Below are 53,871 nucleotides of genomic sequence, written 5' to 3' on the forward strand. Positions count from 1 at the left end.
CTTTTAGCTAGATCGTATTCTTTTAAAAATTCGGGTTTAGCCTTTTTCCATTCAATGACGGCCTTCATTGTGACTCCTGCCGCATCTGCTGCGTGCTGATCATATCCCATTATCCGTAATTTCTCTAAAAAATCGCGGGAGGCAACCTTGAAAGGTTTTCTTCTGACGGTAGGCATGTTTTTCCTCTTAAAATAAATGAACCGGAATCTCCTTTAAGAAAATCCTTTGTAAACTTTGATCCATACCTAGTAAAATCTGATCTCCCCACTTCTTCCAAGTCTCAGAAGTGACAACATCCCTTAATTTACTGGTTATTCCATCTTGACCGACAGCGTCCCTGATGCAAGAAATAGTGTCTGTCACGATCTGAGGCACTGGTTTCCTGTCTTCGTATTGTAATACTTCTACAGAAGCTTTTTCCGCATCGCGAGCAGCTCTCTCTAACCTCTTGCTCTGTCTCTCTTCAGATCGTTGTTCCCAAAACTTGAAAATCTTCTCAGTTAATGGCATTGACTGAATAGTGTAAAATCTATGCCTCGCTCCTCCCCCCTGTCTTTTCCCCGTCGCTACCAACTTCAGACCAAGAAGCCTGAGTATTTTCTTGAATATCATGATAGGAGTATCAGATTCCTTGAGCCCAGTAAAACCAAGCTGCTTCAGGTCTTGTAAGCAGTTTTCCGTTAAAACTCTATCAAAAAAACATTTTTTGATAGAAACAAGCTCTGGCGTTTCGTTAGTAAATATCAATCCTTCCTTAAGAAGAGGGGATATATTGAGGAAATCCAAGAACTGAACAACCTTACCCTTTTGAGACTTGATGAAATCAGATGGCCATAACTGTCCTCCTCCTTCTTCTATCTGAGCTTTGGCTCTATCAATATCCTCTCCTTCTATATACTTCTTGCCTTTGGTGACATAATACAATAATCTTAGCTTCTGGTATAAGCCACTGTCATCTATTTCGACAACCTCGGGAGTTAGGTCACCTCCATAGCTCTGCTTTAAAACCCAGTTTCTCGCTTGTAGTCGCTGCGTTTCAGTTTTCTGATTTGACGTGTCAATGGCTTTGAATTCCTCTTCAGACTCCAACGGAGTAACGTCTACTACCTTTTTTTTGTATTCTTCGTAGTTCTCTGTCTTAATCTTCTTTAATGTGGCCTTATCCCCATCCAGGTCATCCTCTGACTCATGGATCCTGTGACCTTCAGCCTTTAGTCCTTCTAGTACATTTGTCCTATAATTCAACATTGAAAAATTGTGATTTGTGACAATTTTAGCCCAAGCTTTTAGAGCTGCGGCACTAGGGCATATAGCTTCGATAGTTACTGCTCCTCCCATTAATTCAGGGATTCCGGCCTTCTGTAATGCTAGTATTTGAGATCTAATAACCCTCTGTTGAGAATTTAACAGTTTATCTATAGACAGCAATCCCCCCGCCATATAGCTATGACCAGTTTTTGCCATGTATATATGGCGTTCAGCCTTGGAATCCCGTAATCGAGCCAAAAATTGCCTCATAGTATTAGGGTCAACAACCCCTGTCCCAAAGCCAAAGACTTTACTGAAGTGATCGAATACCTCTATCGACGACCCTGTACAGAGTGAAGGGGACGAAATCACCAGATCATAGCGTGGAGCCACCTCATTTATCCTGCTAATAACGCCATGAGCTGGATGGCCAATTTGTCCCGTAGTCTCCGAATCTATTCTTAAGATGGAAAGGTTCGGGAATCTTTCTTTCAAATATTTCTCTACGGTTTGAGTCCCCCATAAAGAGTTGGGTTTTTGTCCGCTAACGCAGACAAACGCTTTCTCCCTTGCCTCTACTGATTCAACTAGTTTTGCTAAAACAGTTTCTGGCTTGTTGTAAGAGAAGATGTCCCACTCCTGACCTTCATACTTGTAATCATTAACCAAGATTCGAGGCTTGGCATTGACCAATTCCTCAAGGAAATCAACTGAAAGATCGCTTAGGTCGGCATCTGCCGCAATAACTCGGCGAGCTAACGCCAGCAATGTCGATAGTGATTTTATTATGGCTACCCGGTGCTTCCTACAAGTGGAACAAGTTAATAAGTGCTTTATTACTTGCTCGCTCTCATCTATTATCACAACAGCTCCTTGCCATTCCTCTGGCAAAAAGAAAGCTTTGGATTTAGCGTGAAGCGAGTTGACACAGAGCACCATCCCAGCACAATTGGCTAGTTGTGCCTGTGAGAGATTGTCTACATACGACAGTCCCCAAGTTCTTCCTAGGGATCTTCCCAGCAATTCTCTGTGACAGGGAACTATAACCTTTATCCCCCTTTTGATGCATTCCTTTACATATTCCGCAATTCGAGTCGATTTACCCGTTTTTTTGGGAGATTGAATCATTACCAGTCGTGACTCCTCAAAGCCAATATCTTCAAACTTGAGATACTGCTCGTTGACTCTTACAACCTTTTTGCCGGTAAATAGCTCTAATTGTTTGACTGGATCTAGATTTTCACACTTCTCTGGTCTTATCTTTACAGCTTGCTCTAGGATCTCCTTAAACTGTTCTTTCCCATGAGCAGCCACTACATCATCAATGCCTTTGCCTAATTCCTTGTTCCAGCTTGCTTTGTAGGTTTCACATCCTTCGTTGTACAATAGCTCGGCCAATCTGTTCGTGACCTTTCTTACGTTTTTGACTGTGGCAGGCTTATCATCTTGGTCGTACATAATGATAAACTTGCGCCCAGGAGTAGCTAAAGCTTTTATATGTGGCTTTAGAGCTCGTTGATTGGTTCGTTTGTTGTATGAATAAGCTGTGGAGACCCCTGACACTCCAATAGCCATGTGACCGCAAGAAACGACGCAAAGCGTTTTCTTTGCTCCTTCTGTAATAACGACAGGCACCTCAGGATTCTGTAAGACGAAACCCCAAGGAGTTAGTCCCTCCTCGGGATTGTAGCCATATTGAGAAAGGATTAAATCTTGTAACCTCTCTGGGAGTAAGGGAGTGATCACCTTAACCGGAACCCCACGGGGATTCTCGTACTTCATCAAATGCTCTTTCCCATTCTCCTTGGTTATTGTCCGAGGTTCTTCTGGTTTAAAAGTCCCCCATTCCAAGAGTTCTCCAGGATTCAGTAGATCTTCTCCCCCCCAGCACCACCAACCTCCTGATTTGATAAAGGCATCGTACCTTTTCAATATTCCGCATGGCAATGCCCCGGTGTTAGTCCTCTTGCTTTCTGCCGGTAGAAGTAAGGAGTATACGGGATAGTTCCCCGTGTCATCCATGAATGAGATTACGTTTAAGTCTCTTAGATCTGAGTCTACGGCTGACTCGTTCCATTCTTGTTGGTGTTTTGGGTGTATCATAGTTATATATAAGTTTTTTTTTTGTTGTAAGGATATTATTCCACAAAGGGCGGCTCCAATCAAGGCCGCCCGATTTTTTTTACTTAAAAGTCAGAAATTTAACCTTACCTCTGTCAGGCTCTTGAGATCTCTCAAGAGCCTCCTCTTGATCCCCCTGTGAATCACTATCGGGAATTGCGGTCAAATATTGACTCAATCGTTTGACTATTATTTTGTCAATGATGCGACCAAGGCTTCGCTCTAGTTTGGATACTATTGCATCTTCTATACCCTCCAGTGCTGCCATGACCATGGAAGAGGTAGAGGCAGAAGCGTTTTTCTTTACTCCCCATGCCGCAATATTAATAATTGGAGATCTTTTGATTTGATTCTTGGCGCAGTACCTTGGGTAAGCCGAGGCAAGGTAACTCTCGACTATTAAGCAAATCATTCGACTTCGGCTGACTCCATGATAGTTTGATACGTATTGCAAAAGAACCCTTGCAGGTCTGGAAGTGAAAAACTGAATAGGCGGCTTCTTTTTGCCTTCAGCTTCTTCCAAGGCTTCTACTTCTCCTATTTCTAACATCAACTGTTCTAATATGGGTTCTTCTAGCATGATAAGAAAGTGTTTACATACACTTAAGTGTATTGTGGTTTGACTCATTTGTCAATCAAGTCGCAGTGAAGTACAGTGGTATTAGGAGGTAAATTATGCAAAATTATTGGAATCTTTCCCAATCACTAACAGCCGTTACGGTAGACGGAGAGGGCGTAGAAATACTCTACAGCCCTGTCTTTACCAAGAGTCAAGAAACTATTGGTGGAGTCTTGAAGCTAAAGGATCCGGTTTTAGGAGAACGGTTAGGCTTTCTGTCTTCCTTTCAGATATTAGGCTCCGATCTAGAAGACCTAAAAGATTGGTTGATTTTTTCTGAAAACCATCTAACGCTCAAAACTTTCGGCTATAGCTCTCAATATTCACACCATGAAATCTATGCTTGCTGTTATATGGGGACGTGGCCAGTCTGGTTAATGGACTTAGACGTCAAGCAACCAGTATTTTTAACTACCAACCAAGATTTTTTGACAGCAAGAGACGAAGCTATTGATATCCTTCGTCAAGTTAGCAGTAAAGAGGTATTAGGAGGCCAATGGGATTCTCAGAAATTTAAGTCTGAAGAAATTAGGGTATTAGCCGCAGGGTATAGTAATGCTTTAACCTCGTTTCAGTTTAATACAAACCAAAGTCTAGATATAAGGCTTCAAGATGAAGCGGACACCGATAAATGGTTGCCGACACAAGACTTTGAAGTTGTAAGATCGTACTTCAAGGGGTGGGAAGTTGTCACGTCTAACACCCCAGAAACAGAGTCAAGGGGAGCTTTGTGGTACAAGCCATTTAGTAGAAAAGTGAACGCCCGAATGTATTCGGCTTTTGTCTCCAGAGGAGAGAGACAAAAGAGAAAGCCAGAGGAAAATGTTTTTGTAGTAGAAAAAGAATTACTCTTTGATTCAGAAACGGAGGAGATGCTAAGCAAGATTAAGACATATGTTGAGTCAATATACGTCACTATAGTTTCCTTTCCTGTTAGGTCATGTAGTGCATCTGAAGAAGTAAAAGAACACGGTATAATTCTCTTTTCTTTAATTCCTTTAAATATTCAAGGAACTCTTACTCTTGAGGTAAAATAATGCAACAAGCGGAAGTCAAAATTCTTTTAAGTATGCTCAGGGAAATTATCAAGCAGGTAATAAAGAACTACCCGGAACATAAAGGGAAACTCAAAATAACCAGAGTCAATGCAAAAGGTCAAGTATCAAAAACAGCTAAAACATTAGGCTTATTTTATGAGTCAGCTCCCATAAAACAGTGGGAGACAGAAGGATTGACCTTGGAACAATTGAAAAACAATATAGTCGAAGAGATAAATAAGATAACAGGAGAGAATGTTAAAGTTACAGTTGAACCTATTAAAGAAGAGGGTATCTATACTTGTTATGATGCCAAGATGATGTTTGGACTTGAAAGAGAGGATAGCCTTGTTGAGCTGTTTACTGCTGCACTAAACAATGGCTTCTCTTGTTTTTATACTAAAGAAGATGGAAAAGTAAAACTTGTTTCGTTGCGATGAGTACTTTACCTATATCAGCTTTATCTGTATGTAGTGGGATTCTTACGTCCTGTCATCTGGCTGCCGAACTAGCTGGATTAGAAGAAGTAATTTCTTTCAATGGTTTTGTAGAAAATGACAAATTCAAACATCAATTCATCAAGTCCAAAATCGAATCAGGAGAAGTCGAAGGTTATCTTTTTTCCGACCTTAAAAAATACGCACCTAGACCACAATATGACCGTATCATTGTCGGAGGAACCCCTTGCACAGACACCTCTATCGCAAACCCCTATAGAAAAGGGTTCAAAGGAGAGCACTCCAGCCTCTGGCTCAACTTCTACAAACTTGTCAGTCAAACGATGCCTCGAATCATTGTTTGGGAGAATCCGGCTGGTTGCCGGTTCCCGTGCGAATCCGAAATCAGTCCATTGGGAGAAGTTGTTGGGAGTCTTGCCTCGCTCGGGTATAATGTGCAATGGACAACTCTCACTGGAAGAGAACCTGGAATCAAGCAACCTCACCGACGAGAACGGGTATTTGTGTTTGCCTACCCCAATGGGATCCGGGGACTTGATTACGAAAAAGTTCCACTCTGGGACAGATCGCTTAGAGGATGCCTTGCGACTTTACAAGAACGAATCAAAGGAAGTAACGACTCCGGAATTCAGAGCTTGGTTGATGGGCATCAAGGAGAACTGGATTTAAGGGAACGACTAGACTCTGTTATTGGAAGCTGGTGGAAGAAAAATCCATTTAAAGGTCGTGTGTTTACTTCAGCCAACAGTGTAAAAGACCGGATAAATCGTAACCGTTCCATTGGAGATGCCTGTTCAGTACCGGAAGCAGCCTTAGCTTTGTTGTTCGTATCAAAACTCATCCAATGGCAATCAACTTGCGATACATTGGATGAGCAGCTGATGTTACGCTTGTTTGTACAGCAAAGACTGGAACCAGAAGACACGCTTGGCGAACGCCAACAAATTGAGAAGGTAAATTAAGTGAAACTGAGGTGATAGGAGAGCCTATCACCTCAGTTTGTTGTTGGTCTGTTTATTTCAGGTAGGGGTTGCCTCCCATATAGTGGACTGGGGGATTCGTAAACAGAATAAGAGGATAATGCATCTATAGATACAGACGTAGGGGCTTCTGTAAAATTGACTGCAACTCTAACTCTGTCGCCACTTTCAAGGAAGACTGGAAAGTCATTTTCTCCATTCAAAATCAATGAGCCATTAGCAGATTGAGCTTGGGCTATGGTTATCTCAAAGCCTCCAGTAAGAGCTTCGTTTTTTCTGACTACAAACATAGACAATTTACCCGACATGATTGGAATTTTACTACTGGCGGTCATGGCTATTCTCATCTCAAATTTGTGGTATGCATTTATTTGAGATGTATAAATGCCATCAGCATCAATGCCCTTCCCTGCCCTTCTATCAGCAGTAAAAGCTACATTATAATACTGACCTGTAGTAAATCCAGCGATGGGGGTTGCTTCATACATATAGGCATAGGCTAGTGGGGTGTAAGTCTCCACTTTTGTTGCTACATCATAATTCTGAATTTCAGCAAGAGGATATTGGCGAATAGTAACATCACCATTTTTTGCTTCAACTATGGCAATATCTAATCTATTAGTTTCCAGTTCTTTTTCTTCGGAATTACCAATAATTATTGCTCCTTCTCTATTAATGTAAACATAAGATGTGGCGTTATCTACAACAGTAGGATTGCTTGGGGTCACAGTTTTAATTACTCCATCTAGTAGCTTAACTCTGCCACCTGACACTGATATGCCCAGACCTGCAACCTGAGTAACTCGGAACGGGGTGACAATTTCTCTTAGTTGAGTTGTTAACGAGTCTATCTTGTCTTCTAACTCCTTGAACTTTAAAGAAACATCGTTTACCCATGCAGGGAATACTACATCACCATCTGCGGCATTTTTCTCCTGTACTCCTTTAATGCTTTTTATTTCAGCCATTGTTAACTCCTCTTGCGATCAAAAGCCAATATTCATTACTTATAGCTTCATCAGGATTGGGAGGGGGCTCAGGGAACCCTGCGGGCTGATTTACATCCTTCAGAGCTAGCCACGTTGAACCATTGTAATAGACAGCGTCTCTAGTATTGTACTGAGTACTTTCGTCGTAAGGATCAGTTTTCCAATTAATAATATTAGAAACGATATTGTTAATATTTGTTTTATCATCTAAAATTATTTTAGCCAATCTTTCTAACCCTATCCCCAACCAAGGGGTTTGTTGAGGGATGGTTATCAAATCAGTAAAGTCACTATCTTCTTGTGGACAAACAGCATGGAATTTAAACAACAATGTACGAGACTCTTCTGTTACTCTATTTACTTGACGAGATCCAGTTGTCCCTTTTCCTTGACCCGTCCACCAAGTTCTATCACGACTTTCTTCCGTCACCTCTCCTTTCCACTCGGTTCCATCACTGAAAAAAAACTGAACAATTTCATCTATAGTATACCCCTCCCAGGTATACGAAATTGATTCAGATCCATTGACACTTTGTGATGCAGGAACTTCCATACTTGCCTTTCCATTAGTAATAATAAAAGGTTTAAGTAATGTAACAAGAATCTTGTCGTCAGTGGGAAAAATGTGATCTGGAGTTACTATTACAACTCCTTGTTTTGGTAGATCTCCTAAGTTTAAAGTTATAGTCGTCATATGGCCGATTCTAAATTATCAATCAATATATCAGCTAGAGATACGTCTCGCTCTGCTTTTCAGTCTGTTACCTCGTCAGTAGTTGGGCTGCAAAAACAGATTACTGGTCTTACAGCTCAAACACAGGGAGCAGGGAGGGGCATAAGGGATGCTGTTATAGGAGCTGATTCCGCTGCTCTACAAGGAATTAATAGCATATTTCGGATGAAGACAGCTCTTGATGTACTGAACATAGCAGTAGGGGTGTTGACTTCATCTTTTAGTGTGTTGGGGAGTACGATAGGGAAAGCCCTTGACCAAGAGGTGGAAAGAGTTCAAAGCTTGAACACGCTGATAGACTCATTTGGAGTAACAGAGGAAAGAGCAGCCCAGTTATTCGATCAGTTCAGAATAGATCTAGCAAATCAAGCCAAGAATTCTCCAGCGGCAATAAAGGACTCGGAAAGGTTTGCAAGAAGTATCTTTGACGAATTCACTCCTTTGATAGCGGCTGGATATCGTCCAGAAGACTTGCTTCAAAGATCTAGAGTATTCGGGCAGGCAGCTGCTTTGTTGTCACAAGGAGCAGGGACTACGCCTCAAGAAGCGAGTATAGCTTTTAATTCTCTTTTTTCAGGAACCTCAGTAAAAGGCTTTAGACAGTACAAGTTAGCTAGTGAATCTCCACGGCTTGTTAGGCTATTGGGAGAGTTCTTGGATGAGCAAGGTGTTACCTCCACAGCTGACTTAGATCCTACGACTAGAATACTAGGAATTTTAGAGGTTATTTCCAAGGCAGTGACAGAAGAAGACATAGAAAGGGCAAGCAAGACGGCCAAGGCAGTTATATCATCTTTCACTGATACCTTGTTTGATCCTACTATTGGTCTGTTTTCTTTGACGAGAGACTTGGATGATTCAATAGCAGGAAACCAATCAGCTTTTGCAAGCTTCAAGGAGACTCTCAATTCAGTCATTGGGAGTGACGGAATACTTGCTCAGATAGGGGATATTTCCGGGGTCTCCCCAGATGCCTTCGGATTAGGGATAAAAGGTCTCGTAGATGGACTAAATGCTCTATTAGAGGATTTTCGTAGTGCTATAGGGTCGCAAGAAGGGGCTTATGCTATAGGTCAAGCACTGGGAGATCTCACCGCTCAAATATTCAATGGCATAATATTGGGGACTGTAGCCGGTCTGGCTGGAATAGATTGGGGGGCTTTTGGACAGGGGATACTTGGAGGACTTATCGGGTTTGTCACAAGCATTGACTGGAGAATATACCTAGGAGGGATCGTGGCCACTGGGTTAGCGGCAGCTGCCCCAAGTATTATAGGAGGGATCGTAGCTATAGTAAGTGGTGGCATTTTTGCCGCTATAGCAGGACTTCCGAGTGCGCTAGTGATAGCAGTAGGACTAGGTATAGCGGGATTAGTGGCGGCTATCAGACAGAACTGGGACTCTATTACCGAAACTGTTTCCAACATCCTGAACAATCTGAAAGAGTATTTTACTTCCCGCTGGGAGGCCATACTTAGAATATTTGATGGATTGCTGCCGTCCGACAATGGGAATGATGCTTTGAGCTTCAAGTTAGAGCCTCAAAGCTATGTAACAGGAGGGTTGCCTCCAAGAGAGTCAACAGTCAATCTAGGTGGAATAAACTTGAACCTTGCCCCTGGCACCTCTGCAACAACAGCAGAAGAAGTATTGCAAATATTGGAAAATGAAGTAACCCAAAGGCTCGAAGCCAGTTTAGCTTAGGTCTCACATTTTGGAGTAGAACAATCATGCCTTTTTCTGCAAGTATATCCACAGTTGTCAATGTTGAATTTAACGTTCATGGGTACGGCGGTTCCGTTGATGAAAGAGGGAATAGAGCTGGCAAGAACTATAAGATCTCAGTACCTTTCTCCTTAAGTCGCCCATCAGGTAGATTAGAGCAGTCCCAGTTTGGTAGTATTGGGACTCAGGTGATTAGGAGTCGATGCTTAACTGAAGATGGCTACTTACCTGAAATACTAAACGTAGGTCACGCGGGAACAACCACTCTCAATAGCAGAGAGGCCGAAGTGACTATTGTTGAAATATCTAATACTAGTTTTGACGGGGTCTTAGTGCATGCGCTAGGACAACCTATAATCTTAGAGTTCAAGTGGAGGTCTTACAGTGGAAGTTCGAGCTGATATTGACATTGCCCCATGGATTCGCACTCGCGATAAGTACCGAATAACTGACATGACTCGCCCTCTACGAGAATCAATGGGTTACTTAGACGCAGTTACAAAACAAAGATTTTTGAAGGAGCAAGACCCTGATGGTAAAGAGTGGGCACCTCTCTCTGCATCTACCTTAAAATCAAAAAGGTCTGGTCAAAAACTAGTGGAAACAGGAAGATTGATCAGGTCTTTACAATGGACTGTAAGCCCTGTAGAAGGCGTTTATTTTACGCCTGTAGAGTACGCCATTTATTTGCAGGAAGGGACTAGAGCTATGCCAAAAAGACCTTTTTTAGGACTCAATAAACAAGATGTAAGAAATATTGAACAGATATTTTTAAGACACTTGAATCATAGGTAATACAAGTCATAATAACTTCTCAGTTGCTTCACCATTTTATTTATTTGCTTTGGTTGCATAAACCAGCCTGTCTTGCCTAGGTAAACAGGTACTATTTTCCGTTGCGAAAACTGACTTTCAAACCCTCCAAAATAGCTTAAATCGGCTCCATTTAAATGAGGTGCATGTTCTAGTCCACTTAGCGTCAGGTTGTAAGCCTCAAAGTCATGAATAGCCTTAGCTACATTGTGACCCGCTAAAAGCCTTAAATCCCTGTCCCTCCGTTGTTTAAAATCTACTTTAGACAACGGTTCCCAAATAATTATAGGAGGGGGTGGAACCCTAAAATATGCCATCTCAATTATTTTTGATTTCTTGTCGTTACTCCATTCTTTTCCTTTGTCAATTCTTATCTCATAAAAAAATTGGCTAGTGTTAACAAAGCTAAATTTGTGGCATTCAAAATCGACAGAGCCTTTAATCGCTTTCTCTAAATCTATCATTCTGCTATTCGTGTAATCATTATTTGACAGTAGACGTTTGAAGTGCCTGGAATACCAGCTTCGGCTCCTAATGATCTATTTATTCCACTTCGGATAAATCCTAGTTTGTAATAATGTTGAAACCGAAATGTTGAAAGCTCTTTTACTACAACAGCCGCAAAAACCCAACTCTCTTGAGTCACTGCGGCGTTTTGGTTTTCGTTAAGTGACTGAATCGCACTACCAACCCAAGTCTGCCCATCACCGTCCCTGCGAAGTCTAGTTGCACTTGCATCAGTATGAACAGTAGGAGATCTAGCTAGAATATTATAGGTGCCAGGATCTAATTCAAACTTGTTATAAGGACTTACCACCCTGCAAAAAGGTACAACTGGAACAGTAGATAAATCAAATTCTCGATCATTCCATTGGTTGGCGGATCCATAATTTGGTGGCCTAAAACTGGATTCAAGTATTACTGTCGATTGAGCCACGAAAGATTCTGGCTCCTCGGGTTCACTCAAGTCAAGGACTGATTCAGTGTCTCCTAGTGGAGTTAACCTCTCTTCAAACTCGTCTATGTCTTCGTCAGTCCCCACGTTTACATCAGACAATAGAAAGCGAGTGACATCGTCTGACTGTAGCAACTCCTGGATTCCTAATTTTCTTTCTTGGAAAACTAAGGCTATATTGTCTGGGGTAATTTCAAGGTAAGAGTTTTGGTACCCAATTACTATTTTTCCATTGGCGTCAATCTGAATAACGTCAGAAAGTGCAGAGAGAGAGCTAATTGCGTCCTCTGCTTGTAGTTTGCTACCTACGATAGCTTCGACTAGATTCTTCAAGAGCCTTTCTCTCCTGCTTTTTGACCCATTCCAAAGCGGCTAGCATCTGATCTAATTCATAAAGGGTCACATCTTTCCATTGCTCAATATCAGAAAAATTCCCATTAAGTAGATAGATTATTTTTAACCATTCAGCTTTGCTTACGTTCTCTAAACGTGATCTCCACTTGTTGAGGAAGAAAGTTCTCAACAGCTTTGTTTATAACCTCCATCGCCATGTCGCACCGGTCTTGGTATCCGGTACTAGAAACACTAGACAGTTCTTCGACTGTGACCCCGTTTTTATCTCCCCACTTCCGAACCATCATACTGGCGGTTTTATAAATAAATGCTTCATCTCCTTCTTCATTTTTGATAGTTACAAGCCGTTGTTTTTGCCGGAAGCTCAACCGTTGAAGAATAACATTTATGTATTCTATGTTTCCATTTTCTTGATTTACAAGAGGAACGTCATACAAAGTCAAAGAGCCATCTTCTTCATTTTTTGAGTACTCAATGTCTAGCATTTCAAATAATAGTAGTACTACTAAAACTAAATCGGCAAGTAATATAGGCAGGGTCACTTGATAACTTGTCCATGTTGGAAGTGGCAAAATATATCATCCTGACGTCTCCTAGACTCCAAGTGGTGTTACCCATTTGAAATATTGCGGTAACTTCATCCCGTATCCTTCCTGGAATGGGAGTGTTCTCAAAAAAGGCTTTTATTTGACGGACTTGAGGATCGCTATAAGGAGTGGTACAGGTTATCGGAGTATAGCTTATCGGACCATTAAGTTGAGTCCTGCGGTCGGTATCAGGATCATAAACCTCCCCTCCAGGAGGGGTCTGGGCTTCTATTGTAGACATTGTTGCCCATTGAACATCAGGCAACCCTTCTACCGTAAAAGTGCCTGCTGACTCGGGGAATAACTGAGTTCTTGTCATGCTGCTATAACCAATTCATTGATGACACTGATAGTAATTGACTCTACGGTGTAAACTGGGCGTATCCTAACCTCTATTTCTATTTCGTAAGGTTTGGAGTTTGGATTAATTTTAACAGAATAAGCTTCCTGAATACTGTTCCCAGACAGTAATCCAGATGAATAGGCATTTTGCAGTATAGAGGTCGTAGCTGCTAACGCTGCAACACTTGTTTGTCCCCTAGGGTCATATGGTTCAGCTATAAACCGAGTCATCACTTGACGTAGATTCTCTGTGATCAAAGACACCACCATCCTAGTGTTTATGAACCAGAACTTAGGATCCCTAGCAAGGGTTCGGCTACTCCAGAAGCAGTATCCGGTATTCTTGATGCTGGTAACAAAGTTTACATGATTCGTTTTCAGTAAGTTGTAATCGGTCTCTTTGACTATCTTCCCTTCTAGTTTGTCCTCAAATTCTTTTGGGAGGGGATAAGCGACTCCAGCCGGAGGTTGACCAACGCCTTCATTCGCAGAACTTTTAAGTACAGTAGCGGCTGCTATAGCAGCCATTGGAACAGACTGAGAAAGCCCCTTGGGTTTTCCTTCCAATTCTGAGACGTAGGTTTTTCCATAAAAGACAGAAACATGTCCATATTTTGACAAATCACGATATTCATTTACTTCTTCAATCGTCTTGTCTATTGACTGAAGAGTGAAACTATCCTTGTCTTCGTCAGAAATAGAACCGTCAGCTTTGATTTGCTGAGTAGTCTTATCAGTTGTATTACAAAAGAATAGCCATGAGTTTGCCTTGGCTAGTTTGTCAGCTGCTGTGATTATCCGTTTTCGATAGTTTGTTATAGCCTTGGCGCTTGATTCAGCTCCTGTTTCGGGAGTATAGTCTTTAAACCTAGCCATCTGTGGAAACAGAAAAATCCCTAATTCAAGGTTCTTCTGTTCATTTAAAACGTCAAGTGAATACTCGAAATCTTCGTATAACTGTCCAAGTTCTGGAATTCCGGTGGAGTAATCCCCGACCTTTACCGCAGAAACAAATGATACTCTTGCCAAGGGGTAAACAAAGAAGATTCCCGTTATTGTCTCTTTCGTTATAGCGTCTATGGTTGATGCTTCGATATCATTTGCATTTGTTATTAGTATCGGAGTATTATTTTTGTGTTCCGCTTTATACTTCCCACTACCAATAACATAAATATCTTTTATTGAATTGGGATCTGTCAGGGTCGCCGAGGTTAACCCTGACTCTATCTTGATTGTTATGCCTAGTACCATAGTTGCATCTTTTCTCAACGATCTAATGGTACCCTGTTATCAGAAAAAACCCCAGATCAACTCCGGGGCTTCACAGGTCTAATTGAACTCAGCCTAGTCTAGCCTAAAAAACTCCTTCCTGAATTTCCTTTGGCGGCAGTTCCTTGAGAATGCCTAATAGGCGGATTATCTGGTCATTGTTCATCAATTGGCGACTTGTAACACCTTCAAACACGTCATAATACTTAAGAAGGAGCTCCTTACACTCTTTCCCTGTATAGCCAATTCGCTTTATTTCCTCATTTATGGCCAATAGCTCATCCTTTAGTTCGTGACTTGCTATCCACTCATCAACATTTCGACTTACTTTTGCATGCTGTCCTTGTCGTTGAGTATACTCTTTAGCTGCTGCTTGCTGCTTTAGACCCTGTTTTTCCCAAATATATTGTAAATCGCTCTCGGGAGCGTCGGGGAGCTTGATGGCGTGACCTGTAAGCTTTCTGTTGCAATCATTAGCTAACTTGAATATGTCCAAGCCAGGATTCCAATCAGCCTCGATACGTTCTTCGTACTGGTCGTATAAAGAACAAAGGCCAATTAGACTCTCGGCATCTGGGTCGTTTTCCCGAATACCTAAGATTACCGGATCTTTTATCCGATCTTGGGGAATAGTAGACAAGGCAAGTAAAAAGCCTCGGGCAAAAGTACTAGAAATAGTGGTAACTCCCATGCCTCGGAAGTGTTCATTTTTAAGAGCTACCCATAACTTAAGGTAGGGTTCTTTTTTAAAATACCCTACATGATAAAAAAGTTCTTCTATTTGGCAAAAGATACATCGCAAGGGATTCCCTTCTTTGTCAGTGATTGGGTGTTCTTTGCCTTCTTTTCGGTCATACCAAACCATTAGCCCAGTTTTTCCCTGAAAATTAAACCAGTCGCGGCCAGGTAGTTTACGAAAACCAAGAAAGGAGAAGTCGGTGCTAGAATCAAAGACCATATGTAGCAATTGGTGTATGTATTAATTCTAGTATAGTTGCGATTAGTTGCGGTGTCAACTAATCGCAGTGAATTTAATTAAAAGCTAAAACAGAGAAGCCTCCGTTAGTTTTGTTGTTTTCTCTATACCAGTTCTTAGCCACTTTGTTTATATCTTTAGATATGGCCTGATGGACATAAGAAAGTTCTCCTGTCTTTTCTTCTGCGTCCTTAGTAGTGAACCTAACCATCTCATAAGGGTTAATTCCTTTTACTTCATTAGTAAAGCCTATTATACAGAACAAAGCTGGCTTGCCCTCCTTGTTTGGTTCGCAATAAACAATACAAGGAGTGTCTGCTTTTACTGATTCTAGATGCTCAGTTATTTTTTCAACTGAAAACTCCTCTACCCCTAATTCTAAAAGTTCGTTTGGTGCCACCACTCTGAGATGGTAAGTCACTCCCTTGAAATGAGGTCTAACATCTGAAAAATATTTAGGCATAATTAACTGTAAGCATAGGCGAATGAATTACAATCGTAACACAAAGAAAGTAAGATAAATTGAATCAATTGAAATAAAGCGGTATCGTAGAAGACACTCCCGCTTTAGTTAACGATATGCGACTAGTCACGGTACAGTCTAAGCTACTGAAACCCAACGGCGATCCGATCGCGAAAAAAAAGATAACGTTTGAGGCTATTCCTTATACTTACAGCCCTAAAGCCCAGTGGTCAGTAATCCCCGTGGTAGTGGAAACGGATGACACTGGTTTTTTCTCTGTGGAGCTAGAAGCTGTACTGCCTCCGTTCCCCGCTAGCAACTATCTTGTAGAATTTCCAGACGGATCCCCTCGGTTTGTGATTACTATGCCAAGCGAATCTCTAGACTTGAATCCTATTGATAATCAAAATCTAATAGGCGGCAAAGAACCCGACGTTTACCAATTGACAACATTGCGAGCGGCTGGGCAGGTGCCAAGGAAAGAGTCAAGCATAGACCTGATTCAACAAGCTGGGGATTCTCGATACGTCCTTCTGACCACATTTGAGACGGCCAATAAATTTGCGAACACGCCTGGGTTTCCAATGAAAGTCCCTCTGACAACGGACGAAACCATTCCCTACATAGAGGCACGAATCGACGAGCGACTGCAACGGTTTACTGGGGGAGTCCCTTTTGGGGAGCATGTGCTAACTCAAGAGGAATCTTACCATCCTGAGAAATACGGGTTACAGCCAGGAGATCCAGATTATGAAGAAGGTTATGATGAAGCCCACCCATTAGCTAACTGTTGGGTTTCTGCGGCACTAGCAGAGGATAGATACCAACCAATGGGTCGGTACTACTCGCAATCAGATGGGGACGCAAACAAAACCAACCACGACCGCCTCAAGCAACAGGTAGAGGGGATTCAGTACAGTCTCAATAATAACTACGCTTCCACTAGTGCTCTAAATCAGTTAAGGACTGATTTAGAGAAAAGACTAAACCTTATAGTGTTCTACAACCCCAGCGCCTCAAACGACGAAAAGCATCCAGAAGGAGCCTTGAGGTATTCAGATGCAACCAATCTTTTTTTGTCGCGATCGCAATTGTATGAGACGGTCCAGGGGGATGAAGGAGTCTTAAGGTATGTTGATATCAAGGCTGAGTTAGTGAACGTGAGCTTAAATACGGCAAATAGAATCCCCCTAGGACCCGTAAAAATAGGAGATGAAGAGCCAGAAGACAACAAGATTCCTTTGACTTTTTTGCATTCAAAAATTATCACAGCAGAGAACATAGGCTCTTATTTGAAAAAGATAGAAGACGGTGACCTAACAGCTGATCAAATCAGGTTGAATACCGTAGACGAAAGATCTCAGAAAAATGAATCAGTTCAGTTACTAGCTTTTGAGAACAGAGATGCCAGCCCTCTCAAACTCAAGGAATCGGTATTACCTACTGGCATTCTGAAGGATTCCGATATTGCCGCAATTGGAGCAGGTTCAGGGCTGGTTAACGTTGCCTTCCTACGAGATGGGGTTAAAGACTTTATCAAGACGTCCGATCTAGAGACCGACGGGGCAAACGACAAAAGTAGTCCCATAACCCTGGATTACTTCAATGCCAATAAAGGGGACAAGAACGAGTTTACCCAAGCCATAGCCGAGGGTTTGTTTGTCCCAAAGTCTGAAGATGGGACGAAAATGGACATATCTTACCTCCCCGTGGAAGTGGTACAGAAGCCCGAAATTTACTCAGAAGATCCAGATGGCAACCTTACAGTGGTCAAATTCACTACGCTAGAACAAGTAACTACAGAGGCTCATCGGTTGATTTCCGCAGAACACACCACAATAACTGGGGAGCGAGACAAAGTCACCGATGCCTTGAGCGCCGCAATTAAGACAACTCAAGGAGAGGTGGATGTACTGACTGGATACCTGTTTGTAGATGGCGAAGTTAAGCCTGAAAGTAGACAATTTGCACTCAAGAAGTTTGAAGAGACGTTTTATGTTAAAGAGAGCGGAGAAATTGAATTAAGTCGAAGACACTTCCCTTATACCGTAATACACGGATTAAGGGAAGAGCCAGCTGAAGACTATAGTTTTAAACTAACTGACGTTACTTACATCCCGAATGCAGTAAGGGAGACTGTAGGCTTGCTAAGCGAGACTAAGCCATTTTCAGAAGGTAAACTAATAAATTCATTTATTCCGTCCTCTGTGGCAGCAAAAGATGGTTTGTACTTCGTAGATGACTCAGACAACTACACAGACCCTAAGGTACTTACGTCCGATCATATAGAAGGGTTTGACGACGACAATCCGGGAATCCTCAAAACCATTAAAGTACTGGCGGATATCAACGTAGTTACAGGAGTTGTAGATACCGACAGTTTCAAAATTGTCAATGTAGGGTACATGGCACGGTTCTTCCCTGGAGCCACACCCAAATTGAAGACATCGCTGTTTCCTTACGAAATTGCTGGGGCGAACACAGACCCTGATACGGTATCTGATGAAGCCTTAGTTAACGTAGGGTACGCAAAAAAGCTAAAGCCAAAAAATAGTGGTGGGTTAAAACTCCAAGTCAGAGATTGGGATCCTAATAGGGGACTTAGAGCAGAAGATGACTTCGTTATTTTTAGAGTCAAGGCAAACAGTGAGATATCCATTCCAGATCCTCCCCGAGAAGGCTTTTATTTTGAGCTGATAAATTGGCAATCAGAGCAGGTTCCTATTACAGGAGATTTTATAGGAGATCGTACCTCTGCAATTTTAATAGGAGGAAAAGGCGAAAGTGTTGGATTAACGGCAATTACAACCACTGAGTGGCGAATAGAAGGAAGATACAACTAATGTTCGACATAAAAGATGGGGAATCACATACGGGCAGGTTTTTTGATTTTTCTACAAAACCGAAAAACACTTGGCACAATCAATCTGGAAAATTCAAAATAGAAGACGGAGGCTTGACGTTACGCTTAGAAGATATTTTCAAGATCCAATACAGCTACGGTGAAACTATAACAGATAATTGGGTTGTTGAATTTGACTTCAAAGCAGTAGAAATAAAGGACAATGCTGAAGTATTTATACTCTTTAGTCATTTTTCTAAACCTAGTTATTCTAGCATAGAAAATGCCGATGATAAGGTCATAACTTTAGTCGGAAAGAAAGTAAGAGGCAGATACTTGTCAGCAAATAGTAAGGGTGGAACCGGGATGGAAGTAAGTCCTAGTTTAGTTGACTCTTACAAAAATGAAGATGGATGGATCCATTACAGATGTCCCATGGTTTTGGTTAAAAACGTAGCAGGGACGGTTAAATCATTGGTCTTTGCAATACGACAAGGGACTTTTAAGATACGGAATTTCGTCATCTATAACATAAATTCTAAGCCCGTTATTTTTAAGGCTATAGACGATTTAGTTCAGCATGACAGAGATAGCAATAATTTCAGGGGGCAATTATTTGATTCAGACTATGCGATATCCGTCCAAGACAATACTTACAAGGCTGGAATGTTAGCAAACCATGTTAACTTGTCAACCAAAAAATACCTTTATCTATTTTTTCAAGCACCAATACAAGGGCAAGAGCAAGGGATACTTGTAACTTATACAGACACTCAAAGGAATAGACATGAAGGCTCAGATCCCAATAGATTGAAAGAGTTTGATATGCAAGGCTTTTTTACAGATATAACGTCCTATGCTGTAAAAAAATTCACAATACTCACCTATGGTAAAAACCTAGAATTATTAACGACAAAAGGACATTTTTCTGAATTAGGCAATTATTGGGTTCCCTATAGATTGGACTTGTCAGATATTGTATATAGGCTAAAAAGGCAGAACACAAACAAAACTGTAAATGCCATTGGTTTCTTTTCAACAGATAAAGCTGATATAGATAGAGTTCCAGTAATGAAAGCTGGATGCTTCCAATTTTTTGACATAAACACAACTCGACTACCACCGTTCAGACCAAAGCTAATGTTCATTTCGAGCGAAGGATTAGTAGCTAATAACGAATCAGTGACCACGCTTTATAGATGGGTGTCAAACATAGGGGATGTATCGGTCAAAACTCAAAACTCTAGCAGCGTACTTATTGGATCTAGAAAAATAGCTGGACTTCGGCTTATCAGTGGAGGGGCTGGTCTTGTCTCCGAATTTACATCGATGGAAATAGAGCGAGTAGGTTACTGTGGCTGGATAGTAGTCCAGTTTTCCAAGTTACCATCAAGTAGACAAACCTGGACACTATTTGAATTGCAAGGTTTAAACTCCCAAGACAGGATAGCCGTAACTCTGACTGGAGACGTCCTTAAATTCACGGACGAATTAGCTTCTGATTCCCTAAAACTAAAACTAGTAGGAGACACTGATCTCTGCCTGATCACGTTCTACAGGGACGATAGAGGGTGTCACATAGAGGTTGATGACGGAGTCATATTCAGCCCGGATAATGTAGGGACTCCCGCTGAACACACCTCGATCAACTACAGAGTAACCTTGTTACAAGATTCCATAGATGACTCAGACAAGTACGAAAAAGGGCTGATCATGGTAGTCTTCTCAGACAGCCCTCCAGATATTACCAGTATCAAAGTCTTGAATCGCTGGGTGATGGGCTTCTTTGGGATTCCAGAACGGGATCACGTACCTTTTTAAGAAAACTGTCCGTCTTCGTAAGATGACTCTGTCCAGAAAGCCCCCTGCTATCGAGTAACAGGGGGCAGCAGCTTAAACACCGTTAAAACTGGATGTCTTCTAATTTTGAAGCAAATGGGTCGCTTGTAGAAAATAAAGACTGTATCCAATTAAGACTATGTCGGGCTACATCAGGGTGTACATAGGTCCCCAAGTTATTTTTGTCGCGATCGCCTTTGGCGCGCCCTTTAGGGCGATCGAACACAGTCACAATCAGAGACTTTGGTGCTGGCTCTGCAACTGGCAGACAAACTGGACAATAAAGAGCCACATTTGCTGCTTCGGCCATAGCCTTCAATACGGCCACATTGTCAGGGTCGTTGGTGTACATCCAGAAGAGAGAATGATGGTAGTCTTCTGGGCATCCTTGGTACACAAACTCAAGGACTTCGTAAGCATTGACATAACCTTTAGGGATGTAATAACCCTTGATCCACCCTCCTTTACTGCATTGAGTAAAAGTAACGCCGGTTCCATGAGAAATAAAAGTTGGATTTTGAGATATCATAACAAAAGTATCGCCTAGTACCTTAGGTGGTCGGATTCAGGGTGTCTAACCACCCTGAGTCTTAATCTATTATACCGCAACTAATCGCAACTATCAGGGAAATGGATAAAATAACTCAAGAATACATTGACAAAATACTGGACGACTCAGACGTAGAATATTTTGAAGCTTTCGGAAAAACAGTAGTAGCCGTTTACCGCTTAAGAAAAAACGGTCACGTACTGGTGGGAGTAGGAGCTTGTGTTACTCCTGCTAATTTCGATGTCGAGATTGGGAAAAAGGTAGCCAGGGAAGACGTATCAAATCAACTATGGGCACGAGAAGGCTACCTATTACAAGAAAGGCTAAAAGGAGAGTGAGATGGAGAAAAGAGAATGGTTAACTCCCAAAGAAGCTTCAATTATGCTTGGTATAAATAAGAGCACGCTAAAACGATGGAGGGAAAAGAATAAAGTAGAAGCAATTAAAGGAAATTATTGTTGGCTTTATGATTATAACTCGCTAGATAAGCTAAGGATAGAGAAGCAGAGTAATGAAGGATGGGTGAGTGAAACTTTAGCAAAAGGGATTTGTGACGTAACCAGCCAAATACTTACTCAATTCAGAAAGTTTGGGTTAATCAAGGCTCGCAGAAATACAGGAGGACGCTGGATTTATGACTTAGAATCGCTAAAAGATTTGGTAAATTCTTGCGACTACATAAAGGTACATTATACGCCTGATCAAGGATGGATTTCAACAAATCAAGCCTCCTTACTTTCTGGGTATACAAAGGCTGGGATCGATTACTGGGCGAAAAAGAATAAAATAAAACGGATAAAAAGGGGTAAGTTTGTTTTTTACGAAAGAGAAACATTCCTGAATCATTTAAGAAAAATTCAAGAAGAAGAAGGTAGCTGGCTTCTTATAAGTCAAGCGACGGCGCTCACACAATTTTCTGAAGGGAAGATAAAAAGAGCACGTAAAAATGGATTGATAGAAACCAAAAAAAATAACCAAGGACATTGGCTATATAACAAAGAGTCTTTGAATGAATACAAAAAAAATGAAGATAAAAATAGTAGCTTTACAAAAACTGAAGAAATAGATTTAGTAACCCTTAATAATACCTTGTGGATCCCAAGAAAAGAGGCTATAGTCCTGTCTAACTTTCCAAGAGCTACTTTTGAAGAGTGGGCAAAAAAAGGTCTGTTCACAAAAAGAACAGACTCTAAGAATAGAGTCTGGTATAAAACTGAATCAATTTTACAGCATCAAAGGAAAAAAACACAGGATAACCCCAATCTTATATCAAATAAAGAAGCCATTGAATTAACAGGACTATCTCATTACAAGCTATTAAAATTGATTACTCAAGGACAGATAAATGGATGTAAAGATGATTGGACTGGACATTGGAAGTTTGACAAGGAGTCAATATTAGCTTACCTTAGCGAAAAAAAGAAGTTTTTTCTAGCCGAATCAGACGCTGGAACAATAGAGTCCCAGGCTGAACAACTCCATACTGGCTAAAGATGCGGGTAAACTTTCTCCAATCCTTTCCTAGGTAATAAAGGGTGGAAGGAAACGGAGCCGGACGGTCTTTGTTTCCTTTTTTAATGAATTTAACCCGTCCGGTCCAGTGGCAGTGAGGATAATCCAGTAGCAACTGCCCCCAGCGGGTATCGACAGCAGCCTTAGCAAGAAACAGGATTTCGATACCCGTAGTTTCGTGCTCAAGGATGGCCTTACACACCCATTTGGAAGTGTCAGAAAACGGGGGATTGATAAAGGCATTGGTGGCCTCCCATCGCTGGCTCAACCCGTCCTTTTCTATCGTGTACGCCTGCTGACAGTGAACATTAGGATGCGTCAGAGAATTGGAACAGGGGTCTAAGTCTACTTTGCCAAAGAACTCGTAAACCGGCTCTAGTACGCTAGCCGGAGTGTAATGCTCATTGGACTTTCGAGAAGTCATTACAGAGAAAGATTGGTCAGTCATTGCGCTCCCAAGGTAAGCGTGCCAGGACAGGACTTCTTACTTAGATTACCCCGAACCACCCATCCGTTTGGGTTTGTCTCAAGTTTCACGTGGGTAACGGAAGAATGAGCGTGCTTGCGAGCTACCGCAATTTGCCCGTATAGCCCTCCTTTATTGACGTAGCCGATAATCTTACCGTCAGGGGTTGCAGTAATCTTACTGCGTCTTGTGACCGTGTAACACGGGGTATTGGCAGCGGAAATGGGAAGCGGAAAACCAAGGATTCCCAAAGTTAGCGCAATGGGGGCGAAATGTCGTATCATTGTAGGTATCAATTGCTTCGATAGTTGATCAATGCCCGGGGTGTTAGCGCACCGCCGGGCAACTTGGTTTGATTACCTCAAACCGTCAAGTCTTCTTAATTCCTCAGTCATCCAATCGATATCAAACCACTCTGGATGATTTTGATAAACAGAAAAAGCTATTTGTTGAATTTGCTTTACAGGGAGACGGTTAGCCGCCCAACGGGAAAAAATCTGATAATTTTTTCTTGCATATTTAGAAGTCGTACAACATTCAAAATGCAAATTCCATTCAACAGGTAGATTTTTACTAATATTTTTAATCTCAGTTATTGCTTGATTTTCAAGCTCTTCTCCTACTATCAAAAACAAATTTAGTCGGTCTCCAAAAATAAATCTTGCGTTTTCTATATAGCCTCGTTCGTAAACTACTTTTGTTACGTCATCCTTTGTAACCGATCCTCTTTTGTATTCAATAACATTAATTACATTCGTAAGAGGATTTTGTATTACCTCATCAAACCTACGAGTATTAGTACTTCTTATAGGGCGGCAATCCTTAAAAGTGTATTCAACTAAAATATTAGAAGCACTAAGATATTTTTCTGGCAATATTTTTCTAAAGTCTGAAATACGATTGACAATATCCGCCTCGGTAAAAGATGTGACTCCGCCGTTAGGATTAACTCTGTTGTTTTTTGTTGCCATGTTTTTAGTTTTAGAATGAAATATCCGATAAATCGTCTTTTGGATCTATCCAATCAGTTGAAGATTCTACTATCCTGCTCATTCCCCGATCGGCATCTTTTTTTGCCCCCAAAAGAGCTTGGTATCCATTTAACATTCTATCGGTAGACAAAAGATTAGACGTGTCAGGATGTAAGTATTTTACTACTCTGGGATAGAATCCGTTTCTGATTACACATTTAGCTAATTCGTGGGTAAACGTAGAAGGCAGATTGCAAAGCGCTGAAGCTATAGTTTCACATTCAGCTTGCTCGCTATTTTGAATTTCTTTTGTATTCAGGTTATCTTCTTCTACGGACTCATTAACCGGGGGTTCCTCCTGTACTGCTATCATTTTTCGTTCGATATTTGTGTTAGCAAACTCCCAGTCATCCTTACTTCTCATGCTGCGACCATCTGTAGTCCCGGACTTACAGAACAGCATAGCGTTAGCTTTATTGGCTGGAGCGCCGGTGACCTCGGTAAATTGTTGTTTGAGTTCAGATAACTTAGCCATAGTGCTAACAGGAAGATAGTGGCAGTTGCTAACAGCTTTTGTTAGGATGCTACTAGTATAGACGCACGAACAGAAAAATGTCAACTGATTTCAGAAAGAAAAAACAAAAAAGAATAAAGGGAGTACCAGCACACTACGACGAAATGAAACTTCCTCACAACCTCAGACTGACTGACAGTACCTGGAACTTATTGAGGAAAAAAGCCGCTAGCAAAGGTCTAAGCGTCAGTGAGATGATTGAGCAATGGGTAAGGAATTGGGAATAAACATCATGGCAATATTTTTAGAGCCACGGACGGACGCAGACAAAAACCTCCCAGTACTGGACGCAATGGACCTGCTTCAGCTATTACCGCCTGAGGAGCACGCGGGAATGCTGCTGTTGTCAATTCCCATAGAGCGGAAGAAAAACGTGGACGGCCAGCCCACTGCGCAAACAAAAAACGTGGACCTCGCAGAATCGGTGGGTAAAGTGGCGGCGGTGGTGAACGTGAATGGCAAAAAATACCAGACCCGGGAGTACCTTTACATGAATTCTCTAGAACAGCAGCTACTGCAACGGTTACAGGCTTTTTTGATTTGCTTTGGACGTCCACGTTTTTCAATAATATATAGAGTAATGAAAAACGTGGACGTTTTAATGGACGTATTAAAAAACGTGGACGCCTAGAACTATGCCGCAAAAATCCTTTCTCGACCACCTCCGGGAGTTAAGACAAAGTAGTCAACCCGAAACAAGCTCCTTGCCCCCTCTGCCGGTTCCTGGACCTCGCTCAAGCAATCTTTCTTCTAGTACTGCTTCTTTAATTCAAGTTAGCTTACTTCGGGTTGACTCCAAGTCCCCATGTCTGGGCTTTGTTATGGCGTGGACGGTCAAGCAGCCATCGGGGAGTTAGGGAAGGGGTCGCCCAGTTCCTCGGACTTTGTTTGACAGTTGCGATTAGTTGCGGTACGATAGAAATATAAAAGAAACGAACCGCGAAAATCGAATGATGACTGAAGTAAAAGAACTCCAAACTGAGGTTGTCTTTAACTTTCCAGTAATGGGTAAAAATCCTGCTTTTACCTCTGAGGTTATTTATTTTGACAAATGCCCATACAAGAGGGATCAGGTTATTTATTTTGCTCAACCCGTAACTGAAGGAAGCGAGGGAGTAAAGCATTGGTATGTACGAGGTCAGTATTTTTTAATTACAGACTTGAAAGTTATTCACTGCTTGGATGGGGAGCGAGCACTAATGCAAATCAAGTGCCGCCTGTACCATATCCCAAATTTTAATCTTGACCATTAATTAAAAAACTCATCTACCCCGTATTATCATGAACCCAATTCTAGTAAACCCCATTAAAGAAGAGCTTCATGCTCGTAGCATTAGTTTCCACGGTCTTCTTAGTAGCGTGGGGCTTTTTGGTGAAGTATTGCGCCCCAAGCAACGCTTTTATGTTAAAACCCTTAAAGCTCAAGTCTATATAGCTGCCCTCGGTCGAAAATCTGAGGAAATAGCCAAAGACTGGGGTGTAGATCCTGACACCTTGGAATTTTACTTGGATCAGGCATCACTGGATAGACTTACCGCCATTTTCTTTGCCGCTTACCGACAAGTCAAAATCTACAAAACACCAGTTCAGCTGGCTGTTGAAGCAGCACTTGATTTTTCCAAACTCGTGGGACAAAAGAGTTGCACCAGTCCAGTAAAATGTCAACGACTCAGAGGAGATGATTAATGGGAACAACGGTAATGTACAGTACCTTGCGAAATCTTGAAGTGGGAATTATTTTCAGGTTTCCAGAGTTTGATTCAATCCTTCAAGAGATTGAGGGTGAGTGCCCTTACGAAATTGGGGATGTGATTGAATTCTATGACTCAATTGCAGGACAAGACCATCAAATGCACCGTTTCCTGACTACAGACCAATTTCGGGTTACTAACGTGTCTGCAAGGAACCTTTACTTTGGGCACACTAACCGGAAACGGTACACCGTCAGTCTAAGCAAGATTGATCCATCAGACTCCCTTCTTCATACTTTCATTGACGAGCATGGTAAGTGGAGGCACCCCGAACAAATTGAAGGATTTGGCCTAGATCAAGAAAACCTGTGGTGGATAAAGCTCGGACCATTGGGCGAACTAAAACCCGATGAAGTCTTAACGGCAAAGGTCTCTGTACTCGCTAAAAATTTGTCCGAACACGTTCCCGGAAGGAAACTCACTTACGACTCAGCCATAGCTTACATCTGCAAGCTACGCGAAGTGCTCCGAAACTGGAGTTAACCTAATCATAATCAGTAAATAAAGCCCCTGGCACTGCGCCGGGGGTTTTTTGTTAACAATTTTGCTATTGTTTTAACAAAGGGGAGAGACCAATAATAAAGAAAAAAAATGATTGAGAGACAACAAATACAAATTACGAGTGCAGTAGTTTTAAGTGATGATAAGACCATAGTTATTAAAGGCTACAAGAAAAACTGGGGATTTCTTTTGCTCTGTCTTCCCTTGTCTCCTGGATATAACCAAAGACTCTTCCGCTTTGAATTAAGTGGCCGTGAATTTTCAGCGGAAGACAAGAAACGGGAAATTGCGAGTCCAAATCTACTCCCACTGGCTGACGGTATAGTTTCAATCTTTGTTGCCGGTAAACAGTACATCAGTAGCCCTATTATCGTCCCACTTTACGAGCCTATGCCAATAGATATCCCATTAGAAGGATTGCTGATGTCGGTAGTTTCAGTGTTCTTGGAAATAGGAATAGATGGAGCTCTGTGGTTTAATGTTGGGGAGAAGAAGTTACAGCATTACGTTGACTGCAATGGCTTGTACCTTCCTCCACACACTTGCGAATAACAGAGACGGGGACAGCCCAGCCAAAGGAATCCCCGCCTCAAAAAAATTATTACACATCGGAAACCGAATAGAGTTATTATGACACAATCATTTGATTACGACCAGTACCGCCGCGATTATGAGTCTTACCGGAATCCGCTACAACGGGCTTATTTGCCTGAGTTTGAAGCTGTGGGAACGCTAGTTGAAGTATTTGCTTTACCTGGATTAGAGAAGGATCCAGGTCGGTATATTTTCAGCCAAACAAACGCAGCTGAATGCGTGGGGAAGAAAGGATGGCGGATTCCCGAATTTTTAGAATCAAGAAAGGTTAAACCTTTGTGGGCTAAGGGGTTTGAATTTCCGACCTTTCGCATTCAAGGTAATAACAGACCTATAACATCAATACAAAAAAGAAAAGCCCCCGGCGCAGTGCCAGGGGCTTTTCGTTAGCAAAATCCTTACAGTTGCGAATAGCTGTGGTAGAATAATATTAGAGACGGGAACAACCCGACCAAAGGAATCCCCGTCTCTAAAACATTACTGAACCGTACCAACTAAATAATTAGCACTAGAGTTATTATGCCACAATCATTTGATTATGACCAGTACCGCCGCGATTCTGAAGAGTCTTACCGGAATCCCCTTAAGGTAGCTTACTTGCCTGAGTTTAAGGCAGTTGGGATAGACGTCAAGGTTTATGCTCTTCCAGGGTTAGACAAGAATCCAAAGCGGTACGTCTTCAGTCAGACTAACGGGGCAAAAGCTGTCAAAAAAGGCAATGATTACATTATTAACTTTTTACGCAGCACAAACGTCAAACCCTCATGGGCGCTGGGATTTCAGCTTATTAAGTTCCGAGTTCAAGGAAAGTCGAAGACGGAGACAATAAAAGGAGTCCCTTCTGATATAATCACAGAATTTTGGATAAAAGAAGCGGGGAAAGGAAACTTAGCAGCTCTGGATTTGGTGCGAGTCCTAGTAAAGACTTCTATTGACGAAAGTGTCGCGATCGCATTCGGGATTAACCGTACCTTTGAGGAGCGGAAGGCCAACCGGATTCTCACCGCAGAGGAAGCTATCTTGGAAGACCCCCGCACCTGGGGACTCCACTTCAATAAAGAATGGCAGCAGCAGGCTCAGCGGATTACTGGGCACCCTTGGAAGCGTTCTATAGTGATGGCTAACTTCATTAGCCAAACCGTCTACAAGCGACTGCCAGATGACGTCTACCACCGACTGGTGACAGTCAATCAAAAACGGAATTACTGCCACCATCAGTTTTTCTCTGCTGAAGCGGACGAGTACATCCTCCGGCGGCACATTCAAGACGTCCTAAGCCTGATGCGCATCTCTGAGGACAAGACTGACTTTAAACGGAACTTTGATTCCTTCTTCCAAGGACGCGGCAAGCTTTCTATGGATATTAACTTCTAAATGTCAACAACTACCCTCTGCGCAAGCCGTCTGTTGCGCAGGAAGTTCTTTTTTTTAGTCAAAAAGTTTTCAGTTTTTTCCGGGTTGATAGTAATACCTGGGGTACAATATAATATAAGCAACAAACAAGGTACGAAACACATGACTGACTTAACTTCTGAGACTCACATCACCTTTTGCTTCCCTTCTATTGACGAGCACAAATCCTTCTATTCTGAGACTTTTATTGTTGACTCTTGCTTCTACAGTGAAGGTCAAGAGGTGACAATTGACTTTCAAGTCAAAGGACAAAGCGACACCGAAAAACACGAAACGCCCAAACCTCACGTGACAGGCCAAACCTTCAAGGTAAATCAGACAAGCACTCGCTACCACAAAACAGAAAAAGTGATTTACAACCTTGTCACTGTCTTTTTACAAGCTATCTAGCAACTCAAAATAATCAGGGGTGTTCTCCCACCCCTGAACCTCTGAAAACAATAGTTATATACTCAAATCATTATGAACCATATTCGATTCCAAACCTACCTTGTATTCTCTTTTCCCTCGATGGAAGGTCACAGTTGCTTCTATACCGAACCCATGAAAGCCGTGGGACAGTGCTATTACGAGATTGGAGATGAGATTTTCGTAGAAGCTGAAGTGACTGGGCGTCTCTGCCCCGGAGAACCTTATATTCCTCAGCCCCACTCACGACTCAAGGACTATCGTGTCTGTCGCAAGTTTGTCAAAAACACTTGGGATCGGGAGGGCAAGAGTGTCCGAGTCCTCACCTTTAGCTTGAAGTTGGTTGAACAGGATCATGATCCTTCGATGATGGGCGACCAGTACTCGTACCACTAGCTCATTTTTACTAATTGGGCTGGTGAAGAGGAAACCCCGTTCTGGTTGACATTATAAAGGTTTTTGAGAAAAAGATTATTGGATTTACTTCTAATCATCTAATGAACTTGGTTGAGACTCAAAAGGTTGGCCAATTTATAAAACCAGTGATGTATCAAAAGGAGTGGATTTTTGATTATGAAAGCTAGAAAGAGATGCTTTAGTTGTGATTAGTTGTGCTATAGTAGAAACAGTAAAGAAGCGAACGATAATTGTGGATATTTTAGAGGCAAAGATTCGATTCAGATTTCCGAATTACACAACTCCAGTGATGGCAATAAAATACACCCCTGGCCAAATCCATTGGCATATGTACAAAAAAGGGGATGTCATCTCATTTGACGACACAATGACCGAGCTTCTTACTTGGCGTGAACGAGTGGCTGAGTTCCCCATTCCGGTAGATAAGCCCTATTTAGTGACAAAAGTGTCTCATCGCCACGAAATATCGGCTCAAATAGGACAAAAGTCTGCTCTCTTGCTCAATGCCTTGACTGTTACAACCATCCACCTTCAGGAGGCAAAATAATGGAGTGGCACAACAGCAAAAGTATACTGACTGACTGGTGCGTTGACTGGTGGGACGGTTCCCTGGCCAAAGAGACGCCAGAAGAGGACGTACAGAGCTTCCGTGCAATGCTCACCCAGAACCTCTACCGTAGCATCGAGAAGAAAGAAGAAAAGATAATTCTAGACTGCGACTACGAACCATCAGGATTGTTGGAACAGTCAGCGGATGAAGCTTTGCTAGATTACCGGTACCTACCAAAGAAAACCATGATGAAGCTGACTGCTGACTCAAGCTGTTTTGGAGGGTATGAGGTTAATGCCAAGTATGGCTATCGCGGGAAGTGGCAAGTACTCAACAAAGGCCGCTGGCAAGATCTTAGACCAAAACTAAAAAAGCAAACTCAGGTTACCTTTATTAAGGTACTGGAAAACAATAGTCTGTTCATCAAAGGGAATAAAGATGATTGTGGGTTCGTTATTGTTTGCGATTCTTCAGTTTTTGATAAAAACCGGGGATTCTTTTCTTTTGAATTACAGGGGTACCAATTAGATGAACTAGAAACTGTTACCGAAAATATACATCCCTGCGTCACCCCTATAGCCACTGGTCATGTTGATATAGAGGTTACGGGAAATCAGTATGAGATTGACGTTACCATAAGGCATGATTACGATGCCCTTTTGACACCTTTGGATTTGTCGCGATCTCAGATTCCCTTAGAAGGGCTGCTGATGTCCGTTGTCTCCGTCTTCTTGGCGGCGGGAGTAGATGGCTCTCTGTGGTTTGAATATTCAGACCAAAACCTCCAAAAGTACTTGGATTATAACGGGCTTTATTTGCCTCCTCCGTTGCCCCACTAAAGCAAAAGAAAACCCCCGGCACCGAACCGGGGGTTTTCTTTTTGGGCGCGATGGAGGATTAGTTTCGGAAGTCTATGGGTTCGGCCATGATGAACTCTAAAGTTTCCGTAATGGCTTCCTTCGGGTGTACTTCCTTACGGAGGATTCGTTTGGCAGCAGTTGCCTGGACTAGCTTGATCTGAGCCAATGCATCCACACCCATGTACTCACAAGTCTCAGCGTCGGGGCTGACTCCGGCCAACTCCTTGATCTTTTTGGCCTTGTGTCCAAACAGCCCTTCATTGATTTGGTCAAACCGCTGGCTGTACTGGTAGTGCTCGGCTTTCCGCCCTTGCTTCTGATAATACTGCTCAATAGCCTCCGACAGCTCCCAGAACGTATTTTTGGACAGCTGACGAATCTTCAGCCACTCCTGCCGTTCCTCTGTCTCAAACTTGACATCAAAGGCATCACAGCACAACTGGTACAAAGACAGTCCGACTAGCTCCTGAGTCCATTGGATTGCCTCAGGATCTCCCTTAAGAGCCATCTTTAGTAAAAGCAATTCAAAGTCAATAAGCTTGATTACAACTTGGTGATTCTTATTCCCAGCGATAGAGGATTTGGATGTTTTGAAATCTTTGCCTAGTATGCGCTTAAGGTCTCGTGTAGTGGTATTATTGGATGTTTTGGAAATCCCATTCTTTCGTTCCGCCTTTGTTGAGAATGAGGATGAAAAATAGCGAGCTAACTGAGGGGCAGTAATCCCAAAAGCCAAAGGATCATTAGAAATAATAACGCCCTGGAAAGACTTGGTTCCAAAATAGACTTGAGCAATGGGGAGTTTTTTTGCTATCATGATTGCATGCCTAGTAGTTTTAGGTATCATTCCCTGGGGTGTTGTCGCACCGCCGGGGACTCTTTTATTATACAAAAAAAACCGGCAGTAAAACTACCGGTTCCTAAGTTTTTGTTGTCCCTTTTTTCAGGGTGATAATTTTATTGTACTTCTTGGATATCGACTAGTGCTGTCCAAGATGTTACAAAATTAAATTGATATTCAAGATATACGTAGATCTCATCAAAAACTCCGTAGTTTTTGCAAACAAAGGCGTTATGACCAGCCCCTTTTGAATTAAATTTCCATCCTGGCTCATCTCCGGTTACTAACTTGGCTACTTGCCCGTTCCAGTCAATGTACTGACAGTGCTGCTTCATTAATTTTCCCACCATTTTATTGTTAATGAAAAATTTAGACTGGCCTTTGACTTTTTCCCAGACTTTAGGGATTAAGTCTATATCAATCTGAGTCTCGTGGGTAAATTGAGTTTTATCACCTAGGGGCATAATGACATCAAAATACAGAATTACTTTTCCTTTGTTCCCGAGTTTCATGTGCCCTATTTTTTGAGATGAATACGACTTTTACAAAAATCTTCCACTTCTCCAATAGTCAGAAAGTAGGTCTCCCCAATACAAACCCGCTGCTTCAAATCGCGGACATAAACAATCACCTTCTTAGAATCCTTAAGCGGGAATTTTGGGACTTTTGAGTAGCAGACAACGTGGAATGAGAAAGTCGAAAGTTCAAAACTCTTAAACCACCGATTCCCTTCGTCCTCGAAAACGAAGGTATACCCATCCCAAACTGGGTTAGTTAGCTTCAGTAACTCATACCCCTCTTCAATAGAATCTTTGGCGTTTGGGATATAGGTTCGGGCAATGGCTACCGCTTCATTTATAGCCAAATCTTTAATATTTCCAGCTTCAATCTGTTCAGAAATATATTGGCGCTGTTGTTCTCTAGTTCTGTTGTTTCGCATCGTTTTTAGTTGATTATCTGTATCTGTCTATATGAATTTGCACAAGGTCTTCAACCTTGTCGCAAGATACGTGATGAATTTTGCTGGTTACTAAGCTGTTGACAACCCCTTCCTCGACTTCTAAGGGCATAGACTTTTCGGCATGAGCTTTCATAGTTTCAGACATTTTTAGAGGCTCAGAAAACACTATCAGATCCCCTGGTGCGTACTTGGCTTTTATCTCGTCTACGGTCAAACTAGACAAAGTCTTTACTATGTCGTACCCGGCGCATAGGTAATGGACGTGAGTCTGACTCTCGTTTGTTGAGCTTTTCATTGTTAAGTTTTGTCCTACTCTTCCAACCTACCACAACTATTCGCAACTGTCAGGAGAGTTTTTTCGATTCTGGGGACGTCTCTTGAGGATGGGCTACAAGGTGGGTTGACTAACTCGACTCTCCCAGACCACGTGGACGGAAAAACGAGGCCGTAGAGACCCAGTAACCGCAGGGAAAACGTGGACGAGTTTGATGCGCCCATATTCTCTTGGACGTCCACGTTCTTACGTCCATACTTTTCATTACTCTATATATTATTGAAAAACGTGGACGTCTCAAAACGTGGACGGATGGCTGAAACAGTTACTGCGCCTTAGATACAGAAAACGTGGACGGATGGCGTCCACGTTCGGGGTGTCGGTATTAATCAGTAGGGGGGTAGGTGTTAGCTGTAGAAACTGATGGCTTCCTTAATTGCCGCGATCGGGCACAGGTCTTGCTTTTTTACCAGGGTGGCTGCGTGGCGCTCCCGTTGCCGTATTTCACCCAAAGTTTTCGCATCATAGGAATCCCGGACCTGGTCATCAGTGGCGAGTCCCTGCTCCTCCCGTAAAGCCTTGGCCGTCTTTCCTAGAACGTCTCGATTGACCAGATCACTGACGGTAGAGTACATGAATTACCGTTTCTTCCCCTGTACCTCTGGGTGAGCGTCCAAGTAAGCCTTTATGACGTCTGTGTACGAGTTACGGGCTAGAATGCCTTGCTGGCGTTCGCTAAGCTTTGCGTTGTACTCTTCCTCCTCACGTTTTACTCCAAAAGCTTTGTCTGCTCGACGCTCTAGTGCCTCTGCAAAACAAGCCATTAATAATGCTTGAGCTTCGGGTTTCTGCATTGTAAACCCGATGTAGCCCACTAGTATCATTACCTGGTCGGTAGGAAGAATTTTTGGCTTGCGGCCTTTTCTCACCTTAATCTCCTGGAGCTGTGAACTTTTAAAACCTAGTTTCTGTAAGGTTTTTAGCGTCTCAGGTCGCTTTCCTGTGAACCATTGCCACGTTCGGGGTGTCGGTATTAATCAGTAGGGGGTAGGCTCTAGAACTCGATCATTGCATAGTGCTGATCCCAGATTTTTGGCGCATAGTTTTTGATCTCTTCAAAAAGACTAGCATCACGGAACCACAGGGTTATGTTGTAAGGACGATCGGACTCTAGTATCTTGTCGTAGTTATCATTCAACTCCTTTAGTTCATGCCTCAGTAGCCTTTGTACAATTTTTTCAAAGTTAAATACGTGGATGCAACAACTGGCCTCTCCAAACTGCAAATAAGAAGACAACTCCTCGTCACTTACAACGTAATCAAAAATTGAAATAGAGCCTATTTTGCTATTATTTAATGCTTGGTCTCGAATTTTCTTAGGAATGGGATGCAGGTAGGTTGGCATAGACAATACTACGTTTTGTGGATCTTTTGGAAGCAGAGCTAAGATGACAATTGAGTCATTTGAAATCTCCATGTAGGAAATAAGCTCATCTACACTTTCTAGTTCAGACTTGTTTAGTGATATATGCATTTTCGGTATTAATCAGTAGGGGGTAGGTGTTAGCTGTAGAACCTGATGGCTTCTTTAATTGCCGAGATGGGACACATGTCTTGCTTCTCTACCAGCATGGCTGCGTGGCGCTCCCGTTGTCGTATTTCGCCCAGGGTTTTCGCATCATAGGAATCCCGGACCTGGTCATCAGTGGCGAGTCCCCGCTCCTCCCGCAAAGCCTTGGCTGTCTTTCCTAGGACGTCTCGATTGACCAGATCACTGACGGTGGAGTACATAAACTGCTGTTTCTTCCCCTGCACTTCTGGGTGGGCGTCCAGATAGGCTTTGATGACGTCCGTATATTCCCGCCGAGCTAGAATGCCTTGCTGGCGCTGAGTCAGAAACTCCTGCCGGTCCTCTGCTTCAAACTTAATCTTGAAGGCGTCGCAGAATAGCTGGTGTAGGGAAAGGCCAATTAATTCCTCTGTCCATTGGATGGCTTCAGGATCTCCTTTGACAGCCATCTTTAACAGAAGTCGCTCCATGTCAATAAGCTTAATTACGTTGACTGGAGCATTATCTATTTCTGTCGAGTATTTGGATGCGCGAAAATCCTCTCCTAGTAAGCGCTTGAGGTTTCTCGATGCTACTCGTTTGGATGCGCGAAAATCCCCATTCTTCCGTTGAATCTTTGTTGAGAATGTCCAAGGAAAAATGTCAACCAACTGAGGAACACCAATTCCAAAAGTCAGCGGGTTGTTGGAAATCAGAACACCTTGGAAAGACTTGGTTCCGAATTGGACTTGGGTAACGGGAAGCTTTCTTGCTATCATAAGGTATGACCTACTTGGATTAGGTTGTCATTCCCTGGGGTGCTTGCTACACCGCCGGGGACTCTTTTATTATAGCTTATTATCTTGCGCTATACTTAAGAAGGTTTAAAAAAAACGCGGACGGATGGCGTCCACGTTTGGAGTGTTTCTATTCCAGATCTTGAAAGTGTCAAGGTATGTCGTTTTTAAATTGTTCAACTGCCTTCGCTACTATTGATGTAATCGCACTATTGAATAGTTCGCCAATCTCTTCCTCTGTCAGTTTTTCCATTTTTTCCAATTTAGGGTTGGAAATCCTGAAGCGGATATTTCCTCCTTCGTCAATATATCGCTTTCCTGACGATTCCAAAGGAACGTTTTTTGATTCAGTCATTTCTTTAGCTTAGAGACAATAAAAAGAAATGCCAGTGACTATGACCACTGGTAACATAAGATTTATTATTCGCTTACATCTTGGGTAAACGTAGGGGGAGTTTTTATTTCATATTGTACTACTTCAAAGGAACTGTTAACCCCCATACGTAATTCCTCTGTTTTTTTAAATTTCAACATCCCAACCTCCCAGCGCACAACTTCCGTCCTCAGTGGAGGCATTCCTATCTTTTGAGCTTTAAGAAGGAAAGGAAGTGCTTGGGTTTGATCAATAGGTTCGTCCACGTTTTCTCCTTGTTCGTTTCTCTGTCCCCATTTTGACATATTAAAAACGCGGACGGATGGCGTCCGCGTTTGGGGTGTCGGTATTAATCAGTAGGGGGTAGGTGTTAGCTGTAGAACCTGATGGCTTCCTTAATTGCCGCGATCGGGCACAGGTCTTGCTTTTTTACCAGGGTGGCTGCGTGGCGCTCCCGTTGCCGTATTTCGCCCAGGGTTTTCGCATCATAGGAATCCCGGACCTGGTCATCAGTGGCGAGTCCCCGCTCCTCCCGCAAAGCCTTGGCTGTCTTTCCTAGAACATCTCGATTGACCAGATCACTGACGGTAGAGTACATAAAATGCCGCTTTTTCCCCTGCACCTCTGGGTGAGCGTCCAAGTAAGCCTTTATGACGTCTGTGTACGAGTTACGGGCTAGAATGCCTTGCTGGCGCTGAGTCAGAAACTCCTGCCGGTCCTCTGCTTCAAACTTAATCTTGAAGGCGTCGCAGAATAGCTGATGCAGAGATAGATCAAGGAGTTCTTCAGAAAAAGCTAAAGCGTCTAAGTCTCCAGTAGCAGTAAGTCGAAGGAGTAATCTCCGAAAATCGCCAAGCAGTATGACATTTACTTGTTGATTGCTTAACTCGGTGGAATACTTGGTCGCACGGAACTCCTTACCTAGTATACGTTTGAGTGTCTTAGAAGCTTGATTTTTGGCAGTACGGAAATCCTTGTAATTTCCTTCCATTACTACCGGAAAAATTGCAAACAACTGAGGAACTGCAATCCCAAAAGTCAGTGGGTCATCAGAAATTAGAACACCTTGGAAAGACTTGGTTCCAAATTGGACTTGGGTGACGGGAAGTTTCTTTGCTATCATGGAATTACTCCTAGTAGTCTTAGGGGTCATACCCTGGGGTGTTCTAGCACCGCCGGGGACTCTTTTATTGTAGACTATAATTATCTTGCGCTACACTTAAGAGATAGTAAAGGAGGTGCGACATGAAAAGACCTAAGCCACGGGGTTTTGGAACTGTACCAGAAAAGAATCCAAAAATATTGTTTATCGACACATGGGAATCTTTTTTTGAAGAAAGAATATTAGCTCTTTTTACCCAGGTAATGTACAGACCAAATGGTTTTGACTTTTCGGTTCTTGACAGTCAACTTAAAGTAGATCCCAGATATTGCTGGGTATCAAATTTGTTTGTCTATAAATTGGTTGGCCAAGACTCAAAGGAAGGGATTGTTTATTCTGACTTAATAAACAATGAAGCCATGACTGGGTATATCCTTTTTAAAACTTACAGTTCTAGGATTCAAGTAAGAGTACCTTTTCAGATTAAAGATGAATCTTTAAAGGCTCTAGAATCATCTATAGCTCAAAGAATTCAAGATAGAATAAGTGATGTCGTTCGCTACGATGGCAAGAAGGTTTCCCTTGATAGAGAAGGAAGTTTGGTTACCTCTTTTTTGCTAATAAAAGACGGGGTAGGTAGATTTAAAATTTCAACTGAAACCTCAAAAGAAGATTATAAGGTAATCATAAAATTATTTAGTTGATTTGCTGACGCGACAAAAAAAAAGCTCCCAGGTTTCCCTGAGAGCGCTGCTCAAGCAATCAAGACTTGGGACTACTCCCCAATAGTGATTGAAGTGTCACTAGATTGGCCAGAGGAGCTTTTAACAGTAATAGAGCCAGTTTCAATTGTCACGTTATTCAGTTTTTTTGCTTTTCCTATTGTGATTGAAGTGTCATTTACTACTGTCGTCTCTGTAACCTGTGTCTCTGTGGTCTGGGTTGTGGTAACTTCTTGTTTAGCCATGCTGTTTCTCTATCATTTGTTACTCCCTTTATTTTGCCACAACTAATCGCAATTGTCAAAAAAATCCCCAGGTTTTCCTAAGGGATTAATTCTGTTCTTTCTTGCAAGCATCAAGGAACCTATTGATATTCCTATTGCTTTAGATCTCTGATTCTACTTCATTCCTTTTACTTACGTACGTTTTTCCAATAAGCCCCGCTGGCGTAATAACTTTTTCGTTTTTCGCGCTCCTCCCACCATTGCTTGTAAGCTGGGCCAGGTTTTGCTTTTCCCAAGTTGTCGGGGTCAAGCCATTCCTCTTTAGTAACAGCTATCCATTGGTTTAGCTCCTTTTGCTTTGGCTGGCTGCTGAAGTAAGCATCCATTCGTTTCTTTTTGTTGCTTCCTGTTTGCATCCGCTTAGCGAGGATACCGATCTCCCCTTCAAGGGTTTCGATTTGTCCCCGAACGTAGATTTGAAAACCTCGGACGTCATTGGGAGTAAGCTTACACACAGGCGTCTCCTATTACAGTTAATATTTCATCTGCCGTAAGCCCCGATTCAGCCCACAGCTTAATTCGTAGATAACGGACGCTGGTGTAGGGGGCATTGCGGTGTTTACTAGTGAGATAATCTAAAATGAAAGTCTCATCAAATAATGCCACTCGAACTAGTTCCTGGTCTATCCCTTGGCGAAAGTGAGTATATTCAGGAGTGATTTTTGTTGCTCGGGCATATCGTGTTACGTCGGTTACAGTAGTGCGAGCCAGTTTCGCTATTGCCGCAATGGAAGCCATCATGCTGCCATCGGTTCTTTCATGGTATATTAGGATTGAATTCGATGATTTTATCATGCTACAAAGCCGTAATTGATTGTGGGTAGATAAGGTAATAGAAGGGCTGCAACTGGTATTTGCAGCCCCTTTTTTTATCCTTTTACTTCAATTATTGCTACAACTCTTATTGTTGAGTCAAACACGTGATGACAAAAAGATACTTTTGTTATCTCAAAGACAGTACCTTGTAATTTGTGTTCTTGATTAGTGACGCTATTGTAAACTTTTTCAATGAATACAATATTGTCTCCCACTTTTAGCGTTTGCCGCAAATTCTCCATATTGGAGTTGGAGAATGTATATTCTGGAGTTGTAAAGTCAGTGAACTTAAACACTACATCTACTTCTGAAAAATCCATCATTAATCCCTCCATTAGAAGCTGATTTCTGGGTCAATGCAAGCAGGTTCGGGAGTTAAGTTAATCCGATTGGGTTCGGAAGTGTCAAACGCTTCTGCAATAATTTCATCTGGGCTGTCAGAACAAGATACAGACTCCCAGAGGATTTGGTAAAACCTGACGTATTCTTGTAGCGCCTTAATATCAAAATACAGCCAAGGCGAATGCCCTGTTTTTGGACGGTATCCCAGTTCTTTTTCTATCAGGTCCCAGGCGTGACTGATTCCGCGATCAGAACCAAGGAGGAGTTGGTCGGCTTTTTCAAGCATGATAGTCATCTCGTATTCAAGACGACCTTCTTCTTCCTCGTCGTAGAGGTCGCGGTACCAGTCATGAGCATCCCCCATAATTTGAACTTTAAGATTGCAAAGTTCCCAATAGAGGGAAGCGCGAAGCTCTTTCTTTACATCGGTTCCTAGGATATGACCCCATTTCGTTCCCAACTCAGGTGAAAAAGATCCCACTAAGTTAAAGAGGCTAGCCACTGTATGTGGTAGTGATTGAACGTAGCACTGCGGGTGATCTTTTAAGATTACAGCCATTGCCTTGTACACTCGCAGATATTTTTTAAGTGTCTCTGTCGGCATGTAGTTTTCAATGTGATCAAAAGGCTGAAGCTTCCAAACCCGTCCGATTTTCGCCACATGAGCGCCCTGAACTACTATACTGACTTCGTCCTTGACTTTGTGATAATCTTTCCGGTCAATGTCGGAATAAAAATCTCGTTGTTCAACCAATAGCTCTTGGTGTACCCGAAGGCGTTCGTTAGGGATATCTGTCATCTTCTGTTTTCCGTGGTTCCGTTCGTTTCTAGTACTATTTTACCGCAACTGTTCGCAACTGTCCATTCTTCCAGCCCGTAAAAAACAGACAGCCGTCTCAGAAACCCTAGGTTTACAGTCTTTTTATAGCCCGTTTCAAGGTGAGATATTCTATATTTTGTGACCCCCATGTGCCTTGCTGTCTCTGCTTGCGATTTACCAGCAGCCTCTCTAGCTTCTTTCAGAAAGGTGGCAAGGTTTGGAGCTTGCCATGTTAGCGTCTCAGTAATCTTCATGGGTTTAGGTAATAGGATATATCACTGCATCATACCGTCCTCTTACCGTCCATATTAGTACGGTAAACCAGATTTTAAAAAAGACTTGACAACTTCGTTTACTCTGAGGTATACTAAAAGTGTGGTCGGAAAGGACAAGCGAATTGATTGAACGCGAGACGCTTGTCCTGAAGCCCCGAACACCCGGAGCTATTAGGTATTATCTACTGATATTAGCTCCCTGTCTGTACCTTGAAAATCGAATACCTCACTGCTTCCCTAAATAACAGGAAAACAAGCCATTTGAACTTGCTAGCGCGATAGAAGCGACTACAAGCAAAGCGGTTGTTTTTTACTACTAAACAAGATTACGGGTAAGTGAATACTAATCACCGGCTAGTTGACTATTGCAAGTTAACCTAATCACGTCCCTGCGATTGAACATCACAGAGCAGAATATCACCAGTGCGGTAGTACACAGAGTACATAAATCCCACTTAGGTTTTTCTCAGGACGGTGATTTGCCTTATTGAAAGTGATTATCACCGATTATTTTGTTTCAGAAGGCAAGAGGGAAGCAGTGGGAGACTACTGAAAGACACCAAAATGAACTAGTTCATTTTGGGCTTCTCAAGCCAGTTTGTGGAGTGTCAGCGTCTTTTGTTTTGATCGACCAAAACTCAAATCACTAATAAAAGAGGCTCGCAATAAGCAAGAAATGGTTGTCAAAAATATTACACCTTACACTGAGTACGAACCATGTGATCGGGCTTCGTTAGTCAAAAAGAAGACTATGGTCTTACTGGAACGGATTAACAATTCCGCCGGTGATTCCATCTCAGTAGCTGAGTACGCCCTCCAAGTTTTCTTCTCTCACGGAGTACTGGAGAAGGCGTTACGAAAAGAAGTAAAAGAAAAATTTGGTTTTAGCCAGCAGAAACTCTGGTGTTGGCGGGTATCAGTAATAGACAATAGTCCATTAAAATACCGAACTAAATTCAAAAAAATGTTTTACGAGAGTCAGGAACGAGTCAAAGGTGAGCAAACTCAAGGAATACCCCCTTATCAATTGTTTGTCTATTGGCTTATTAGCTTGCTCTTAGTTAAACCAGAAGGAAGACGACGACGAAGTTACAAAGAAGTCGCCGTAATTCTACTCGAATTTTTAAACTACTTCACTCCAGAAAAATTCACTGAGGCATTAGATAGATGGAAAGCAATACATCAACCTGGTCAGAAGCAATCGATTTTTTAGTAGACCCTGAAGGTAAGGGAATGTCAGAAGCACAAGCAGTAGCCGCTTTAAAAAAAGCAGGTTATGAACCTTCTGACACCAAAATCCCCGACGACATAATTACTGGACTGGAAGCCGTCTATCTAGGGATAGAAGAAGCTAAAGAAAAGATTGAAGAGTCTGTAAGTGGCAAAGGTGGAGAGATGACAGTCTCCAGCCCTGAAGAAATTGAAACATTCTTCATTGACGCAGCCACTAACAAGCTTCAGACTTCGGGTTGTGCTGGGTTGCCTCTTGAAGTGATCGGCTTCATGGCTCAGAACGAAATTGAAGGGTCTGAATTTGTAGCTGACTTTCTCCATCAAATTAAGATGGCCAAGTTTGAGAAGCGGATGCAGACTAATCAGCGGAAGTTCACTAAAGCAGTCCTTGGTGCTCAACAAGAGAATCGTAGGGAACTCAACGACATTTTCGATCGAGGATTCGTTGAAGCTGTCACTGATGAGCAAGATGAAGAGCCAGAGGTTGAGCTTGAGGATTACCGCAAAGCAAACAAAGAAATGGCAGTCAAATCTCAAAACCAGGACTCTGCCCACTTTAACTCTGTGTCAACACCAAAAAAAAAGTTAACCCAAGCTCAGCTAGTTGCTCAGGTCTTAGCAAACAGGTCGAGCCAATGAAAAATAAAGTAGACGGCATTTCCATGTCATACATGCTTGGCTTCTTGTCAATGTTGATTGTGTTTGGGGGCTGCGGCACCCAAGTCTACTTTGGAGTTTCTGATCAGATGGTCAATGCCTCCATTGACCGTCGGGTGGAAAGCGAGGAGAGACAGAAAGACCGAGACCTTCAATCCCAGAAGAACACTCAAGACAGAGCCAGGGAGTTGGCTGACAATAAGGCCAAAAACAAAATCATCAACGGGTTCCGGGTTTATATTGCCAGCGAGTATTATTACAACCCAGCTGCGCCTACTCCGCCCACTGAAGAGTATGTGTGGAAATTAATCAACAACATAGTCCCACAATCCAAAAACGGCTATGTATTTGCAGGGGACAGTAACAATCCTACTACCTGTTTCGGATGGGCTAACAAGAAGCAGTTTTATTTTGTCGGTTCACCAGACAAGACTGAAGCACAAAAAGCAAAAGACGGCTGTACTAATTACCACAAACAAAACTGGAGAAACTAATGGGAATTGGCCAAAGAAGGTATCGGGCTACTAGAAACGTGGGGACTTACGAAACGTCTCAATCCCAACAGCAAACAGTCAATCACAATCAATCAAGAAACACTCAAAAGTCAGGGCTTTACTTTGTAAAAGAGTACGAAAACATCCTTGACCAGATTGAAAAAATTGTGGCAAGTGCAGCGGCAATGTTGGGTTTGACCGTGGGAAAAATTACCTTGTCAGTAGGTATGAGATTGGTAGCTATGACTATCTTTTTTGTTTTCTCAACTGTTGTTTCAATTGATAGTTTTTATCAAATCAATGGGGGAATTAGTCTGATACCTTGTCCAGTGAGGGATGAGCCTTGGATTGGTTGGGGAATAACTGGTTTGCTCAAGATAAACTTGGCTCGGTTACTTTACAGTGCAATCCAGACCTTGGTCTTCAATGCAGCCCAATCAATCTTTCTTCTGATTCAGACGTCTTCTCGGTTGGTATCAAACTGGCCGGTAGGTCAGAGAAAGCTACTTTGGGTTTCAGGCTTGTCCTTGAGTGCTTGTGAAGCTATCTGGGTTTTTGCAGACAGATGGCCGCTAGACGTCTATTGGATCCCAGGGTTGAAAATAGGCGACAAAGTAGCAATGTCCATTGCCTGGACTGGGTGGAATGTTTACGTTGTTTTTGCTATTGCGATTGGAGCCTCATTGTTTGGTCTTACTAAACTAACAGCAGAGAGCGAATTAGGTTACACCAGAAAATAATAATAAATCATTAATATCTACAAACAAAAGAGGGTGAAAGCCCTCTTTTTTATTAATCAGGAGAAATATAATGCATTACGATAATCAGGATTTTATGTGCGATGAACTCATCTCAGACCATAATTTTATCAGCGCTTCGGACATCAATGAAAGAATCAAACAACTAGTTCCATATCCTGAATTGAGGATGTTAGCTAACCCTCGCCTTTGGATGACCAAAAGAATGGATTTACTGAAAGACCATGGAGAGGAAGAAGGTGGAAAAGTCCGAGGAGCAGAAGCTTTAGGATTGACTGGAATGGTAGGAGGGGGGTTGTTGTGTCTGGCGTCTCCGCTGTTGGGACTTACTGCTGTAACTTTTGGGGGATTGTCTTTCTGTACAGCCGTAGCTACAGACCACCGGCGTACCAAGTTGTTTAAAGTATTTTCTTTGACAGCCAGGGAAGTGGGAGAGGCTATCGAGCGTAAATTTCATATTGACCTGCCTGTCAACCAAGAGCAAGACGACGGGTGTTACTATACCCCAGAAGAGGCGGCCTACAGGTTCCAAGAGCGTCAGGTAATTGAACAGCAACAAGCAGCAAAGGCAAAAGAAGAGGTAAGACCCATGGTTAAACTAGATAACCAATGGAAGTTTCTCCCTCCCAAAGAGTCATCTGAGTTTCAGTTTGTCCGATTGTTTATTCGGGAATTGGACATTGCAATGAGAGACCCAAAACTGACTATTTTAGGTCGCTTCCGTCTGTACTTAGACGTCTGTCATCAAGACTACGTAGAGGAGCGAGATACCGGTTACTTACCTATCATTGAGAAAATCGCCAATAGGTTCCCTGTAGAGCAAACTATTGACGTCCAGGCTATTGAAGAAGGGGTACTTCCGGTTAACATCACTAACCGGTTAAATCAAGAAGCCCAAATGACATTTAGGGCTTCTCCGGCCATGGCGCTCCCAACACAACAGCCGGTTGAAACACCGGTTTCCTTCCCAAAGATGTCGGTTCCCAAAGAAGGCGTAAGCGACCAGCTTACGCAAATGGACATAGAGGACATAGACCTGGGAACTGAAGAGTGTGGTTTCACTGCATTTAAAAAGATGATTTACCGCTGTTTGTTCATTGGAGGCGGACAGCGCAGTGGTAAGACCTACTTGTCTGCTAATTGCTGTGAAATTGAAGCAGCAGAAGGTCACATTGTCATATATATAAACTTTGCGACAACGGAAGTAGACGTCAAAAGTGACAAGTGGGCATTTGTGCCTTCAGAGCACAAGATTGAAGTAGACTTGGATGACATGGACACCGAGGAGGCTCGGACTTGGGTGGCCAGAGGGTGCGACTTACTGAATAAAGCCAAGAAGCTGGTTAAACTATCATCTAAAACAAAAAGAAAAATCTTGGTTGTAGTAGACGAGTTGGGAGTAATTGCAGCCAAAAGTCACACTCATGGCAAAGAGAAGGTATGTGATCCATTCTTAGAGCTACTAGCCGGGATGATTACCAAATATTCCAATACAGCGATCAAGTCTAACATTGGGTTACACCTGATCAGCGCAGGAATATCTCCCCAGGTCTGGAATGATGCAATAAAGAACGCCATCAAAACCAACTGTAGTTTAGTTATCAGTTCTATTAACCTTGGGCGTTCTGTTGTAGACCCCGATACCGGTGAAGCTGTTTACACAGATTATGGAGTATTAGGTTCTCTATCTAGAAATTTCCAAGGTTCTTATCAGGACATTACCCCTGGCCTAGATAGCATCTACGTAATCCTAGCGAACAAGAAGTGGTACAAGTCAGGCAGTCCTGCTGACCTACCAAAAGTCCCTGTAAAAAAAAACTATCAGGATGCTAAAGTAGAGGAATTCCCAGAGAACTTTGATAAATTAATTGAAAGGCTGAAATCTACTATTGAAACAGACTTCTGGTCTTTTGCTACGAATGACTTAGGTTTAGAAGATGGCGCTGCTATCAGGACTTTGATAAACGGGATAGCTATCTACCTAGAAGAAAATGAAAAGGAGTTAGGCAAGCGTTTCTGTCGAACTAAAGAGTTCAAAAGGTGGGACGCCCGTTACTCTTACCCTTGGTACCAAGAGGTTAAAAAAGAGGCTATTCAACGAGTAAGAGGAGTATGCCCCCTGTGCCAAGAGGAAGAAGCAAAAGAGCTTCATCATTTGGAGTACCTAGGAGGGGAGGATTCAGAGGACAACGTAGCAGCAGTATGTCCTGGATGCCACAAAGAGATTTGTCACCACCCCGACAATTGGATCAAAGGTAAGTACGACGACATTTGGTCTTACCATTCGACGGAGAACTTCTCAAAGGTAATACTTCGACAAGCCGCTGAAATGTAAAGAAAACCCCCGGCACTGCGCCGGGGGTTTTTCGTATCTAATGATTTGCTAACAACTGCTGATAGGCTACTTTATCTCTTGGGGTAAGTTCCCTTGGCTGCCAAGGGAGTGGCCTCCCTGCCTCAAACTTAACGTATTCCATCGCAAAATCCAGACGCTGTTTCAGTGAGTAGTTAATCATCAGGCTAGTGAGGTAATAGTATTTTTGAGTTGGCTCATAGACTCCCCAGCAAAGATATTCTGGGACCCCTTTGGTTACCTGGTAGGTAATAGCCCCTTTTATCAAAAACTCCTCTGCCTCTCCGTTTGGGGTTACTCCGTACTTCAACCCTCTAATCTCTAAAGGTGAATGCCACATAGTCCGATGGAGACCGGGAGGCATGGAGTGCTCCTTTCTTGTCGGGATTATAGAACCTACTAAAGTCAATATCATTCCGGAGTCTTTCTCTATCAAAAAATTGAGAGTCGTGTTTACGTCAAGGCTTTTTTTGTTCATTTCGCGTAATTACAGCTAGGTCTCCTTTTTTTTTAACTTGGTCATTTGCTGATATCCGAGGTATAATAAAAAAAGATAGGCGAGGCGAAACAAATGGATTACGCAAGGGTAGATACAGCAGGACTGAAGCCAGGGATGATTAGCGCTTGGTTGTGTAGCCCGGAAGTATGGCCGTTATTGACCAACTTAGAAGAAGAACAGAATGGTTGGTACTATCAAAATTATGAGTGGGATGGAAGTAGCGTGTTAAGGCTTCCTAAGGAGCACGTTTCAGCTTTTCTTAATTGGAAGCAGACTAAGATTGAAGAAATTGTCGCCACTTTCAATGGTACTATTCCTGTAGAAAAAAAAGAGCGGAATCCCGCCCTGACTAAAAAACATACACCAATCGATGTGCGTTCATATACTAGCACGGCAGAGTATCACCGCACAATTCCCCGCCTTGTAAACGTAGGGTCTCAAGATAAACAAGGAACCACCGAATTTTTAAGAAGTAACGACCTGAATCAAGAAGTTGCAAAGTTGTGTAGCCAGGACAACAACGATCAGGTCTACGACTCTCGTCTGTATGTCAGTCCCTGTGGACGAACCAATGAATTAGAAATTGACGAAAGGTTAATTTTTTTGTATGAGAAATACGTAGGAAAAATCAAATCTGCGGATAAAGAGGTAGAGCGTCATGACTACTTGCCTTTGGTTAACTTTTCAAAAATAGCGAATGAAAATCCAGAAATCTCTATCAATGACTGGATGAAGTCAAACAAAGGACAGAAAGCTGTGGAAATACTGGCTGATTCCCTTTGTATTCCCAGGTCTCAGATTGAAGATTTTGCTTTACAGCATGACGAAAATGGGGTGACTTGGATAGCAGAAGATTTACTTCCAAGCTATTTTGATCTTTTAAAGAATGGAGACGTTGAGGACAGAATTGAAGCTCCTACCAATGACAAAAAAGTTACTAAGAAGGTAAAAAGAAAAGCGAACAAGATTCCTCACGACTGGCTTAAAGTCAGAGATATTCGAGTGGTACTGAACAAGAAACTAAAAATCAATGCTACAGCTCAGCAATTAAACAAAATACTACAAGAAGAAGGACTACAGGAGAAGATAGGAAAGAACTGGAAAGTAACCAGCAAAGGGGAAAAAGTAGGTACTGGTGCCATTATTAGATGGAGTCCAGAAGTTGTTAAAGTTTTAGAAACTAAATTAACAAAAAATAAAGAGCTTTGTACTTTAGCAGAAATCTTAAAAAGAATGAAAATCAAAGCCGGTAACGCTGTACAAAGAAGGGACGTGCTAGGCAAAGATGCCAATGAAAGGCTGGCATTTTTAGGGCTACAAAAAACTGGTATTTACACAACAAAAAAAGGGAAAGAGTACAAGGTCTGGTTTCCTCAAGAAAAAGCTGCTAATTTTTCGGGAATGAAAAACAAAATAACGTTGTGGAATGAATCCATAATTGACGATTATCTACTAGACTACTTTTACGAGACACAGCATATTCAACTTCAACTAAAGGTCGCTTAATGGATTACCCGAGGATCCTTTCACTGGTAGAAGAGTATAACGAGGCTATAGCTAGCTTAGAGCAAGATGCGATCGCGAGACTTACGAAAAGCCTAGACGTATCGCTGGAGCAACTACTGGAACGTCTGAATTCAAAGTACCCAGACATCAAAAACAACCTGTCTATCCTCCCAGCTCAACGTTTGCTTTTGATAACGAGTGAGTTAGGAGAACTGCTCAATATAGTCAGTAGAAGCCAGGAAGAGAAGCACACAGAGATATTTAAAGGTCTAATAACCGAAGGGCATAGGATTGGAGCGGAAGAGGCTACTGAATTGGTCAAAATGGTGGACCCAAGCTTTGAGGTCGCTTCCTACTCCAAGGTTCCTATCAAAGCCGCAGCTATTGCTGCAAGTCGAACTTACAAGAACCTGCTGGGGTATGGCGAGCAGTTTGCTGACAACGCTTCCAATGTAATTTCTCAGGGAATAATCCAAGGATTAGGGAGTAGAAAGATTGCTGGAGTTCTTCGCGCGATGGAAAAGAAGGCCACCAAGGTGCAGGTAGAAAGGATTGTCAGGACGGAAACAGCAAGGGCAGCAATTGGCGCGGTAAAGCAGTTGTACACTGACAGTGATCTCAGGTACGGCGTATGGGTCACTACAGTTCAGGATGTTTGCCCTTGGTGTATCGGGAAGTCTGGAAAGATTTACCGAATAAAGGATATGGTGATTCCCCAACATTTCAACTGTCGGTGTTCGATTCTTCCTGTCGCACCTGATTGGGCTCGCGATGGTATTTTCGATTTTGTCGCGATCGATAACTATTCAAAATCTGTTAGAGAAGGAAAGAGGGTGAGGACTGACAGGGCTTTATTTGAAGCTGCTCCACCGGAAGAAGTAACAAGGGAAAAATTTCTTGTAGCTAAGTGAAGCGTTGTGGTAAGATGAGGTTAGTTGTTCCCCTACCAAAGACAATGAACCAAGATTATTACAACTTAACAAAATACATTATTTTGATGTATAACAGGGAGGCTTTCCTGGATTTAAAAAGTATAAGTCAGGAAATAGATGGGAGTTACTATGAAGCCTCAGGAATAGATCCAGAGTATTATTGTAATGTTTATCATTCTCAAGGTCAATGTCAAGTTACTTGTAATATTAACCAAAAGGAAAAAGATGGGATAATTTCCGTGTTTAGGTACGAAAAAGTGTTTGAAACTGGAATTCCAAGGCAGTTAATAAATAATCCAAATGCTGTCTTTATTGTTGACAAAAATACGCTTATTCGAGCCAAGCTAAACAACACTCCCAACTCCCATCGGATGGTCTATCCGGCAGGAATAGTGTTTGACAAAGAGAACAGGAGGAAGTGCTTGGGACATTTTGGAGTCGTAAAATTCAATTAAAATCAATAATTAAAAACTAAAAAAGTCAATGAAATTTAAGCTTCATTGACTTTTTTTTCGCCTTTTTAGAGATAATGATAATACAGTATATCAAGCTATTTTTCAACGCTTATGGTCAGTTTGTTAAGACAGCAGCAATTTCAGGTCGTAATAGGGGAACAAGTAGTATTTAGTAGTGGAGACGGTTTACTGAAGAACGTTAGCGTAACTCTATCGGAACAAGACCGGGCTAGTCAATGCGCTATTGATTTTTTTGATCGCGATGCCAAAATAGCGAACCTGTTCCTTACCCAGTTCCAAGAGCAAGGTGGTATTCTAACTCCCGACGGATTGCTTACCGAAACAAAGAAGAAGGATGGAGCACCCACCCCTAAAGCAAATGTACAAGGGAGACCAAGGGGTGATGATTTGGCCAGGGAAATCGTGGACGAAGCTAAACGGCAAGGGATTACTCAGCTGGAGCAAATAGCCTACATCCTAGCCACGGCTCAACATGAATCCAACATGGGGCAGTACTGGGAAGAGATAGCAGACGGCACCGCTTACGATGGTAGGGCAGATCTAGGCAATACTCTTCCTGGAGATGGGCCAAGGTACAAGGGGATGGGGTTGGTTCACATCACCGGACGTAGGAATTATGCGCTTGTTGGGGACAAGCTAGGAATACCATTACTGGAAAAACCTGAATTAGCAAAAGAGCCTAAATATGCATTAGTGATATTGACCAAAGGAATGGTTGAAGGGTGGTTCACTGGGAGGACATTAGACCGATATATAAAGCCGGGACTTGTGGATTATGTAGGGGCTAGGCGGATAGTCAATGGCACTGATCGCGCTCAAAAGATAGCAGGCCATGCTCGACAGTGGGAAGCAAGACTTAGAGCCGGGGAGTTTGCCACAGGAGAGTCGTCATCTCCTGTGGCTGCCAATAAAGTAAGTTCTGTTGTACCCCCGGTATTAAAAGGTCAAGGAATTAGGATCAAGATAGGCATAGGATTCACAGGAACCGAACTGGTCACATTTGAGTACTTCATGACGGGCATTCGGACATCTGCAAATAATTCAACCAGAATAACTGGAAAGCAGTTGAGGTTCATGCTAGGAAAGGAACCTCGGCTTAGTAAGATCTATCAAGGACTAACCTTAAGGCAGGCGGCAAAGCTATTGCAGAGAGAAACTCAGATTAAAATAGATATTCCAAGAGGAGAAACAAAAGTCAGTGAAGTTATTAACTTTAATCGCAATACGTATCAGAACTTGTTAGAAGTAGCTCAACAATCTGGATTTGTCGTGAGAGGTTCTACTGACAAAATAAAAATACAACCAATAACTTTTGGAGATAAAATTTTAGAAGTCAAAAGAAATCAATTATTGTCAGGCTCTTACTGGGGTGATGAAGCGACCAGTAATAGACTGATCAAGGGAAAGGTACTGACCGACTCACTGGTTTCTCAAGAAACAACAGACGAAATACTAGATGAGATCAATCAGCTTGCTGCTGGCATTCAACCTATCAAGTCAGTAATAGATGAAGGAAAGGGTATTGGGAAGGGGTTTCTAGGGAGGCTGGTCATAGACCCTTACAGAACCCCAGAGATTTTAACCATAAAACCAGGGGATTTGGTTAAATTCTCAAAAGAGTTTGTCTACAGCTCAGCCATGCAAAGGAATTACAGAATATCGGAGGTTGGCCATTCTCCAGGGGCTAGTGTTCTAGACATTTATTTACCAGTAGCCGTAAAAGGCAGGCCAAAGAAGAAGGCAATTACTGGAGGTAAAAAGGGGGTTAGCAAGGTAGCAAGAGAATTGCCCCCTCAGTGGAAGGTACCACTGAAAAAAGGGGATACAGTGGCCGGATTCAGAGTTACATCCCCTTATGGCTTGCGGGTCCATCCTTTAAGCGGGCGCAGAAAAATGCACTGGGGGGTCGATATTGGGGCGCAAACCGGAACTCCGCTGTATGTAATTGGTGATCAGATTACCTTGAAGCGATTCTTTGACCATGCAGGGGGCGGGAATGTGGCCAGGTTTGAATGGGCAGGGATAACTTTTGATTACCTGCACTGCGCTGAAATTGCCCGTGAAGGGGTCTATAAGGCGGGGGCGCAGATTGCAACAGTAGGAAACACTCACGGTCTTCCTGGGGTCACCATGTATCCTCATCTGCATTTTCAGCAAAGATACACCAACGAGTTTTCTGAAAAGGTCAGTCCATTCAAAGGATATGTGTATTGGGCTTTAACCGGCAAACCACCTGTATAACACACGTCCACGTCCCCAATCTAAACGTCCATGTTTTTCATTACTCTATATATTATTGGAAAACGTGGACGGATTAATGGACGTCCACGTTTAATAGAAACCAAACAGAGCAAAGGGTTCAGCCTAATTTCTTGCAACTTACTGATTTCTGGGCGTCCACGCACAAAATCACACATTTCCACACACGTCCACGTAATTTAATTCTCCGATTTTGGGGGAATTTCAAAAGTTTCTACTAGAACCTCAGACTCTGGGAACACAGTAAATAACTTGAGCTTGGTTGTGTACTTGGAGTAGTTTGGGGTCGAATCAGGGACTAAATTTACGATCGCGGTAAATCGGAGCACCAAGTTTGCAATCCAGTTAGTTCCCTCAGGTTGCTGCAACTGATAATTCAAAAGCCAAAGTGGAACTATTACATTGGGGTACGGAGGTCGTTGACCTACTAGGGTATACAGTATTGCATCTGTTATTTGCTCTAGACTGCTTCTCTCTTCTTCAGCGTATTTGTACCTGCGAGCTGTCATTACTAAGATAGAAAGTTCATAAGTGAGTTCTTGAGTGGTTACTGTATAGCCCTGTGGACTTCTTTCAGGTTCTGCTCCGATCACTTGAGGAAGCGCTATTGATACAAACCCATTTTGACTATCATCTGAGTAGTCAGCCGCCTCTAAAGGAAGAAGAGATACTGGAATCCCTACCTTTTTTAACTGTTCCCTTAATGGGGTTAGTTTGTCAGAAATCCAAAGATCTAATATGCTAGCTTCAATCATTCCGGGTAACTGTTGTCTCTGTAAGTATTCATTCGGTCATCAATCAAGCTTATGTTGAGGCTCCCAAGCTTGGCTAAGCTCCATTGACTTGGTAATTGCTTTGGTTGTTCTAACTTGTCGATTAAAACTGTTACCAAGCCTTCTTTTATTCCTTCTATTTGTTGAATCAGGTACTCAATAGATTTATTGAGTATCATTTCCCCTGGACTTCTTTTGCTTGGGAGGAAATAGTTCATCATTAACCTTTTGATGTCCTGAGCTATAGCTTTAGGATTTCCAGTGTACGACGCAATTACGTCTACTGTGATAGTCACTATGTCTATTTGCGACACTGAAATCAAGGCCATAGCAGCTTTCTGATTTAGTACGGCTTGTAAGTCTACTATTTGGGCAGCGTTGAGAGGGACTAAATTTGCGTTAATAGCAAAGACATGGACGTACCCATTATCAAAAGTTATACGGTCAGGCTTGAGCCTTGCTATAGCTACCGCCGCAGACCCTTGACCTAAATGTTCTGTTGTCTCCGTCTCAAAATCTTCTTGACTTACTAGTGCCCTGACCCGCAGGGACCGGAAAATAGTTTCTCTCCATTGTTCATCTGTTTCTGGCTCTGTCCCTCCCGAAATATCCCCCAACAGGCTTAATGATTCTATTCGCTCAAGACCCTCTCTTGTGAAATTGACAACGGAGCCTACTGGTTGATTCCCAAGTTCCCCTGGTTCTAAGGCTATGATGTCCATGATGCCAGTACTTTCCCCTGCTCTTATATTTGGGTCAGTCTCTGAGATGTAATCAATCCCTCCTATTCTCAGCTCTCTTCCTGGCTCAATATTGGTAATGTCTGGATAAAGTGCATTAAGTGTAACCAGCACTCTCCCCACCGCCTTATTTCCTTTGCTTCTGGTGAACCCAAATATAGCCAGTCGATTTTTTTCGATCTCACTAGCCACTTCGTTCATATAGCCTTGAAGCTGTACCGCTATTGTTGCCATAGCTTCAATGATTACTGTGGCAGGAGAGAATGGGGGCATCCGAAGCTTTCCCGAAGTTTTAGCAATGGCTACCTGCCTTCCTATCTCCACCAGCTCTTCTACACTTTTATCTGTAACTTTTGGAATAGTCATGGATTCTTCCGGACTTGACAATATAGCCGGGGTATAATATAGTAGAGATAACAAGAGAGGTTCAGACCCCTACCAAAGAGACGAACCTCTCAACGCTGCCCAAATATGCAAGGACAATACACTCATGTTATCAAAAGATGCTAGCTTGGCTAATAAGCGCTCTGTTCGTGCTGGCCAGGAATATTACACTCCGATAGAAGGCCCGCTAGAGTCTCGGAATAGCTACCTGCTGGATGACGAATGGGAAACGGTAGAAGCAATTGTGAAGAAAATGGGATTGTCTTTAGCTGTTGGTGAGATTACAACACTAAAGGTAGATTTAGCTCAAATCTCTCATAAGCTATCCGGTTGTCGTAAGATTTATCAACATCAATCACTATACCTAGATACAGCTCAAGTTCGATCAGCTATCAAAAAAGCTGTTAAATCGAAAAAAAATCTGGGGTATACTCCCGGGAAGTTTACCGGTTATAATTGGGAGAGAAAGGGGATGCCTCGTTGGTAGATAGCAGCGAGAACCTTGACCTGAATTAAACACAAAAAACCACCTTGGGTTGCACCGATCAAGGTGGTTTTCCTTATTAAAACCCCACTACTTTCCGGAAAGCAGTGGGGGTACAGTAAACACTTCGTCTATATCATGACTCTTTCATGGTATAGTCGTGGCTGAAATTTAGTAGCATATGGCCAAGTAATCTAGCTGCGTTATAGGCATCATCTATCCCTCGGTGCAGGGACCCGTCAAAATTTAA

70 protein-coding genes (1 of these 70 only partly in view) are annotated in these 53,871 nt (G+C 42.4%); 33 read left to right on the plus strand and 37 right to left on the minus strand.

The window, feature by feature from the left end:
* Positions 1–186 precede the first annotated feature (186 nt).
* The gene (locus F6K53_RS20725; protein WP_293081860.1) at positions 187–3,351 is read right to left on the minus strand and encodes a plasmid replication protein, CyRepA1 family; all 3,165 of its coding nucleotides are present in this window, start codon (positions 3,349–3,351) and stop codon (positions 187–189) included.
* A gap of 79 nt (positions 3,352–3,430) precedes the next feature.
* Complete coding sequence (locus F6K53_RS20730; RefSeq protein WP_293081863.1) at positions 3,431–3,949, minus strand: hypothetical protein; 519 nt, start codon at positions 3,947–3,949, stop codon at positions 3,431–3,433.
* A 95-nt stretch (positions 3,950–4,044) separates the two neighbouring features.
* On the opposite strand from F6K53_RS20730, the gene F6K53_RS20735 reads away from it, so the two are divergent.
* Genes F6K53_RS20735 through F6K53_RS20745 form a run of 3 tightly spaced genes read left to right on the plus strand, consistent with a single transcriptional unit; the run spans position 4,045 to position 6,445 of the window.
* On the plus strand, positions 4,045–5,025 hold the full coding sequence (locus tag F6K53_RS20735; protein WP_293081866.1) for a hypothetical protein: 981 nt from the start codon (positions 4,045–4,047) through the stop codon (positions 5,023–5,025).
* The gene (locus F6K53_RS20740; RefSeq protein WP_293081868.1) at positions 5,025–5,465 is read left to right on the plus strand and encodes a hypothetical protein; all 441 of its coding nucleotides are present in this window, start codon (positions 5,025–5,027) and stop codon (positions 5,463–5,465) included. The genes F6K53_RS20735 and F6K53_RS20740 overlap by 1 nt, the downstream gene beginning before the upstream one ends.
* The gene (locus F6K53_RS20745; protein WP_293081870.1) at positions 5,462–6,445 is read left to right on the plus strand and encodes a DNA cytosine methyltransferase; all 984 of its coding nucleotides are present in this window, start codon (positions 5,462–5,464) and stop codon (positions 6,443–6,445) included. Before F6K53_RS20740 ends, F6K53_RS20745 begins: the two co-directional genes overlap by 4 nt.
* Before the next feature lie 32 nt (positions 6,446–6,477).
* On the opposite strand, the gene F6K53_RS20750 is transcribed toward F6K53_RS20745, so the two are convergent.
* Positions 6,478–7,431 carry a hypothetical protein gene (locus tag F6K53_RS20750; protein ID WP_293081873.1) on the minus strand — a complete coding sequence of 318 codons (954 nt, stop codon included), beginning with the start codon at positions 7,429–7,431 and terminating at the stop codon, positions 6,478–6,480.
* On the minus strand, positions 7,424–8,146 hold the full coding sequence (locus F6K53_RS20755; RefSeq protein ID WP_293081876.1) for a hypothetical protein: 723 nt from the start codon (positions 8,144–8,146) through the stop codon (positions 7,424–7,426). The genes F6K53_RS20750 and F6K53_RS20755 overlap by 8 nt, the downstream gene beginning before the upstream one ends.
* Positions 8,147–8,350: 204 nt before the next feature.
* Between F6K53_RS20755 and F6K53_RS20760 the strand changes: the two genes are divergently transcribed.
* The 3 genes from F6K53_RS20760 to F6K53_RS20770 are packed head-to-tail and all read left to right on the plus strand — an operon-like array spanning position 8,351 to position 10,705.
* The gene (locus F6K53_RS20760) at positions 8,351–9,889 is read left to right on the plus strand and encodes a hypothetical protein (RefSeq protein ID WP_293081879.1); all 1,539 of its coding nucleotides are present in this window, start codon (positions 8,351–8,353) and stop codon (positions 9,887–9,889) included.
* Between the two features lie 26 nt (positions 9,890–9,915).
* Positions 9,916–10,311 carry a hypothetical protein gene (locus tag F6K53_RS20765; protein ID WP_293081882.1) on the plus strand — a complete coding sequence of 132 codons (396 nt, stop codon included), beginning with the start codon at positions 9,916–9,918 and terminating at the stop codon, positions 10,309–10,311.
* A complete protein-coding gene (locus F6K53_RS20770) occupies positions 10,295–10,705 on the plus strand; it encodes a phage virion morphogenesis protein (RefSeq protein ID WP_293081885.1) in 411 nt (136 codons plus the stop codon). Before F6K53_RS20765 ends, F6K53_RS20770 begins: the two co-directional genes overlap by 17 nt.
* Here the strand turns inward: F6K53_RS20770 and F6K53_RS20775 are convergent.
* The 7 genes from F6K53_RS20775 to F6K53_RS20805 all read right to left on the minus strand — a co-directional run bounded on the left by F6K53_RS20775 (position 10,696) and on the right by F6K53_RS20805 (position 15,606).
* Entirely contained in the window at positions 10,696–11,187 is a 492-nt protein-coding gene (locus F6K53_RS20775; protein WP_293081888.1) for a hypothetical protein, read from the minus strand. The genes F6K53_RS20770 and F6K53_RS20775 overlap by 10 nt on opposite strands.
* The gene (locus tag F6K53_RS20780; RefSeq protein WP_293081891.1) at positions 11,184–12,011 is read right to left on the minus strand and encodes a hypothetical protein; all 828 of its coding nucleotides are present in this window, start codon (positions 12,009–12,011) and stop codon (positions 11,184–11,186) included. Before F6K53_RS20780 ends, F6K53_RS20775 begins: the two co-directional genes overlap by 4 nt.
* Positions 12,012–12,142: 131 nt before the next feature.
* Entirely contained in the window at positions 12,143–12,517 is a 375-nt protein-coding gene (locus F6K53_RS20785) for a hypothetical protein (RefSeq protein WP_293081894.1), read from the minus strand.
* A 1-nt stretch (position 12,518) separates the two neighbouring features.
* Positions 12,519–12,938, minus strand: a complete 420-nt coding sequence (locus tag F6K53_RS20790; protein ID WP_293081897.1) for a hypothetical protein — start codon at positions 12,936–12,938, stop codon at positions 12,519–12,521.
* A complete protein-coding gene (locus F6K53_RS20795; protein WP_293081899.1) occupies positions 12,935–14,230 on the minus strand; it encodes a hypothetical protein in 1,296 nt (431 codons plus the stop codon). Before F6K53_RS20795 ends, F6K53_RS20790 begins: the two co-directional genes overlap by 4 nt.
* A gap of 85 nt (positions 14,231–14,315) precedes the next feature.
* A complete protein-coding gene (locus F6K53_RS20800) occupies positions 14,316–15,095 on the minus strand; it encodes a hypothetical protein (RefSeq protein WP_293081902.1) in 780 nt (259 codons plus the stop codon).
* A gap of 166 nt (positions 15,096–15,261) precedes the next feature.
* Positions 15,262–15,606 (minus strand): hypothetical protein, encoded by a 345-nt coding sequence (locus F6K53_RS20805; RefSeq protein WP_293081905.1) that lies wholly within the window; start codon positions 15,604–15,606, stop codon positions 15,262–15,264.
* Between the two features lie 179 nt (positions 15,607–15,785).
* Between F6K53_RS20805 and F6K53_RS20810 the strand changes: the two genes are divergently transcribed.
* Positions 15,786–18,512 (plus strand): hypothetical protein, encoded by a 2,727-nt coding sequence (locus F6K53_RS20810; protein WP_293081908.1) that lies wholly within the window; start codon positions 15,786–15,788, stop codon positions 18,510–18,512.
* Positions 18,512–20,332, plus strand: coding sequence for a hypothetical protein (locus F6K53_RS20815; protein WP_293081911.1), 1,821 nt, complete (start codon positions 18,512–18,514; stop codon positions 20,330–20,332). Before F6K53_RS20810 ends, F6K53_RS20815 begins: the two co-directional genes overlap by 1 nt.
* 82 nt (positions 20,333–20,414) lie before the next feature.
* On the opposite strand, the gene F6K53_RS20820 is transcribed toward F6K53_RS20815, so the two are convergent.
* Positions 20,415–20,879 (minus strand): hypothetical protein, encoded by a 465-nt coding sequence (locus F6K53_RS20820; protein ID WP_293081914.1) that lies wholly within the window; start codon positions 20,877–20,879, stop codon positions 20,415–20,417.
* Between the two features lie 101 nt (positions 20,880–20,980).
* On the opposite strand from F6K53_RS20820, the gene F6K53_RS20825 reads away from it, so the two are divergent.
* Positions 20,981–21,238: a Gp49 family protein gene (locus F6K53_RS20825; RefSeq protein WP_293081917.1), complete on the plus strand. Its 258-nt coding sequence runs from the start codon at positions 20,981–20,983 to the stop codon at positions 21,236–21,238.
* A gap of 1 nt (position 21,239) precedes the next feature.
* Positions 21,240–22,391 carry a helix-turn-helix domain-containing protein gene (locus tag F6K53_RS20830; protein WP_293081920.1) on the plus strand — a complete coding sequence of 384 codons (1,152 nt, stop codon included), beginning with the start codon at positions 21,240–21,242 and terminating at the stop codon, positions 22,389–22,391.
* On the opposite strand, the gene F6K53_RS20835 is transcribed toward F6K53_RS20830, so the two are convergent.
* From F6K53_RS20835 to F6K53_RS20850, 4 genes are all read right to left on the minus strand, one after another.
* Positions 22,309–22,860, minus strand: a complete 552-nt coding sequence (locus tag F6K53_RS20835) for a DNA N-6-adenine-methyltransferase (protein ID WP_293081924.1) — start codon at positions 22,858–22,860, stop codon at positions 22,309–22,311. The two genes, F6K53_RS20830 and F6K53_RS20835, sit on opposite strands and share 83 nt — an antisense overlap.
* Entirely contained in the window at positions 22,857–23,162 is a 306-nt protein-coding gene (locus F6K53_RS20840) for a hypothetical protein (RefSeq protein WP_293081927.1), read from the minus strand. The genes F6K53_RS20835 and F6K53_RS20840 overlap by 4 nt, the downstream gene beginning before the upstream one ends.
* Positions 23,163–23,234: 72 nt before the next feature.
* Positions 23,235–23,849, minus strand: a complete 615-nt coding sequence (locus F6K53_RS20845; RefSeq protein WP_293081930.1) for a hypothetical protein — start codon at positions 23,847–23,849, stop codon at positions 23,235–23,237.
* A gap of 10 nt (positions 23,850–23,859) precedes the next feature.
* On the minus strand, positions 23,860–24,384 hold the full coding sequence (locus tag F6K53_RS20850; RefSeq protein WP_293081933.1) for a hypothetical protein: 525 nt from the start codon (positions 24,382–24,384) through the stop codon (positions 23,860–23,862).
* Positions 24,385–24,461: 77 nt separating this feature from the next.
* Here F6K53_RS20850 and F6K53_RS20855 point away from each other — a divergent pair, with 77 nt between their 5' ends.
* From F6K53_RS20855 to F6K53_RS20910, 12 genes are all read left to right on the plus strand, one after another.
* Entirely contained in the window at positions 24,462–24,650 is a 189-nt protein-coding gene (locus F6K53_RS20855; RefSeq protein ID WP_293081936.1) for a hypothetical protein, read from the plus strand.
* On the plus strand, positions 24,629–25,054 hold the full coding sequence (locus tag F6K53_RS20860; RefSeq protein ID WP_293081939.1) for a hypothetical protein: 426 nt from the start codon (positions 24,629–24,631) through the stop codon (positions 25,052–25,054). Before F6K53_RS20855 ends, F6K53_RS20860 begins: the two co-directional genes overlap by 22 nt.
* Positions 25,055–25,373: 319 nt before the next feature.
* The gene (locus F6K53_RS20865; RefSeq protein ID WP_293081941.1) at positions 25,374–25,676 is read left to right on the plus strand and encodes a hypothetical protein; all 303 of its coding nucleotides are present in this window, start codon (positions 25,374–25,376) and stop codon (positions 25,674–25,676) included.
* A gap of 28 nt (positions 25,677–25,704) precedes the next feature.
* Positions 25,705–26,109, plus strand: a complete 405-nt coding sequence (locus F6K53_RS20870) for a hypothetical protein (protein ID WP_293081944.1) — start codon at positions 25,705–25,707, stop codon at positions 26,107–26,109.
* Positions 26,109–26,657 (plus strand): hypothetical protein, encoded by a 549-nt coding sequence (locus tag F6K53_RS20875; RefSeq protein ID WP_293081947.1) that lies wholly within the window; start codon positions 26,109–26,111, stop codon positions 26,655–26,657. Before F6K53_RS20870 ends, F6K53_RS20875 begins: the two co-directional genes overlap by 1 nt.
* A gap of 108 nt (positions 26,658–26,765) precedes the next feature.
* Positions 26,766–27,227 carry a hypothetical protein gene (locus tag F6K53_RS20880; RefSeq protein WP_293081950.1) on the plus strand — a complete coding sequence of 154 codons (462 nt, stop codon included), beginning with the start codon at positions 26,766–26,768 and terminating at the stop codon, positions 27,225–27,227.
* A gap of 78 nt (positions 27,228–27,305) precedes the next feature.
* A complete protein-coding gene (locus tag F6K53_RS20885) occupies positions 27,306–27,659 on the plus strand; it encodes a hypothetical protein (protein ID WP_293081953.1) in 354 nt (117 codons plus the stop codon).
* Positions 27,660–27,788: 129 nt separating this feature from the next.
* Entirely contained in the window at positions 27,789–28,643 is an 855-nt protein-coding gene (locus F6K53_RS20890) for a P63C domain-containing protein (RefSeq protein WP_293081956.1), read from the plus strand.
* Between the two features lie 141 nt (positions 28,644–28,784).
* Positions 28,785–29,072, plus strand: coding sequence for a hypothetical protein (locus F6K53_RS20895; protein ID WP_293081959.1), 288 nt, complete (start codon positions 28,785–28,787; stop codon positions 29,070–29,072).
* 72 nt (positions 29,073–29,144) lie between these two features.
* Positions 29,145–29,486 (plus strand): hypothetical protein, encoded by a 342-nt coding sequence (locus F6K53_RS20900; RefSeq protein WP_293081962.1) that lies wholly within the window; start codon positions 29,145–29,147, stop codon positions 29,484–29,486.
* A 205-nt stretch (positions 29,487–29,691) separates the two neighbouring features.
* Positions 29,692–30,054, plus strand: a complete 363-nt coding sequence (locus F6K53_RS20905; RefSeq protein ID WP_293081965.1) for a hypothetical protein — start codon at positions 29,692–29,694, stop codon at positions 30,052–30,054.
* A complete protein-coding gene (locus F6K53_RS20910) occupies positions 30,054–30,896 on the plus strand; it encodes a hypothetical protein (protein ID WP_293081968.1) in 843 nt (280 codons plus the stop codon). Before F6K53_RS20905 ends, F6K53_RS20910 begins: the two co-directional genes overlap by 1 nt.
* Before the next feature lie 58 nt (positions 30,897–30,954).
* On the opposite strand, the gene F6K53_RS20915 is transcribed toward F6K53_RS20910, so the two are convergent.
* From F6K53_RS20915 to F6K53_RS20965, 11 genes are all read right to left on the minus strand, one after another.
* A complete protein-coding gene (locus F6K53_RS20915; protein WP_293081971.1) occupies positions 30,955–31,734 on the minus strand; it encodes a hypothetical protein in 780 nt (259 codons plus the stop codon).
* A gap of 140 nt (positions 31,735–31,874) precedes the next feature.
* Positions 31,875–32,270 (minus strand): hypothetical protein, encoded by a 396-nt coding sequence (locus F6K53_RS20920; RefSeq protein ID WP_293081974.1) that lies wholly within the window; start codon positions 32,268–32,270, stop codon positions 31,875–31,877.
* Between the two features lie 5 nt (positions 32,271–32,275).
* Entirely contained in the window at positions 32,276–32,698 is a 423-nt protein-coding gene (locus F6K53_RS20925; protein WP_293081977.1) for a hypothetical protein, read from the minus strand.
* 13 nt (positions 32,699–32,711) lie between these two features.
* Positions 32,712–33,014 (minus strand): hypothetical protein, encoded by a 303-nt coding sequence (locus F6K53_RS20930; protein WP_293081980.1) that lies wholly within the window; start codon positions 33,012–33,014, stop codon positions 32,712–32,714.
* 386 nt (positions 33,015–33,400) lie between these two features.
* Positions 33,401–33,628, minus strand: a complete 228-nt coding sequence (locus tag F6K53_RS20935) for a hypothetical protein (protein ID WP_293081983.1) — start codon at positions 33,626–33,628, stop codon at positions 33,401–33,403.
* Positions 33,629–33,631: 3 nt separating this feature from the next.
* Positions 33,632–33,922, minus strand: coding sequence for a hypothetical protein (locus F6K53_RS20940; protein ID WP_293081986.1), 291 nt, complete (start codon positions 33,920–33,922; stop codon positions 33,632–33,634).
* Between the two features lie 125 nt (positions 33,923–34,047).
* The gene (locus tag F6K53_RS20945; protein WP_293081988.1) at positions 34,048–34,527 is read right to left on the minus strand and encodes a hypothetical protein; all 480 of its coding nucleotides are present in this window, start codon (positions 34,525–34,527) and stop codon (positions 34,048–34,050) included.
* Between the two features lie 29 nt (positions 34,528–34,556).
* Complete coding sequence (locus F6K53_RS20950) at positions 34,557–35,321, minus strand: hypothetical protein (RefSeq protein ID WP_293081990.1); 765 nt, start codon at positions 35,319–35,321, stop codon at positions 34,557–34,559.
* Positions 35,322–35,490: 169 nt separating this feature from the next.
* Positions 35,491–35,694: a hypothetical protein gene (locus F6K53_RS20955; protein ID WP_293081993.1), complete on the minus strand. Its 204-nt coding sequence runs from the start codon at positions 35,692–35,694 to the stop codon at positions 35,491–35,493.
* A gap of 65 nt (positions 35,695–35,759) precedes the next feature.
* A complete protein-coding gene (locus F6K53_RS20960; protein WP_293081995.1) occupies positions 35,760–36,017 on the minus strand; it encodes a hypothetical protein in 258 nt (85 codons plus the stop codon).
* Between the two features lie 65 nt (positions 36,018–36,082).
* Positions 36,083–36,835: a hypothetical protein gene (locus F6K53_RS20965; RefSeq protein WP_293081998.1), complete on the minus strand. Its 753-nt coding sequence runs from the start codon at positions 36,833–36,835 to the stop codon at positions 36,083–36,085.
* Between the two features lie 122 nt (positions 36,836–36,957).
* Here F6K53_RS20965 and F6K53_RS20970 point away from each other — a divergent pair, with 122 nt between their 5' ends.
* Complete coding sequence (locus tag F6K53_RS20970) at positions 36,958–37,518, plus strand: hypothetical protein (protein ID WP_293082001.1); 561 nt, start codon at positions 36,958–36,960, stop codon at positions 37,516–37,518.
* Between the two features lie 71 nt (positions 37,519–37,589).
* On the opposite strand, the gene F6K53_RS20975 is transcribed toward F6K53_RS20970, so the two are convergent.
* The 6 genes from F6K53_RS20975 to F6K53_RS45940 form a co-directional block, all read right to left on the minus strand.
* Positions 37,590–37,781 (minus strand): hypothetical protein, encoded by a 192-nt coding sequence (locus tag F6K53_RS20975; RefSeq protein WP_293082003.1) that lies wholly within the window; start codon positions 37,779–37,781, stop codon positions 37,590–37,592.
* A 167-nt stretch (positions 37,782–37,948) separates the two neighbouring features.
* On the minus strand, positions 37,949–38,275 hold the full coding sequence (locus F6K53_RS20980; RefSeq protein ID WP_293082006.1) for a hypothetical protein: 327 nt from the start codon (positions 38,273–38,275) through the stop codon (positions 37,949–37,951).
* Positions 38,268–38,561, minus strand: a complete 294-nt coding sequence (locus F6K53_RS20985; protein WP_293082008.1) for a hypothetical protein — start codon at positions 38,559–38,561, stop codon at positions 38,268–38,270. Before F6K53_RS20985 ends, F6K53_RS20980 begins: the two co-directional genes overlap by 8 nt.
* A 128-nt stretch (positions 38,562–38,689) precedes the next feature.
* Entirely contained in the window at positions 38,690–38,959 is a 270-nt protein-coding gene (locus F6K53_RS20990; RefSeq protein WP_293082011.1) for a hypothetical protein, read from the minus strand.
* An 11-nt stretch (positions 38,960–38,970) separates the two neighbouring features.
* The gene (locus tag F6K53_RS20995) at positions 38,971–39,777 is read right to left on the minus strand and encodes a hypothetical protein (RefSeq protein ID WP_293082013.1); all 807 of its coding nucleotides are present in this window, start codon (positions 39,775–39,777) and stop codon (positions 38,971–38,973) included.
* A complete protein-coding gene (locus F6K53_RS45940) occupies positions 39,774–40,052 on the minus strand; it encodes a helix-turn-helix transcriptional regulator (RefSeq protein ID WP_366511358.1) in 279 nt (92 codons plus the stop codon). The genes F6K53_RS20995 and F6K53_RS45940 overlap by 4 nt, the downstream gene beginning before the upstream one ends.
* Positions 40,053–40,749: 697 nt before the next feature.
* On the opposite strand from F6K53_RS45940, the gene F6K53_RS21000 reads away from it, so the two are divergent.
* From F6K53_RS21000 to F6K53_RS21020, 5 genes are all read left to right on the plus strand, one after another.
* Complete coding sequence (locus F6K53_RS21000) at positions 40,750–41,286, plus strand: hypothetical protein (RefSeq protein ID WP_293082016.1); 537 nt, start codon at positions 40,750–40,752, stop codon at positions 41,284–41,286.
* Positions 41,241–41,945, plus strand: a complete 705-nt coding sequence (locus tag F6K53_RS21005) for a hypothetical protein (protein WP_293082018.1) — start codon at positions 41,241–41,243, stop codon at positions 41,943–41,945. The genes F6K53_RS21000 and F6K53_RS21005 overlap by 46 nt, the downstream gene beginning before the upstream one ends.
* Positions 41,942–42,457: a hypothetical protein gene (locus tag F6K53_RS21010; RefSeq protein ID WP_293082021.1), complete on the plus strand. Its 516-nt coding sequence runs from the start codon at positions 41,942–41,944 to the stop codon at positions 42,455–42,457. Before F6K53_RS21005 ends, F6K53_RS21010 begins: the two co-directional genes overlap by 4 nt.
* Positions 42,457–43,197, plus strand: a complete 741-nt coding sequence (locus tag F6K53_RS21015) for a hypothetical protein (RefSeq protein ID WP_293082024.1) — start codon at positions 42,457–42,459, stop codon at positions 43,195–43,197. Before F6K53_RS21010 ends, F6K53_RS21015 begins: the two co-directional genes overlap by 1 nt.
* Before the next feature lie 70 nt (positions 43,198–43,267).
* Positions 43,268–45,550: an HNH endonuclease signature motif containing protein gene (locus F6K53_RS21020; RefSeq protein WP_293082026.1), complete on the plus strand. Its 2,283-nt coding sequence runs from the start codon at positions 43,268–43,270 to the stop codon at positions 45,548–45,550.
* Between the two features lie 37 nt (positions 45,551–45,587).
* On the opposite strand, the gene F6K53_RS21025 is transcribed toward F6K53_RS21020, so the two are convergent.
* Positions 45,588–45,932: a hypothetical protein gene (locus F6K53_RS21025; protein WP_293082029.1), complete on the minus strand. Its 345-nt coding sequence runs from the start codon at positions 45,930–45,932 to the stop codon at positions 45,588–45,590.
* A 207-nt stretch (positions 45,933–46,139) separates the two neighbouring features.
* On the opposite strand from F6K53_RS21025, the gene F6K53_RS21030 reads away from it, so the two are divergent.
* The 4 genes from F6K53_RS21030 (at position 46,140) to F6K53_RS21045 (ending at position 51,222) form a co-directional block, all read left to right on the plus strand.
* A complete protein-coding gene (locus F6K53_RS21030) occupies positions 46,140–47,573 on the plus strand; it encodes a hypothetical protein (protein WP_293082031.1) in 1,434 nt (477 codons plus the stop codon).
* Positions 47,573–48,484, plus strand: a complete 912-nt coding sequence (locus F6K53_RS21035) for a minor capsid protein (RefSeq protein WP_293082034.1) — start codon at positions 47,573–47,575, stop codon at positions 48,482–48,484. The genes F6K53_RS21030 and F6K53_RS21035 overlap by 1 nt, the downstream gene beginning before the upstream one ends.
* A gap of 14 nt (positions 48,485–48,498) precedes the next feature.
* A complete protein-coding gene (locus tag F6K53_RS21040) occupies positions 48,499–48,960 on the plus strand; it encodes a hypothetical protein (RefSeq protein ID WP_293082036.1) in 462 nt (153 codons plus the stop codon).
* A 330-nt stretch (positions 48,961–49,290) separates the two neighbouring features.
* A complete protein-coding gene (locus F6K53_RS21045) occupies positions 49,291–51,222 on the plus strand; it encodes a peptidoglycan DD-metalloendopeptidase family protein (protein WP_293082039.1) in 1,932 nt (643 codons plus the stop codon).
* A 197-nt stretch (positions 51,223–51,419) separates the two neighbouring features.
* On the opposite strand, the gene F6K53_RS21050 is transcribed toward F6K53_RS21045, so the two are convergent.
* Positions 51,420–51,995 carry a hypothetical protein gene (locus tag F6K53_RS21050; protein ID WP_293082042.1) on the minus strand — a complete coding sequence of 192 codons (576 nt, stop codon included), beginning with the start codon at positions 51,993–51,995 and terminating at the stop codon, positions 51,420–51,422.
* Positions 51,992–53,119, minus strand: a complete 1,128-nt coding sequence (locus tag F6K53_RS21055; RefSeq protein ID WP_293082044.1) for a baseplate J/gp47 family protein — start codon at positions 53,117–53,119, stop codon at positions 51,992–51,994. Before F6K53_RS21055 ends, F6K53_RS21050 begins: the two co-directional genes overlap by 4 nt.
* Positions 53,120–53,243: 124 nt before the next feature.
* On the opposite strand from F6K53_RS21055, the gene F6K53_RS21060 reads away from it, so the two are divergent.
* Positions 53,244–53,624 carry a hypothetical protein gene (locus F6K53_RS21060; protein WP_293082046.1) on the plus strand — a complete coding sequence of 127 codons (381 nt, stop codon included), beginning with the start codon at positions 53,244–53,246 and terminating at the stop codon, positions 53,622–53,624.
* Between the two features lie 133 nt (positions 53,625–53,757).
* Here the strand turns inward: F6K53_RS21060 and F6K53_RS21065 are convergent, their stop codons facing one another.
* On the minus strand, positions 53,758–53,871 hold the final stretch of the coding sequence (locus F6K53_RS21065) for a 3'-5' exonuclease (RefSeq protein WP_293082048.1). Its footprint extends 465 nt past the window's final position; the window shows 114 of its 579 coding nt (coding positions 466–579); the start codon falls outside the window, past its right edge; the stop codon is at positions 53,758–53,760.

This window comes from Moorena sp. SIO4A1 (assembly GCF_010672065.1).
Taxonomy (GTDB): domain Bacteria; phylum Cyanobacteriota; class Cyanobacteriia; order Cyanobacteriales; family Coleofasciculaceae; genus Moorena.

Bases quoted from the DNA above. Each gene is read 5' to 3' on its own strand.
- F6K53_RS20725 (WP_293081860.1), bottom strand. From the start codon at position 3,351: ATGATACACCCAAAACACCAACAAGAATGGAACGAGTCAGCCGTAGAC.
- F6K53_RS20730 (WP_293081863.1), bottom strand. From the start codon at position 3,949: ATGCTAGAAGAACCCATATTAGAACAGTTGATGTTAGAAATAGGAGAA.
- F6K53_RS20735 (WP_293081866.1), top strand. From the start codon at position 4,045: ATGCAAAATTATTGGAATCTTTCCCAATCACTAACAGCCGTTACGGTA.
- F6K53_RS20740 (WP_293081868.1), top strand. From the start codon at position 5,025: ATGCAACAAGCGGAAGTCAAAATTCTTTTAAGTATGCTCAGGGAAATT.
- F6K53_RS20745 (WP_293081870.1), top strand. From the start codon at position 5,462: ATGAGTACTTTACCTATATCAGCTTTATCTGTATGTAGTGGGATTCTT.
- F6K53_RS20750 (WP_293081873.1), bottom strand. From the start codon at position 7,431: ATGGCTGAAATAAAAAGCATTAAAGGAGTACAGGAGAAAAATGCCGCA.
- F6K53_RS20755 (WP_293081876.1), bottom strand. From the start codon at position 8,146: ATGACGACTATAACTTTAAACTTAGGAGATCTACCAAAACAAGGAGTT.
- F6K53_RS20760 (WP_293081879.1), top strand. From the start codon at position 8,351: ATGAAGACAGCTCTTGATGTACTGAACATAGCAGTAGGGGTGTTGACT.
- F6K53_RS20765 (WP_293081882.1), top strand. From the start codon at position 9,916: ATGCCTTTTTCTGCAAGTATATCCACAGTTGTCAATGTTGAATTTAAC.
- F6K53_RS20775 (WP_293081888.1), bottom strand. From the start codon at position 11,187: ATGATAGATTTAGAGAAAGCGATTAAAGGCTCTGTCGATTTTGAATGC.
- F6K53_RS20785 (WP_293081894.1), bottom strand. From the start codon at position 12,517: ATGCTAGACATTGAGTACTCAAAAAATGAAGAAGATGGCTCTTTGACT.
- F6K53_RS20790 (WP_293081897.1), bottom strand. From the start codon at position 12,938: ATGACAAGAACTCAGTTATTCCCCGAGTCAGCAGGCACTTTTACGGTA.
- F6K53_RS20800 (WP_293081902.1), bottom strand. From the start codon at position 15,095: ATGGTTTGGTATGACCGAAAAGAAGGCAAAGAACACCCAATCACTGAC.
- F6K53_RS20810 (WP_293081908.1), top strand. From the start codon at position 15,786: ATGCGACTAGTCACGGTACAGTCTAAGCTACTGAAACCCAACGGCGAT.
- F6K53_RS20815 (WP_293081911.1), top strand. From the start codon at position 18,512: ATGTTCGACATAAAAGATGGGGAATCACATACGGGCAGGTTTTTTGAT.
- F6K53_RS20820 (WP_293081914.1), bottom strand. From the start codon at position 20,879: ATGATATCTCAAAATCCAACTTTTATTTCTCATGGAACCGGCGTTACT.
- F6K53_RS20825 (WP_293081917.1), top strand. From the start codon at position 20,981: ATGGATAAAATAACTCAAGAATACATTGACAAAATACTGGACGACTCA.
- F6K53_RS20830 (WP_293081920.1), top strand. From the start codon at position 21,240: ATGGAGAAAAGAGAATGGTTAACTCCCAAAGAAGCTTCAATTATGCTT.
- F6K53_RS20835 (WP_293081924.1), bottom strand. From the start codon at position 22,860: ATGACTGACCAATCTTTCTCTGTAATGACTTCTCGAAAGTCCAATGAG.
- F6K53_RS20840 (WP_293081927.1), bottom strand. From the start codon at position 23,162: ATGATACGACATTTCGCCCCCATTGCGCTAACTTTGGGAATCCTTGGT.
- F6K53_RS20845 (WP_293081930.1), bottom strand. From the start codon at position 23,849: ATGGCAACAAAAAACAACAGAGTTAATCCTAACGGCGGAGTCACATCT.
- F6K53_RS20850 (WP_293081933.1), bottom strand. From the start codon at position 24,384: ATGGCTAAGTTATCTGAACTCAAACAACAATTTACCGAGGTCACCGGC.
- F6K53_RS20855 (WP_293081936.1), top strand. From the start codon at position 24,462: ATGTCAACTGATTTCAGAAAGAAAAAACAAAAAAGAATAAAGGGAGTA.
- F6K53_RS20860 (WP_293081939.1), top strand. From the start codon at position 24,629: ATGGGTAAGGAATTGGGAATAAACATCATGGCAATATTTTTAGAGCCA.
- F6K53_RS20865 (WP_293081941.1), top strand. From the start codon at position 25,374: ATGATGACTGAAGTAAAAGAACTCCAAACTGAGGTTGTCTTTAACTTT.
- F6K53_RS20870 (WP_293081944.1), top strand. From the start codon at position 25,705: ATGAACCCAATTCTAGTAAACCCCATTAAAGAAGAGCTTCATGCTCGT.
- F6K53_RS20875 (WP_293081947.1), top strand. From the start codon at position 26,109: ATGGGAACAACGGTAATGTACAGTACCTTGCGAAATCTTGAAGTGGGA.
- F6K53_RS20880 (WP_293081950.1), top strand. From the start codon at position 26,766: ATGATTGAGAGACAACAAATACAAATTACGAGTGCAGTAGTTTTAAGT.
- F6K53_RS20885 (WP_293081953.1), top strand. From the start codon at position 27,306: ATGACACAATCATTTGATTACGACCAGTACCGCCGCGATTATGAGTCT.
- F6K53_RS20890 (WP_293081956.1), top strand. From the start codon at position 27,789: ATGCCACAATCATTTGATTATGACCAGTACCGCCGCGATTCTGAAGAG.
- F6K53_RS20895 (WP_293081959.1), top strand. From the start codon at position 28,785: ATGACTGACTTAACTTCTGAGACTCACATCACCTTTTGCTTCCCTTCT.
- F6K53_RS20900 (WP_293081962.1), top strand. From the start codon at position 29,145: ATGAACCATATTCGATTCCAAACCTACCTTGTATTCTCTTTTCCCTCG.
- F6K53_RS20910 (WP_293081968.1), top strand. From the start codon at position 30,054: ATGGAGTGGCACAACAGCAAAAGTATACTGACTGACTGGTGCGTTGAC.
- F6K53_RS20915 (WP_293081971.1), bottom strand. From the start codon at position 31,734: ATGATAGCAAAAAAACTCCCCATTGCTCAAGTCTATTTTGGAACCAAG.
- F6K53_RS20920 (WP_293081974.1), bottom strand. From the start codon at position 32,270: ATGAAACTCGGGAACAAAGGAAAAGTAATTCTGTATTTTGATGTCATT.
- F6K53_RS20925 (WP_293081977.1), bottom strand. From the start codon at position 32,698: ATGCGAAACAACAGAACTAGAGAACAACAGCGCCAATATATTTCTGAA.
- F6K53_RS20930 (WP_293081980.1), bottom strand. From the start codon at position 33,014: ATGAAAAGCTCAACAAACGAGAGTCAGACTCACGTCCATTACCTATGC.
- F6K53_RS20935 (WP_293081983.1), bottom strand. From the start codon at position 33,628: ATGTACTCTACCGTCAGTGATCTGGTCAATCGAGACGTTCTAGGAAAG.
- F6K53_RS20945 (WP_293081988.1), bottom strand. From the start codon at position 34,527: ATGCATATATCACTAAACAAGTCTGAACTAGAAAGTGTAGATGAGCTT.
- F6K53_RS20950 (WP_293081990.1), bottom strand. From the start codon at position 35,321: ATGATAGCAAGAAAGCTTCCCGTTACCCAAGTCCAATTCGGAACCAAG.
- F6K53_RS20955 (WP_293081993.1), bottom strand. From the start codon at position 35,694: ATGACTGAATCAAAAAACGTTCCTTTGGAATCGTCAGGAAAGCGATAT.
- F6K53_RS20960 (WP_293081995.1), bottom strand. From the start codon at position 36,017: ATGTCAAAATGGGGACAGAGAAACGAACAAGGAGAAAACGTGGACGAA.
- F6K53_RS20965 (WP_293081998.1), bottom strand. From the start codon at position 36,835: ATGATAGCAAAGAAACTTCCCGTCACCCAAGTCCAATTTGGAACCAAG.
- F6K53_RS20970 (WP_293082001.1), top strand. From the start codon at position 36,958: ATGAAAAGACCTAAGCCACGGGGTTTTGGAACTGTACCAGAAAAGAAT.
- F6K53_RS20975 (WP_293082003.1), bottom strand. From the start codon at position 37,781: ATGGCTAAACAAGAAGTTACCACAACCCAGACCACAGAGACACAGGTT.
- F6K53_RS20985 (WP_293082008.1), bottom strand. From the start codon at position 38,561: ATGATGGCTTCCATTGCGGCAATAGCGAAACTGGCTCGCACTACTGTA.
- F6K53_RS20990 (WP_293082011.1), bottom strand. From the start codon at position 38,959: ATGATGGATTTTTCAGAAGTAGATGTAGTGTTTAAGTTCACTGACTTT.
- F6K53_RS20995 (WP_293082013.1), bottom strand. From the start codon at position 39,777: ATGACAGATATCCCTAACGAACGCCTTCGGGTACACCAAGAGCTATTG.
- F6K53_RS45940 (WP_366511358.1), bottom strand. From the start codon at position 40,052: ATGAAGATTACTGAGACGCTAACATGGCAAGCTCCAAACCTTGCCACC.
- F6K53_RS21000 (WP_293082016.1), top strand. From the start codon at position 40,750: ATGGTTGTCAAAAATATTACACCTTACACTGAGTACGAACCATGTGAT.
- F6K53_RS21005 (WP_293082018.1), top strand. From the start codon at position 41,241: ATGGAAAGCAATACATCAACCTGGTCAGAAGCAATCGATTTTTTAGTA.
- F6K53_RS21010 (WP_293082021.1), top strand. From the start codon at position 41,942: ATGAAAAATAAAGTAGACGGCATTTCCATGTCATACATGCTTGGCTTC.
- F6K53_RS21015 (WP_293082024.1), top strand. From the start codon at position 42,457: ATGGGAATTGGCCAAAGAAGGTATCGGGCTACTAGAAACGTGGGGACT.
- F6K53_RS21020 (WP_293082026.1), top strand. From the start codon at position 43,268: ATGCATTACGATAATCAGGATTTTATGTGCGATGAACTCATCTCAGAC.
- F6K53_RS21025 (WP_293082029.1), bottom strand. From the start codon at position 45,932: ATGCCTCCCGGTCTCCATCGGACTATGTGGCATTCACCTTTAGAGATT.
- F6K53_RS21030 (WP_293082031.1), top strand. From the start codon at position 46,140: ATGGATTACGCAAGGGTAGATACAGCAGGACTGAAGCCAGGGATGATT.
- F6K53_RS21035 (WP_293082034.1), top strand. From the start codon at position 47,573: ATGGATTACCCGAGGATCCTTTCACTGGTAGAAGAGTATAACGAGGCT.
- F6K53_RS21040 (WP_293082036.1), top strand. From the start codon at position 48,499: ATGAGGTTAGTTGTTCCCCTACCAAAGACAATGAACCAAGATTATTAC.
- F6K53_RS21050 (WP_293082042.1), bottom strand. From the start codon at position 51,995: ATGATTGAAGCTAGCATATTAGATCTTTGGATTTCTGACAAACTAACC.
- F6K53_RS21055 (WP_293082044.1), bottom strand. From the start codon at position 53,119: ATGACTATTCCAAAAGTTACAGATAAAAGTGTAGAAGAGCTGGTGGAG.
- F6K53_RS21060 (WP_293082046.1), top strand. From the start codon at position 53,244: ATGTTATCAAAAGATGCTAGCTTGGCTAATAAGCGCTCTGTTCGTGCT.